Origin of the sequence: Streptomyces albospinus (genome assembly GCF_014648695.1) — a bacterium.
Classification (GTDB): Bacteria; Actinomycetota; Actinomycetes; order Streptomycetales; family Streptomycetaceae; genus Streptomyces; species Streptomyces albospinus.
In genome coordinates this window covers 168,274-224,817 of sequence record NZ_BMRP01000010.1, presented here as the reverse complement: position 1 = coordinate 224,817, position 56,544 = coordinate 168,274, and the positions used below count along the sequence as shown (strand labels likewise).

Genomic DNA, 56,544 nt, shown 5'->3' with positions numbered 1-56,544 from the left:
GCCGAGGGCGCGTTCCGCCGCCCCGTCTGTCCCCCTCGCCCCAAGACCCACCGCCGCCAGCCGCTGCGCCAGCACCGCCGCCCGGGTACGGGCCTTCGCGTGCCACGCGGTCAGCATCGCCGCGAAGTCGGCGTCGGCGAGGGCCAGTGCGCGGCCCAGCGTCCAGGCCGCTCCCCAGCCCGCGTCGAACAGCCCCCACGCCTTCTCGTACGCCATCAGCTGCGCGGCGCTCGTCCAGCCGGCGGCGGGCGGGGTCGGCAGCGGCTGCGCGGGCTCGGCCGTGAGCGGACCCCGGTACCAGGCGTAGCTGCGCTCACCGGTCTCCAGTCCGTAGGCCAGCGGCACCCGGCCGGAGGCCAGCCGGGCGCGGGCGGTGGTGTACGCGGCGGGGTCGGCCCCGGCGGGCGGTTCGGCCGGGGGCACGGGTGTGCGCAGCAGCAGGTCGCGTTGCTTGTGCTCCTCGTCGGACTCGAAGAGGAAGTGCCGGACCCGGCCGACGAAGCCACCGTTCGCATCCGGTGTGCTGATGTAGGACCAACTCCGCAGCGCGGCGAGGCGGATCCGTACGTTGGCGGTCAGCTGTCCGGCGTCCGCGTCCGCCAGGATGGAGCGGCAGCCCTCCAGGGCGACGAGGTGCGCGGCGTAGCGGATCTCGTGCTCGCGGTCGGGCAGCCGGTTGGCGACGACGATCGCGTACGTGCCCTCGGCGAGCTGCTCGGCGCGCAGCCCGGGGTCAGGGCGGACGTCGCGGACGTGGATCAGGTGCCGGAGCTCGTCGGTGCGCGGGACGATCGTGGCGAAGACGTCGCCGGGGATGTCCACGGTGTGGCAGAGCGCCGTCGGGTCGCCCTCGATCTGCGAGGGTGCGATGCGGGGGTGGCGTACGCCTTCGGCGTCGGTGAGGAGTTCCTCCGCCGTCATGGGCACGGTCAGGGCCGCGGACTCGGGGTCGCCGGGCAGCTCGCCCTCGGCGAACAGGAGCAGGGCGAGCCAGGGTTCCTCGGGGGCCTCCACGAGGGCGGCCCCGGACTCGTCCAGGCGCCGCATCCACGGCAGGAGCGGATCGGTGAGCGTGAGGTGCGCGAGGGTCGTGCTGTAGTCGGAGCGGGCCTCGGGTGCCGGGTTGACGGCATGCACATGCTCGTCGGCGAGGGCGAACTGCGGGGCGCGGACCTCGAAGGTCTCCTCGACGGGTACGAGGTAGTCGTCGGCGCCTTCCACGCCGGGCAGGGTCTGCGCGGCTCGTACGCGGTAGAGGCCGGCGTTGATGGCGGGTTCGCGGTTGTCCTGGAAGCGCAGGACGAAGCTGGGGTCGGTGGCCCGCGCGGGGGCGCGGCGCTGGTCCGTCATCGGGCGGCCCCTTCCGAGGCGGTGGCGGCGAACACGGTGTAGAGGGCGGCGGAGGCGACGGTGCCGGGCGGCAGCTGCCAGTGCCCGGTGGCGACCGGCGCGTTGTCGTGGATCTCGACGACGGTGACGGTCGCGTCGTCGCAGGCGACGAAGGCGCGGGCGGCGTCCGGAGTGAAGGTGACGGACAACGGGCGGGCGTCGAGGGGGAGTTCACCGAGGAGGGCATTGCCGCTGACGACGGAGACGGCGGAGCCGTGCAGGACCCAGGCGCGGTCGGCGGGGTCGAGGGCGAGGGCGCGGGGGTCGGCTCCGATGGCGACGTCGTACTCGGCGATGGTGACGGGTGGCGAGCCGGGGCACTCGTAGAGCGTGACCACTTGCCCGGTCTCGCCGACCGTCCGCAACACGACGGCGCGACGGGCCGAGTTCGTGAGCATGGCCAGTGCGGTGCCGCGTTGCGGGAAGTTGTACGGCGTGTACGAGGCCCCAGGGGTCGGCACCGGCATCACCTGTACCTGGCCGTTGCTGCCCGCCGCCGCACCGTAGACGTACACCCGGCCGGACTCCCCCTGCGTGAGGAACGTGGGTGTCGCGGGCCCGTAGACCACTCCGAGCTTCGAGCCGGTGGAGGTGTCGTACGTGACGGTCTTGCTGCCGTCGTTGGCGTTGACGTACAGCCGCCCGGCCTCGACGTCGACCGCGATGCCACCGAAGCTCTGGACGTCCTGCCGGTCGACGTCCGTTTGAACGGGATCGGCGCCTCCGGCGAGGTCCACGGAGGCCGCAGCGACATAAGCCGGACGGGCCACGACAGCCCGGGAGTTGTCGCGTTTGACCGCGAGCACCGTCGGCTGCCCGGCCGGCTGGATTCCGGTGCGCGGCGGCCGTACCTGCTGGGCGACGACGTCGATGACTGCCAGTTGTTTCGGGTCCCTGCCGACCGCGTAGAGCGTCGAGCCGTCCACCGAGGTCGCCGCCAGGTACGGACCCGCCTGGCCCACCGGGGCCCGGCCGACGACGGCCGCCGTGTCCGGGTCGACGGACAGGATGGTCCCGGTGGTGTCGTCCAGGACGAGGACGACGGGCCCGGGGGCGGGCGGTTGGGGGTCCTCGGTGAGCAGCAGCGGGTCCGCGTCGAGTCCGGCGGTGCGGGCCTGCTCGGCGTATTCGCCCACCGTGCCGTTGGGCAGCGGGGTGTCGGGGCAGAGCCCCGCCAGGACACCGTGCATGCGGGTACGGGCCGAGCCCCCAGCCAGGTTGGCGATCTGTCCGGCGAGTACGCCCACACCCGCGCCGAGCGGTTCGGCGAGCTCGACGGGCGAGCCGGTGGGGCCGGCGTTCGGGTCGAGCGGGAGCGCGGCGTCGGGGTTGAGCTTCTCCGTGGCGAGGTCGCGCTCAGCGATCGGGCCGAGGTTCTGGCCGTTGGTCTCGGGCGGGGGGACGGTGATGCGCAGGCCGGTGAGGTGGTCGAGGAGTGGTTCCTGGCCGAGTGTGTCTTTTTGGGCGACATCGGGGTCGCCCCACAGCGCGAACGGCACGTTGCCGTGCTCCACGTCGATCTGCCACTTGCTGTCGTTCGGGAGCGACTGCCAGGAAGTGAGCTGTCGGCGGCGGGTGTTGCTGTACTCGACCGTGACGTGGAGCAGTCCGTCGATGTCCTTCTTCTTCATGGGCCGGATGTCGACGGTGCTGTGTCCCTCCGGCTCCCGGTCGTTGAACTGTGCCTGTGCCGCGGGCACGACGCTGGAGACGGCGAAGGAGAATCCGGCCGGGTCGGCCAGCCACGGCTCCGTACCGGCCTTGACCCTCGCCGCCCGCAGAGCCGGGTCGGCGTCGGGGTCGGTGAGCAGGCCGGTGAGCGGGTGCGCGGTGAGCGGGGCCTCGGGCGGGAGGAGCTGCGTACGGAACTCGTCCCAGGTGAGCGCCGCGGGACCGGACAGCGAGGCGCCGAACTTGACGGTGATCTTGATGAAGACGAACTTCGCGGTGACCGTGCCGCCCGTGGGTGGCCCCCACAGGTCGAGCGAGGCCCCGATCTCGCCGCTGACGGTGAACAGCAGCTTGACGCGGGCGCCCACGCGGATGGAGATCCCGGCGCGGAAGTGCAGGGGCGCCCACTGGATGAGCAGATTGGCCTGCGCGGTCAGCCAGGCCTCGACGTTCCCGGCCTTGTAGCGCACGTCCAGCATGCCGCCCGCCATGACGGCGTTGGGCGTGAGCGCGAAGTAGGCGCCGCCGCTGACGGTGACGGCCGAGCCGACGGACCAGGTGAAGCCGAGACGCGGGACGACCGGGAAGTGGCCGGGCTTGGTGTAGTCGGGGTGGTACCCGCCGACGGTGAGGACGAAGTCCCCGGCGTGCGGGCTCGGCCCGAACCAGGAGTAGAAGGCGAAGCCGCCGGTGAGCACGCAGGACGGGTCGATGACATAGGAGTCCACGAGCTGGGCGGTGGCGGCGAGTTCGCCGCGCGCGGACTGGTAGACGATCCGCAGGTCGACGCCGACTCGGGCGTATTTCTTCTCGCCCTTCCTCGGGAAGCTCGCGGTGGCGCGGCCGATGAGCGCGAGGGTGAGGGAGTTGCCGACTTCGAGGAGCAGCAGGACGCGGGCCTGCACGAATTCGAAGGAGGTGAAGTCGATGCCGCCGGCCAGCCAGATCTGGCCTTCGGCGGGCCTGACCCAGGGGTTGGGCCCGCCGGTGAGCACCGGGAGGGTCTTGAGGGGGTCGTCGTCGAGGCCGCCGTCCAGGCCGGTGACGAGCGGGAATTGGGCGATCTCGGTCTGCTCGGGGACGCGGACGCTGCTGTTGTAGCCGAAGCCGAGGGCGAAGCCGGTGACTCGGAACGGTGGCGGCCCGCCGAAGGTGCCCTGGAGCCGACCGAAGGCGAAGAACGAGGTCATGCCGTCGCCGCGCCGCTGGTACGCGCCGAGCGCGAGCGCTCCGAACTTCGGCATCTCGACGACGAGCAGGCCCTCGATCAGGATCTTGTAATCGTCGGGCGGGGGCTGGCGGTTGATGAGAGCGCCCGCGATGTGCAGCGGGTTGCGGCGCAGATCGACGGTCAGCCCCTGGAGGCGGGGTTCGGCGCTCATGGTGTCGAGGTCCAGGGCGATCCCGAGCCCGATGACGCCCAGGGTGAACCCGGAGGCGCCCATGCTCGCGTCGAACATCACCAGCACCTTGCCGGAGTCGAAGCCGGCGCCGATACGTTGCAGGTGCAGGGGGCCGAAGGAGCGGCCGATGTCGGCCCACGCCGCGGACTCCGGACCGCCGCTGCCGCTGTCCCTCAGCGCGAGCTGTTTCTGCCCGCCTCCTCCGAAGGAGACGGCGAGCGGGTCCTGTGCCGCGCCCGCGACCTCGTACGGGAGGGTGAGCACCGCTCCCTTGGGCAGGCCGGACCCGGAGTCGGGCAGCTTGCCGCCGGTCCAGCCGGTGGCGTCGAGGTCGGCGTTGACCAGTGCGACCTGGGCGGTGGTCAACGCGCCGCTGGTGACGAGGAATTGGATGCCGGTGATGCCGACGTCCACGCCCGGCGGGATCTGGCCGCCGACGAGCGGCAGCTGGGACAGCTTGGTGGGGCTGAGGTCCGAGATGTTCGCGGCGACGAGCAGGACGAGGGCGCGCGGGGTGCCCGGTACGGACGCGACGACGATGCCGCCGCCGGCCTCGGTGGTGGCGGACAACAGCAGCCGCCCGGCCGTCCTGTCGTAGCGCAGGCCGACGGAGGCCAGGGCGGGCAGGAGTCCGGCGGGGACTCCCGCGGGGACGGACAGCCCGACGGCAGCGGCGAGTTCACGCGCGGTGACGGCGGGGGTGCCGGTCCAGCGGGCGGTGAGGATACGGCCGGTGGGGTCGCTGTCGTAGTCGACGGCGAACTCCAGGACGCGCTCGGTCTCCTCGTCGAGCGGGACGGTCAGCCGCAGCAGTCCGGAGACCTGGGTGTGCCCGGGGGTGCGGTCGACGGTGACGGTGAGGGAGACGGGGAGCTCGTCGACGGTGAGGGTGGTGGTGCACGCGAAGGTGAAGTGGCCGTGGGTGTCGAAGGCGACGGAGAGTTCTTCGACGGTCAGATCGCGCAGGGCTTCGGGTACGTCGATGCCCAAGTGGCCCATGATGGCGGCTGGTTGAAGACCGACCGCGTGCGCGGTGAAGGCCCACCCGTCAGTGGAGGACCAGGTTCCGGCGACGTCCAGCACCCCCGCGTCGAGCTGCCACCGCGCCGCGAGCCCGGCCAGAGTCACCCCGGCCTGGTGCGAGACGGTGAGCACGACCTGGCTGAGCTTGATGCCGGTGACGGGCTCCCAGACGTCGGTGAGGGCGAGGTCGAGTCCGTAGCCGCGGTTGCCCGCGTCGGAGGCGAGTTCGGCCCAGAGGGTGAGTTCGCTGACGGTGAGGGTGGCGGGGACGGGGATGCCGGGGAAGCGGTCCTGGAGGAGTTGACCGGCGTTGACGGGCCGGACCAGGGTGCCGGTCAAGGAGCGGTCGGGGAGGCCGATTTCGACATCGATGGCGATGTCGTCGGCGAGCTCGACCCTGCCGCCGAGCGTGGTGAGGAGCTGGGGACCGGCGAAGGGGCTGAGCACGGAGAACTCGGCGTGGAGGTTCTTCACCGTGAGCCCGTCCAGCGGGCTCCACTCCCGGTCGAGTCCGACGGTCAGCTGGACCGTGAGGAGGCCACTCGTGCCGGAGGTCTGCGGGGAGTCGTTGCCCACGGTATAGGCGACCGCGAGGGCGGTGAGCGCCAGGCCGGTTCCGGGTGCGAGGTCGGGCGGCAGGTCGAAGCCGCCCGTACCAAGGGCCGCGAAGGCCGTCAGGTCGTCCAGTGCCGTGATGCGTACGGGCGTGAATTCGGCGCCGAGCCGCCAGATGGTGCCGTGTGCGGGCGGATAGCCCCACAGGTACGGCTTGGGGGCGGCCTGCGCGCTGGGGAAGTTCAGTTCGGCGCCCGCACCCACCAGTGCCTCGGACTGCTCGTTGAGGGCCGGTTCCACACCGAGCACCAGGTGCAGGGTGCCGAGGCCGAAGCGCTCCAGCGGGGTGAGGGCGTCGCGGAGTTCTTTGGGCAGGTCGGGTGCGTCGGCGGGCAGGGCGGCGTCGATCCGTACCCCGACGACGACGCCTTTGCCGGTGTCGGCGAGGAACCGTACCGCTGTGTGCGCCTCTGTACCGCTTGCCAGTGGCACGGTGCCGACGGCCGTGAGCCGGTCCACGTCGATCGCCGGTGCGCGCACTTGCAGTACGCCGTCGGCGAGGTGGTCGTGGAACAACTCCTCGGTGGGCTCCAGTTCAAGGAATTCGGGTGGGACGGTGAGTTCCGGCAGGCCTACGGCGGCCTGCAGGGTCGCGCGCAGCGTCTCGACGGTCAGCGCCATGGCAAGCCTCCTACTCGTACGAGATCTCGTAAGTGCCGGCGCCGTCGCGGTCGATCCACAGGATCCAGTCGCGGCCCGTCCATTCGCCTGCGGGGCTGCCGGGGACTGCCGGGTTCGGGGGAAGCGGCTGCCCGGCGAGGGTGCTGAAGACGCCCTTTCCGGTCATGTCCTGGAAGCCGAACTGCCAGGGGACAGCGGTGGTGTTGCCCTGGTAGCCATGGCCCCAGTGCCTTTTCAGCGGCTTCTTCGAGGTGACCTTGGGGTCCGGGATGCCGTGCGCGGTGCGGACCGTCTCCCAGTCGCCCAGCATTCGATCATTGAAGTCGCTGTCGGTACAGGTGGCTGTCCTGCCACCGAAGAGGAGGGGACCAGTACTGACGAACAGACCGTCCGGGGTGGTGTGCTCCAGCCATTCCTTGCACGTGGAGGTCTTGCTCCCGTGATGGCCGACTTTGAGCCACAGATTCTTCTCCCGACGGAACCACTTCTCGGTCGGGTCCTTGTCGAAGTCGATCAGGAACTTCTCGTTCTGCTTGAGGGCGTCGGCCATCAGCAGCACCTTCTGGCGCTGCCCGCCGCCGTCCACTGCCCCGGTCAGCACGAGGACCAGGCTGCTCAGATTGGCGAGCGCTTCCTTCTGGGCGCCTTGGATCCTGGCGGCCCCTTTCAGATGAAACGCACCGCTGTCGATCAAGTAGAGGTTCGGTGCGGCAGGGGTCACAGGGGGGAACAACGGCTCCGGAACTCCCTGGTCCGGCTTCTCCCGTGGTGGATGCACCACGCTGTGCCCGCTGGAGCTCGTCAGGCTCGCAGGGTTGGTGAGCAAGGTCTCCATGAAGCGGAAGCTCCTGTTGCCTTCCTTGTAGTCGCCGGATGCCATGGAGTACCAGACGTTGTTCAGGGTGTAACGCAGCTTCTTGGTGGCGGAGTCGAGAAGGACGTCTCCCAGCAGGTTGAAGTGGTCCTCGTCGGGATGACTGATCAGGAGGTAGTCCAGGACGCCGGGGTTGACCAGGTCCCCCAGGTGATCGTCGATCCGCTTCCGGAGGTGGTCGATCAAGCGCTGTTTGGCCGTGCCCGCGGCCGGCGGCCCCCCTGCCTGTGGCCGCGACGCCACCTCTCCCCCGGGTTTGGACCCGCAGTCCAGCAGCACCGCCGCGTCCGCCTTCGGCGCCCCCGGTTTGTAGAACGTGATCAGGGTGCAGTCGCCCTGCCCCACATTGAAGAACACCACCTTGACCGGCATGTCGTCCCCTCGATGACGTCGGTCCGTAACGGACCGCGCACCTACGGACGACAGCCCGCAACCCGCGCGCGGTCGCCGGGCCATCCCACCGCACGCGAGACCGATGACCACCAGGAATCCCCGTCTATGGCGCATTCCGGAGCAATCCTGGCCTGATGTCCGCCGTCCGACGCGCCGTCAGCTACTGACTTCGGCTTGTCAGGGTGACATGGGGGTATCGAGGGCAAGGCCGGTTCCGGCTACGAAACCGTGCACGTGCGGTGCCCATCCCGGAGGGGTGTGGTGCTCGTCTCGCCTGCCGGTCAGGCTTTGAACGAGTGCAAGTTGGACGCGGCGGGGGTTTGCTCCGCGTCGTGTGCCTCGAAGGTGCGATGCGCTGGGCAAAGCGCAGGCGGACGGCTGGACTTGCGTCATCGTCACCAATGGCCGCACCGTCCAGCAGGAAGCAAAGATCCGTGACACCGGACTCGACCAGCTTGTCCAAGGCTGGGTGATCTCCGAAGACGTGGGCCACAAGAAGCCGGAACCGGAGATCTTCCAAGCAGCAGCCGCTACCGTCAGTCCCCCCTGCCGGGCGCGTGGGTCATCGGCGATTCGCCGCACTCCGACATCGCGGGCGGCAACATACTCGGTCTTCGAAGCGTGTGGGTGACGGACGGACGCGCCTGGCCGCAGGACTCCTACCAGCCCACCTATATCGCTGACGACGTCGCGTCCGCGATCAATCACGCCATCAGGACATCGGGCCAAAGGGCCACTATTCCTGGTCAGGGCTGGCGGTTCGTGGACGTCGGCGAGCTGGTAGTCAGAAGACGACGACGGCAGCACGCAAGAGTTCGTGCGGGAGGATGCAGTGACGGTCTGACCCTGGTGTCGGCCGGGACGTGGGTCTAGCGCAGCGGGGGTTGTTCCCCAGCTGCGCCCGCGGCGCCACTTCCTATCTCACGGTGCTACTACCTCGATCTCGACTTTTTCCTTTATGAATTCGTCGCCGATTTCGACAGAAGCGCCCTCATTGACCTGGGCCTTTGTTCCAGTGTCGTTGATCACTGTCACCGGGAGCAGGGTGTTGTCGGTGACGGTGGTGGTTCCCGAAGCTGTGGCGGTGGCGCCGGGACCGGGGAGTGGGGTGACGCAGAAGTCCCCGGCGGTGGAGGCGACTTCGATCTGACCGGGGCAGAGGCGGCTGGCGTGGGCAGGGGTCGCGGTGGCCAGCCCGGTGGCGCTGAGGGCGAGGGCGGTCAGGACGGCGGCTATGTGCCGGCGGGGATGTGACTGAGCGCTTCAGTTGGCGAGCGTCGCCAACTGAAGCGCTCGGCGCGGGCGTGTCCGTTACCGTCTCGGTCCTGCTGTGGCGTACAGCACGGTGCCGGTCGCCAGCAGGGCCCACGCGGTCGCGGCGGACGCCGTCGTGGCGGGGGAAAGGATCATCCAGCCGCCCACCTCTCCCGCGATGCCGGGCGGAACCGGGACGACGAGGGTGAACGCGAGCCAGCCGATCGGCAGGGTCCATGCGAACTGTGCCCCGCACAGCACCGCCCCGAGCGCGGCCAGGCCGGCCAGGCCCGCGCTGTCCCGGACGACGAGCGCGGCCGGGGCGAGCTTGACTCCCGCCGCCTGGACCGCCAGCAGCGCCGCCCCGGCGACCGCGCCGGCCAGCAGCACGTGCGCGGCCCGCCGGGGCATCCACCGGATCGCGGCCGTCCGGTCCAGCGCGGCATCCTGCCCGCCGAGCCCGACGGAAGCGGCCGCCACGTTCGCGGTGAGGACCAGGACCGTGATCCCCAGGTCCACCGGTCCTGGGCCGTCGAGGGCCCATACCGCCAGCGCGACGAGCGCGACCGCGGCGGCAGAGGTGGGCACCTGCCGTGAACGCGCGTACAGCATCAGCCATCTCATGGGGATGTCTCCCCCGTCAGCGCCGCGAGCGCGTTCTTGCAGGAGAGCGCGGCGGCATGCGTCTGGGCGATCCGCGAGCGCTGCTCGGCCGGCGGCAGGGCCGTCAGCTTCTCCCAGGCGGCTTTGGCGTTCGCCCATGTACTCTGCGAGTACGCGTAGGTGTCCGGCACCTGCAGCGGTTCGAACCGGCGATCGCCGAGGGCCCAGCTCGCGGCGATGCTCTGTGCGGGGATGTCGATCTGCCCCCCGCCCTCCCAGGGGGTGCGCGGTTTGCAGTTGGGTGCCAGGCCCTGGACAACCAGGAGGCGGGTCAGTTCGGCCCCCGCCGCGTGAGCGATCAGCGGGTCGTCGAAGTCGATCAGCACCACGTTGCCGGAGAGTTCGCGTGGGTCGCCGAGCGCGCGCAGCTCGGTGTCCTCCCGCACCGAGTTGGGCGCCTTGTCACCGAGGGCGTTGTGCAGCACGCGCAGCGCCTCCTTGCCGTGCGGCGCGAGCTCGGGCAGGCGTGAGCGGTTCGCCTGCGTCACGCACACCGGTCCGTCGCAGACCAGGGTGGCGGCGGCCTTGTCGACGACGTAGGTGTCGCGCGGAGCGGCCGGCAGGATCAGCAGGGCCAGGGCCGCGCCGGCCAGGACGGGGGCCACCGCGAGCAGCCGGGCCCGGCGGGTGGCGGCCGACAGCAGTGCGAAGCCGGTGGCGAGCAGGCCGAGCAGCCAGAGCGTCTGACCGAGGTGCACGGAGTTGGACAGGGTCAGCAGCATCTCCCGCGGCTCCGCGGTCGCCGGGGACAGCAGGGCGAACCGGTTCGGCGGGATGGTCCAAGGCAGTGCCCCGTCATTGGCCTGCCGCAGGAGGAGGGACGTCAGCAAGAGGAACACCGTCAGGGCCGGCGGGGTGAGCACGGAGGGCACGGCCCGCGCGACACCCATGCCGAACACGGCCCCCGCGACGAGGGCCACCGCCGCCACGAGCGAGATCGGCAGCCAACCCAGGGGCATGTAGGTGGTGGCGCCGAGGGCCACCTGGACTCCGCCCACCAGGATGAGGAGGCCGAAGCCCGATGCCAACGCGAGCGCCATCGCACCGGCCGGCAGCGCCGCACGGCGCCAGGCCGGCAGCGGCGTGGTCGTCAGCAGTTCGGCCGTCCGCGAGCGGGATTCGCGCAGCCCGTACACCGCTCCCATGCCCACCACGAGCGGCCACCAGAAGACCAGCAGGTACCGGGTCCACAGGGCCATGGAGGTCCACTGGGCCGTCCACCCCGCGGCGCCCCTCCACCAGATCCCGTCGATCAGACAGAAGACCGCCAGGCTGCCTGCCAGGACGACGACGCCGGGCCACGGGGCGAGGGAGCGCTTCAGTTCGATGCGCAGGACACGTCCGTTCACCAGGTGCCTCCCTGCCGGCCGGAGCCCTGGAGCAGCGCCGAGTAGCCGCGCTCCAGGGGGCTGTCGCCCGGGTGGTCGGGGCTGCCCGCCGCGGCCAGGTCGTCCGGCGTGCCCTGGAAGACGAGGCGGCCGTCGGCGAAGAGCACCACGTCGGAGCAGGCGGCCGCGACGTCCTCGACGAGGTGGGTGGAGACGACCACACAGGTGTCGCGGCCCAGTTCCTGGAGCAGCTCGCGGAAGCGCAGTCGCTGCGCCGGGTCCAAGCCGACCGTCGGCTCGTCCAGCAGCAGCACCGCGGGGTCGTTGACGATGGCCTGGGCGATGCCGGCCCGCCGCACCATGCCGCCGGACAGGGTCTTCATCCGATGGTCGGCGCGGTCGGCCAGGCCCACCCGTTCCACGGCCCGCTGGACAGCCGCGGGGACGTGCGGCTTCGGGACCTCTTTCAACCAGGCCATGTACTCGACGAACTCACGCACCGTGAAGCGCTTGTAGTAGCCGAAGTCCTGCGGCAGGTAGCCGATCCGGCGACGCAGGGCCCGGTGGTCGACCATCGCGCCCACAGAGGTGCCGAGCAGCTCCAGTTCGCCCTCGGTGGGGCGCAGTACGGTGGCCAGCGTCCGGATCAGGGTGGTCTTTCCCGCTCCGTTGGGCCCCAGGAGGCCGTGGGTGCCGGTGCCCAGGGAGAGGTCGAGCCCGTCGACGGCCATCTTCTTGCGTCCGACGCGTACTCTCAGGCCGCCGGCCCGGATCTCCCAGGCGTAGGTGTTCGGCGCGGTGTCGGCCGCGCTCGTGGTGGGCGTCATGCGGTGGTCCCTTTCGAGGGTCGACGATGGTTTCACAGCGTTGAGTACGCGTTTCTGCGGGCGATCACGGCGCCGATGCCGAGCGCGAGAAGCAGCCCCCACACGGGCAGTTGGTCGGTCTGGAGGACAAGCCGCAGGACAAGGGGGACGTGGCCGGTGACCGACGCGGGTACCACGACGAGGACGCCCCACGCGACGGCCAGCCCGGTGGCGGCGCGGGTCACGCCGACCACGCTGCCCAGCGCCAGGGCGGTGGAGGTGAAGGCCAGGGAGGGCAGCAGCCACTGCGCGGCCGTCATGGTTCCGGTCAGCCATCCCCCCACCAGGAGCCCGGGCAGGACCACCACGAGAACCGCCGTGGTGCGCCTGAGGAGCAGGGGCAGGCCGGCTCGGGCGGTCGAGGCCGTCAGTTCGTGCGCCGGGTCCAGGCCGCTCGACCACGATGCGGCGACACCGCACAGCGGCAGCACGGGCGCGATCGCCAACACGGGAGAGATGTCGCCGAAGAACGACGGCGACGCGACCGCGTCCAGCAGCAGCGCCATCAAGGTGACGACGACGGTCATGACCAACCACGGGGCCATGGCCGGCGTCAGCCAGGCCGCCACCCACCTCGGGCGCACTCGCCGCGAGGGCGCCCTGACAGCCGCGTCCAACTGCGGTTCCAGACCGGCCCGGACGGTGTCGAGGAGCGCGGCGATGCCGGGCGCCTCGGTGGCCACACAGGCCGCCAGGTGGCTCCGGCACGGCGCGCACGTCTCCAGATGAGCCTCCAACGCCCATACCGTGTCCGCGGCCATCGTCGCGTCACCACGTGCGTAGTCGTCGATCAACTGCCTCGACGCGTGTTCCCCGCTCATGTCAGCGCCTCCCGCATCGCGATCCGGGCCCGGCGGGCGCGGGTCTTGACCGTGCCTTCGGGCAGTCTGAGCAGGACGGCGGTCTCCCGGATGGAGAGCCCGTCGAGCACCGTGGCCTGCAGTACCTCGCGGAGTTCCGGCGCCAGTCGCCGCAGGGCGTCGCCGACGTCGCCGCCGACGGTCCCGGCAAGTGCCTCTTCCTCCGCCGCGGGCACCACCGCCCGCTCGGCGGCGGCGACCGGCGGTTCGGCGTGGTGGGCACGGCGCCGGAACGCGTCGACGAGGCGGCGCGCCGCGATCGTCCACAGCCACCCGACGGCCGTCCCGCCGACCGCGCTCCCGGCGAACGCGCCAGCCGCACGCCACACCGCCAGATAGGTCTCCTGCATGACCTCGGCGACGATCTGCTCGTCCGCGCAGCGGCGGCGCAACCGCACCGCCAGCCACGGCGACGTGCGCCGGTACAACTCGTCGAACGCCCCGCGGTCACCTCTCGCCACCAGCCGGACGAGGCGTTCCTCGTCCAGCTCGTCCAGTGCTCTCCTGCGTGATCTCACACCAGCCAGACGCCCGATGCGGCGCGCAGGTTTTGCATCTACCGTGAGCTGCGTCACAGTCTCACGCGCGGAGGATTGCGATCCCCACGAAACCCGGTCGCCGGCTTCGACCCGGCTCGTGGTGAAGCCTGGCGTCTCGCGGTGCTTCACCCTCCTCGGCGCAGCCCTGGCCAAGTACGCCGACTGGCTCGCAGTCGCCATCGATGCCGAAGGTCCAGCCCGCCGACTGAAGCACTCACTCGCCAACCGAAGCGCTCAGTCACAGGGGAGCGTGTCGGCGGTTCATCAAGGTCTCCCTCAGAAGTCGTCTCATTTGGTGAGTCTGCGGTAGCGGATGAGGGTGCAGGCGATGGCAGTGAAGGCGAGGAAGTGTTCGGCCTTGCGCTCATAGCGGCGGTGCAGGCGGCGGCAGCCGGCGAGCCAGGACATCGTGCGCTCGATCGTCCAGCGGTGCCGGCCCAGTCGGGTGGAGGACTCGATGCCTCTGCGGGCAATGCGGTGCCGGATGCCTCGCCCGCGGAGCCATCGACGCAGGTCGTCGTAGTCGTACCCCTTGTCCGCATGCAGCTTGGCGGGCCGTCGTCGGCGCGGCCCGCGGCGCGAGCGGATCGGCGGGATGCCCCGGACGAGCGGCTTGAGTGCCTGGCTGTCGTGCAGGTTCGCGCCGGAGATGCCGATGGACAGGGGCAAACCGGTCCGCTCGCTGATCAAGTGGATCTTCGAGCCCTTCTCGCCCCGGTCGACAGGATTCGGACCTGTCAGCTCCCCCCTTTCAGGGCCCGCATGTTCACCGAGTCGATGGCGCAGCGCGACCAGTCCAGGTCCCCGCGCGATCCCAGTTCGTCGAGGACGACGCGGTGGAGCTTGGCCCAGACCCGGGCAGCGGTCCACTCGGTGAAGCGCCGGTGCACGGTCGGCCCCGACGGACCGAAGACCGGCGGCAACTGCCGCCAGGTGCAACCCGTCGTGGCCACAAAGATGATCGCCGCGAGGACCTCACGGTCACCATACCGGCGTCGACCCCCGCCCTGCGGCCGTGACGGGGCGGGCGGCACCACCCGCTGGAACAGGTCGTACAGCTCGTCCGGCACCAAGCGTTCCACGATCAGCACGAGCCCAGACTACCGACCAGCCCAAATGAGACGACGCCTTAGCCGGGAAGTAGAGGTAGCAGACCCCTCCCGAACCGCTCTTGACCTGGCCTTTTGCGTCATGCCGCTTCGTCCTCAGCCAGATGTTCTCGAACTCCTCACGCTTCCCTCCGGCACCGCAGCCTGGCCCGTGGCCCGGCTCGGCACTCTGGACCGCGAGGGCGCGCCCGGGCGGCGGGCCCGGATGCCGCCCGCCGCACTGCCCGGGGACACCAGGTCCGCGCTGGCCGCCGTCGTACGTGACATCGTGACCGCCTCCCGGCCGGCGGGACCCCGGCAGATCGACTTCGCGATCCCCCGGTGAGGACGGCTGAACCTCATCGAGATCAACGCGCGCTTCGGCGGTGCGTCCAACATGAGCTGGACGAGCACGGATATCGAGCCGCACCGCGCACACGCCCAGGCCGTACTGCACGGCCGCCTGCTCCGATCATCTCGCGCCCTGCGTGCGGCGCTTGAGGTCCTCGTACCGAACCGAACGGCACCCGGCTGCCGGACCCGCCGGAAGGCACGACACTGACGGCCTTCACCGCCGACACCGGCTACCGGGGCCGTACACCTCCGGCGTCCACCGCGCGGTGCTCGCCGCCACCCCGGACCGGGCTGCCGCCGCCGGGGCCTGGCTGTGCGGGCTGCCGTCCGGGGTGCTGCTATTGGTCGCCGAATCCGCCGTGGGCATGCTCGACCACGGCCTCTCCGCCCTCAAAGCCAACGGTCGGCCCGGCACAGAGGTTGGTGATGAGCTTGCGTACCCTGCCGGCGACGACGGGGGTGACTCCGTGGATCAGCTGGGCCCCGTACACCAGCGTGGTGCCGGGCGGGGGCTGGCACAGCCACCGGGTGGCGGCGATGGTGTTCAGGTCGACCGGGCCTGAGCGGGCCGTGATCTCGTGCGTGAAGCGTGTTCCGGGCGCAAAGGTCCCGTCCGGCCCTGCCCGGCGGTCGCTCCACAACTCGTCGCAGGAACTGGTGTCGAGGTAGAACTCACCTCCCTCTTCGGCGTCCTGGAGGTTGAACACCACGCGGGCCAGCCGCACGAGCTGCTCGTCCGGACCGCCCAGGCCGTGCACATGCACGCGGATCATGTCCCCGGGTTTGAGGTCGTAATAGAGCCACGGGTCGACCCACAAGGCCGATGGGAACGCACGGTGCAGGGCCGGCATGGCCCGCTCGATCGCGCCGTCGAGAAGCTCCTGCACGCTCCCGGGCGGTGTCAGGCCCTCGGCGGGCCGGGCCGGGACCCAGCCGGTCATGGCGAGGTGCTCGTCCATGATCTTGGTGACCTGGGCGGTCTCCTCGGGAGTGAGGAAGTGCTCGATGGTCTGCACAGCCAGGGTCTCGGACGTGTTGATCACTCCACGGCTCCTCTCGCAGTGCTTTCGTCCCTCCATTCCAAGGGTGGTGGGGCGGCGCCAACAAGGCCGTCCGCCCGCCGGACGGGGGGACCCTCCGGCGCATGCGACGTCGGCACCGGCGCATACGCGAGGGCATGAGCCGGAGCCTGCGCCGTGGCACCGGAGCAGGCACGGCGGCACCAGCAGCGGAGCAGCGGTGGTGAAGGTGCCGTCCGGCTCGTTGTCCGATTCTCCACGGACGCGGGGAGTGGGCACTCATGTCTGTCCGCGCGGATGCCCTGGGCACCGAACTCCGCCGCCACGGACCTTGTTGATATCGACGATCGCGAGGTCGAATGGACGAGTGACCGTCACGGGCGAAGGCACCGGCACCTGCTGTCGCGCCGAGTGGCAACTCCACTACGTCGCCGCCCAGTTCGCGGCCACCCGCCCCTCCGCGACGCCGTGAGACGACGGCAGGTTCGGCGAGGTCAGGGAGGTCGGGGAGGTCGGGGAGGGATAAGACATGCGAGCCTGCGGGGCGTCACCGCCGGGGCGCGTCGGGGATCCAGGTGCCGTGCAGGCCGAGCGGAACCCGGACGGGCAGGTGGATGCGGGCGACCGGCGCGCCGCTGAAGTCGCAGGCGGACAAGAGGACCAGCTCGGTGGCGCCGCCCTGCCCGGGCCGCGCACCCCGAGGGCGAACCGACTGCCGCCCCCGGCGTGACAGGCCGGTTCAACCGATGCCGTGGACGACGGTGCCGTTCCGCACGATCGTCAGCTTGCGGGGGACCGGGCTCCCCCGCGACGGAAACTCGGATGCGGGTGCTGCACGGACCCTCCTAGGCTGCGCCCATCGGGAGCGTCAGGCGCCGTATCGACTGACTAGCGGATCGGAGATGCACGGGGTATGACCAGTCAACTGTTCGCGATCTGCTTCAATGCGACCCGGCCGTCGGACCTAGCGCGCTTCTGGTCCGGGGTCCTGGGCTGGGAGTTGGCCGAGGGTCCGGACGATGACGTCGCCATCCTGCCCCCTGATACCGCCGGGTTCCGCATCCGTTTCCTGCCGAGCCAGGAGCCGAAGATCGGCCAGAACCGGGCGCACTTCGACCTGACGAGCGCCTCCCCGGAGGATCAGCAGCAGACGGTGGCCAGGGCGCTGGAGTTCGGCGGGAAGCACATCGACGTGGGCCAACTCCCCGAAGAGGGACATGTAGTGCTCGCCGATCCGGACGGCAACGAGTTCTGCGTCATCAGGGCGGGCAACAAGTTCCTCGCCGACACCGGCTTCATCGGAGCGCTGGCCTGCGACGGTACGCAGGAGGTCGGTTACTTCTGGAGCGAGGCGCTGCGGTGGCCGCTGGTCTGGGACCAAGACCAGGAGACCGCGATCCAATCGCCGAACGGCGGTACGAAGATCACGTGGGGTGGTCCTCCGGTGGCGCCGAAGACGGGCACGAACAGGCTGTACTTCGAGCTGGCGCTCCCCGACGACGGCGACTGGGAGGCGGAGGTCGACCGCCTGATCTCGCTCGGCGCGACGCGCACCGACATCGGCCAGAGCGACAGCGACAGGGTGCTGCTGCTCGACCCCGACGGCAACGAGTTCGCCGTACAGAGGCCCTGGTAGCGGACTGTTGTCGGGCGGGCTGTGTTTCCTAGGCGTTCGCCTGTGGAACGCGCGGTCACTCGGCAGTCCACCTTCGGCCATCGTGATTCATGAGTTGTCGCGGACAACTGGACGCCTGAAACACCCTCAAGAAACCGTCTCGGCTCGTGAGCGACGACTTCATGCGCGTGGAATGGCGTGTCTGGCCGGTGTCCACCTGCGCCGAGCCCGTCGGGCACGACCGCCTTGGGGATGCACGCACATCCACCCGCCCGACAGTCCCTCGACTCCCCACCCGACGCGCTCTGCAAAGCCGGGGTCACCCGGATCTTCTCCGAGAAGACCTCCACCCGCGCCACCCAGCGCCCCGAACTGGACAAGGCCGTCGCCCTTGCCGGCGCACTGCGCGCCTCCGGGGTGCGCGTCACGCTCGTCGTCCACGAGCACAAACGGCTCGGCCGCGGCATTGAACTAGCCACCCGAGCCGAGGAGTTGAAGGCGAGCGGCCTCCGCCTGGAGCTCCCCACCGGTGCGCTCCATGGCGCGCACGCCCCCTCCGGAGTCGCGTCCACCGCCCCAGCCGCCTGGTCCGGTAGGGAACGCGAATACATCCGTGAGCGCGCCCTGGAAGGCCACGAGTCCGCCCGCAAGCGCGGCAAGACCATCGGCGGTGCGGGCGTCACCGACGACGACATGCTCTCCACGGCCCTTCACCTGCGCGATCAGGAGCTGAGCCTGCGCGACATCACCAGCCGCCTCGCCATCACCACGTGCAAGAAGATGGGCCAACACCCCTCACCCGCCACCGTAATGGGGATGCTCCGCAAGCACGACGAGCAGACACCGGCCGCCTCGGCGGCACAGCCGAGCCATACGACCGCAGCCCCCGAGCGTTGCGCAGGGCTGCACACCGCCTGGCCGCAGCGGCACGAGAGCAGGGCCATGTAGCGCGAAAGCGTAGGGAATTGGGCGCCGATGTCGTTGGTACGGTCGGTGGATGGAGATCTGGGACGCGGGCGCTGTACGCGTTCGGATACGGCAGATGGCAGCAGGGGACCCGATGCTGAAGCGCTTCGGGGCGGACACGCACCGGTACGAGCTGGCGCCTGCGCTGCCGGAGGCGGAGATCAAGGCATTCGAGGAAGCTCACGGCATCGGCCTGCCGGCGGAGTACCGGTCCTTCGTCGTGCAGGTGGGCAATGGCCCCGCCGGTCCCGGTCACGGGTTGATGCCGTTGACCGTCCCCCGCGTAGAGGCCGACGAGGGGTGGGCGGTGGACGACGAGTGGGAAGAGGACCGACTGCCGGGCCGACTCACCGAGCCGTTCCGTCTCGCCGAACCCCTGCCCGGCCGCATCGACGCACCGGCCGACGGGCTGACCCGGGGCACGCTCATGCTGGCCGAAGAGGGCTGCGGCATCTACATCCGGCTGATCCTGAACGGCCCGCGAGCGGGTGAGGTCTGGCAGCTCGACCCGGACTGGGGCGGCTTCGTCCCAGTGAGCCCCGGTTTTCGCGCGTGGTACACCGAGTGGCTGGAGCGTCTGTGAACATGCCTCACGCCGTCCGGACCAACCCGCCGCCCTTCGATGAGCCGCATCATGAGCAAGTGCCCCAGGCGCGCAAACGTGGATGGCACCCGCTCGACCTCCGCCGGCACAGGACACACGCCTACCGACCGTGCCAAAGTTCACACAGAGCTAAATTCGAACGCGCGAATGATTTACCGCTGGCTGCGGGCCTCCTCCGCATCCTGGAAACGTGGCTGTAGCTCGCCCTCTACCGCGTCCGGCAGCAGATCGCCGCAGCCGAGCAGCTGGCCGCAGAACAGCAGCGGTACAGGCCTCCCCCGCCGCCGGACCGGGGCGTGCAGCTGAGCCTCGGCGGCGATGGTCAACCCAGCACGGTGCGCGTCGGGGGCTGCCGCAGCACGACAAACGCACCCGTCCGGTCTCGCGGGACCAGGCGATGCGCGCCCTCGCCGAGGGCCTGGAGGCGTGCGCGCTCTGCCGGCCGGATACGGCACTCGGCATCCTCTGACCTGCGGACAGTGGCCAGGCGTCGCACGCTAGGAGCATGCGGGGCCGCGCGCCGATCGTCGTGCACCAACTGTCCGCTGTCCGCCGTCGGCGGCCGGCGCGTCACTGCGCGGGCAGGCCCCGCCTCCTCGGACCGGGACACGACGAGCAGGCAGCCGACACCACCTATGACGATGAGGCGGCCGGCCCGATGGTGATCTCGCCGCATGCGCGGCGGCTGCCGCCGGACCTCCGCACGGCGCTGCCGGAGATGGGCAAGTACGACCGGCTGCTGAAGCCGGCTACCAGCCAGGCAACGACGAAGGGCACGAGCGCATGACCCCCACCAAGACCGCCGAGGTTTCCGGGGAGCGGGTAGTGCCGGCGAGGATCCCGCTGCTGCCGGGCGACCCGGAGGGCGCGCTGATCGACGAGGTGTGCCGCGACCTGCGCCTGCCTACAGCGGTCGCCGAAGCGGGTCCGGCGGTCCGCTCCACCACGGCCTCGGCCCCGGTGAACGAGTTCGCCGAGGCGGACGCGGCCAAGCGCAGGTCCGATGTGATCGCCCGCTACAGCAAGGGCGACCTGTTGTGTCTGGACGAGTTCGGCTACCTGAACCTGGACAAGAAGGGCGCCAAGCTGCTGTTCCACATCTTCACCGAGCGGGAGGAACGCAAGGCGACGGCGGTGGCTTCCCACGCCTGGTTCAGCGAATGGGACGAGACCTTCACCGACCCCCGGCTGTGCCCGGCGATCGCTGACCGGCTCACCTTCAAGGAAACCCTGGTCCAGACCGGCACCGACTCCTACCGGCTGAAGGCCACCGAGAACGAATACCGGTCCGCCGGGCGATCGTGATGACGGGCGGCACGGAGGGCAAGGGGGCGAAGTGGCCGCACCGCCCTGACCTGCTGACGCGTCTGGATGCAGAGCTGGGACGGATCGACGAGCAGCTGCGCGCCCTGGCCGCCTCCAAGGACCGGCTCCAGAGCCTGTTGGACGCGGTGGTGGCCATCACCCGCGAGCAGGAGTTGTCCGCGGTGCTGCGCCGCATCGTGACCACCGCCATGGATCTGGTCGGCGCCCGCTACGGGGCACTGGGAGTAGTTGACGAGTCCGGCGAGTATCTCGCGCAGTTCATAGCCGTCGGCTTGTCCGAGCAGGAACACGCGGCCCTGACCGAGGTGGGGTTTCCGCGCGGCCTGGGCGTGCTCGGACACCTGATCCACCATCCCGAACCCCTGCGGATCGACGATGTCTCCTCCCACCCGGCCTCGGCTGGGTTTCCGCCTGGCCACCCGCGCCTGCGTACTCTGCTCGGCGTCGCCATCGGCGTCCGCGGCGAAATCTACGGCGACCTGTACCTCTCCGAGCGACGCGACGGGCGCCCCTTCGACGTGCACGACGAGAACATCGTCGTTGCCCTGGCCGGCGCCGCCGGCATCGCGATCGACAACGTCCGCCTCTTCGAACAGGTCCGTGCCGGATCCGAACTGTTCCAGCGGCGTTTGCTGCCGACGCTGCCCGACATGCGGCCCTTCGACGCCGCCGCCATCTACCGGCCCGCCGCCGCACCCCACCATGTGGGCGGCGACTGGTACGACGCCATCCTGCTTCCGGACGGCGCGGTGGCGGTCGTCATCGGCGACGTGGTCGGCCACGATCTGCATGCCGCCGCTGCCATGGCCTCCACCCGTCACATGCTGCGCGCTCTGCTGTTCGCCATGCGTACTCCGCCCAGCGCGGTCCTCGCCCAGCTCGATCGCACTCTGGAGGCCATCACCGACAACCCCGTGACCACCACCATCCTGGCGCGCATCGAACCTGCGGGGGCTGCCTGGAGGCTGCGCTGGAGCACCGCGGGCCATATCCCCCCTTTGCTGATCACCCCCGACCGCCGGGCGGCATACCTGTTCACGGAGCCTGGACTCCCACTGAACGTCGACAGCAGGCAGATCCGCCCCGACCGCACCCACCCCCTGCCCCCGGACACCATCGTGGTCTTCTTCACCGACGGCCTTATCGAACATCCCGACCACTCCATCCACGAGAGCCTGGACGAACTCGCCGACCTCGCCACCGCGCACGCAGGACTGCCCCTGCAGGACTTCGTGCAGGCCCTGGCCGACCACCACCCCAGCGACGGGCACGACGACATGGCCATCCTCGCCCTGCGCACCCCGGGCCGAAAGCGCACAGGCCCACAGCGACACGGCTAACGGCGGACCCGCCAGGGCGCGCGGCTCCGCCCCGGGTGGTCACCCGAAACAGTCCCGACAGAGCACATTGCGAAAGGTCATACAGATGAGCGGCAGTGTGATGGATCCGGCGAAGGCGGCGGACGATGGACGACCGCGCAAGGCCAAGGGGACGACTTCGCGATGACTGTGGCGAACCACGGCAGGCTCCGGCGCGGCGCCATGACGGCCCTCCAACTCGGTGCCGTCGCCGCGCTGTATTACGCCTCGGGCAAGCTGGGACTGCTCCAGCAACTCGTGCGCGGCCAGGTCACGCCGCTGTGGCCGCCGACCGGCATCGCCCTGGCCGGCCTCCTCCTGATCGGCCTGCGGGCCTGGGCCGGGATCGCTCTCGGCGCCTTCCTGGTCAACATCTCCCTCGGGCCATCGATCCCTGCCGTGCTCGCGATCACGGCAGGCAACACACTGGCACCCCTCTTTGCCTACGCGCTCCTTCGCCGTACCGGGTTCCGCACCCAGATGAACCGCTTCCAGGACGCGCTCGCCCTGGTCTTCCTCGGCGCATTCACGGGCATGCTCATCAGCGCGACGGTGGGCACCAGCACCCTGCGCCTCGCTCACGTTCTGCCCGCCGGCGGGTTCTGGCCCACATGGTGGGTCTGGTGGACCGGCGATGCGATGGGCGTTCTGGTGGTCGCGCCGGTGCTGCTCGCGCTCCGCTCGGCACACTGGCCGAAGGGCACACCACTCTCCCGGTGGGCGGAAGCAACGCTGCTCGTGACGGCCACCGTCGGCGTCGTCTTCCTCGAAAATGCTCCGGTCCCGCTGATCTTCCTTGCCTTCCCGCTACTGACCTGGGCCGCCTTCCGCTTCCAACTCGCCGGAGCCGCACCCTGCGCACTGGCCGTATCCATCGGCGCAATCCTCGCCGCCCCCGGCAGATCAGGCCCGTTCGCCGGTCACACCCTGCTCACCAACCTGATCGCGCTGCAGGCGTTCAACGGCGCCGCCGCGATGACCGCGCTGCTGCTCGCCGCCGCCATCACCGAGCGAAACCAAACCCAGGAGAAAATCGAACAAACTTGTCGGCAGCTCGCCGAGATGGCGGCGAGGATCGCACCGGATACCGGCGGCCCATCAGCACTTTCCGACGGCGACGAGCAGGAAGAAAACGGCGGACCGACTCGGCCGTCGTGATCGATCGACAGCACATTCGTGGACGGTCAACGGCCCTGATCCACGGTGCGTCCCGGCCCGGCCACATGCCGTCGAGACGCGCCACCGGTGTCGGCGCATACAAGGGGGCCCGGGTCCGCCGACCGCGCCTGTCAGGGGCGCAACCCGAAGGACCCGGGAGCCCTCCAGCTCACCTCACTTGTGGCCGCGGCAGAGCTCCCGAAGCCGAGCGTCATCCACCACACCCTCCCCCGATGCCAGGCTCCGCGTGGCAGGTGAACCATCCGTGCGAGGTGGGCAGGCCGAACCCTTCTCGACGCTACGTTGTGCGGGTCGTAGACCACGGCGAGGCGGCCAACAACGTTTACCTGCACACGCCAGGTCACCTGCCGGACGGCTACACGACTGCGACCATCACCGCGGTACGGCATTCGCCACGGCGCTCCCCACGGACTGCAACGATTCCGAAGCGCGCAGCGCGGGACTGGTCCGGCTGGACGAACGCCGTGGGCGATCCCTCACCTCCGGTATGCGGATCCCTCCCGAAGAACCGCAACGTCATCGCCGCCGCCTGTGTCGAGTCGGTTGCACACAGTTGCGCGATGTCCGTCCCGCACCGGCAGTGCCTGGTCAGCCTTTCCGGACGGGCAACCGGTGGTGGGGTGGGCGGAGTGGTGTCCGTGCCGGGTGCGGCTTCTGGCCAGACCAGGAGGATGGGCCGGGGGCATGGTCGGATCGATCAGGAATCGAGAAGCGCGGGACACGGAGCCGGTTCTAGCCTGCTCGACATGAACATCACCATTCACACGAGTTCCCTCCCGCACGACGACCCGGACGCGTCGCTCGCCTTCTACCGCGACGTCCTCGGTTTCGAGGTCCGCAGCGACGTCGGGCAGGGCAGGATGCGCTGGATCACGGTCGGCCCGGCCGGGCAGCCCGACACCTCCCTGCTCCTGGCGCCGCCGGCCGCCGACCCGGGAGTCACCGAGGACGAGCGCCGCACCATCAGCGAGATGATGGCCAAGGGCACCTACGGCTGGATCCTTCTGGCCACCCCGGATCTCGACGCCACGTTCGAGAAGGTGCAGGCCGGTGACACCGAGGTCGTACAGGAGCCGACCGAGCAGCCATACGGCATCCGCGACTGCGCGTTCCGGGACCCCGCGGGCAACCTGGTTCGCATCCAGGAGCTGCGCTGAGCCGTGTGGGCATCGATGCGGCCATACCGATCTGCGCCGCGACCATCTGCAAAGGACGCGGCGCACCTTGCAGAGATGTCCGCCCCGTCGGCCGCGCACCGGTGCCGCGTCCGCATCGGACAGAGGCCCGGAGTCTGTCCCACTGCTGTCGGGCAGTTGCTCGACCGGCTGATCCGCTGCGGCGGGCCGGTTCTCATCACGAGCGCCTGGGGTGCCTGTCCCGGCAAGCACCCCAGGCGCTCGTAGGCGTCGATGGAAGAGGCGAAGAAAAGGGGAGTTCTCTCATGTGTCAGCCCGAGTGGCAGCGTGCACGCGTCGAGGCGCAGCGCCTGACCGATCTGGCGCGGCTGCGCCGCGTCCGCGACCGAATCGACAGGGAGTACGCGCAGCCGCTGAACGTGGAGGCGCTCGCCCGCGGTGTGCACATGTCCGCAGGGCACCTCAGCCGGCAGTTCCGGGCCGCCTACGGCGAGTCGCCCTACGCGTACCTGATGACGCGTCGTATCGAGCGCGCGACGGCGCTGCTTCGGCGTGGTGACCTCAGCGTCACCGAGGTCTGCTTCGCGGTCGGCTGCGCGTCGTTGGGCACGTTCACCACCCGCTTCACCGAGCTGGTCGGCATGTCACCCGGGGCTTTCCGGCGGCGCGCGGCGGATGCGGCGGATGTGACGGCCGACCGTGCCGATGCCGCAAGTACGTCCGGTGATGCGGGGCCCGCGGTCACCGTGGAGGGGATGCCGGCGTGTGTGGCGAAGCAGGTAACCAGACCGGTCAGGAATCGAGAAGCCCCGGCCGCCGAGCAGCCCCTAGCGTGATGGCCATGGCAACCAACGCAACCACCGCATCCACCACGTCCATCGTCTCCGTCACCCTCGAGGTGGCCGACCCCGAGGCCGCCCACCGCTTCTACACCGCCTTCGGAGTGGACACGCACATACGCCTGCGGGCGGCCGAGGCGCACTCCACCGGGTTCCGCGGCTTCACCCTGGCGCTCACGGTCTCCCGGCCGGCCACCGTCGACAGCTTCCTCGGCGCCGCCGTGGACGCCGGCGCCACGGTGCTCAAGCCCGCCGCGAAGTCGCTGTGGGGCTACGGCGGTAGCGTCCAGGCACCCGACGGGACGATCTGGAAAGTCGCGACCTCGGCGAAGAAGGACACCGGCCCGGCCACCCGCGAGATCGACGAGATCGTCCTCCTGCTCGGCGTCGAGGACATGAAGGCAAGCAAGCAGTTCTACATCGGCCGGGGCCTGACCGTGGCCAAGAGCTTCGGCGGCAAGTACACCGAGTTCGCCTCCCGCGAGCCCAGCCCCGTCAAGCTGGCGCTGTACCAGCGCCGCAGCCTGGCCAAGGACCTCGGCGTCCCCGCCAACGGCACCGGCTCGCACCGCATCGCCCTCGGCAGCACCGCCGGCTCCTTCACCGACCCCGACGGATTCGCCTGGGAGACCGCCACCTCGCCCACCCCCGCGCCATCCACCGCGTCGGCACCGTCCTGACTCCCGACGCTGAACTCCCGCCCCGGCCTGCTCATCCCTGTACGAGAGGAAATCTGCCATGCAGCACACGAAGTCGTCTGCCGAGAACTCCGGCACGGCCGCCGGACAGTACAACGGATTCACCGCCGAGGAGCGCGCCGCGATGAAGGAGCACGCGCAGGAGGAGAAGAAGGCGGCGGCGCGGCGCGGTTCGCGGGCGGAGAAGGAGGCGGCAGCGGAGCGGGACGTGCTCGCGAAGATCGCCGAGATGCCGGATGCGGACCGGGTCCTCGCCGAGCGGATCCACGCCATCGTCAAGGCCGCCGCTCCGGACCTCACGCCCAAGCTCTGGTACGGGATGCCCGCCTACGCCAGAGACGGCAAGGTCGTCTGCCACTTCCAGAGCGCGCAGAAGTTCAAGTCGAGGTATGCCACGCTCGGATTCAGCGACCAGGCGGCGCTCGACGACGGCACCATGTGGCCGACCTCCTACGCCCTGAAGGAACTGACCGCAGCCGACGAACAGCGCATCAGCGCGCTCGTCGAGAAGGCGAGGGGCTGAGGCTTGCCGAGGCGGAACGGGCAGCGGGAGTGACCGGCCGCGGACGATACCCGCGCGCTCGGCACAGCCGTCGCTACAGCCCGGCTGATCTCCACCTGCTCATGGAACCTTTCTCGGTAACGATTCATGGCTCGTCGTGAACTCGCTCAGGTGGTTCGGTTGTGTTCGAGCCGGAGCCGGGCCAGGGCCGCGCGACCATGCGCGTGAGGGCGGTGGGGTCGGGGCTGGTCCGGTGCAGGGCCTTGAAGGTCACCTTCAGCAGCTCGTTGGCGCGTTCGGCAACCACGTGGCCGCGGCAGATGAGGGCGTCGAACGCCTTGTCGCCGTCGGTGAGTTCACTACTCCTGGGCCACTTGACCGGGCGGCGGAAGGTGGTCCCCGCCTTCTCGTTCCCGACGTGAGGTCGGCCGAGGACCTGAGCTGGGAGGCGGTGCGGGACTACGAGTTCGGCGCGTACCAGAAGATCCCGTTCTGGCCGTCCTTGGCCAGGGTGTCGAACAGGATCCCGCCTTCCCGCAAGTAGCGCGGGTGCTGGGAGAGGAGACCGGGAACCGAGAACAGCGAAGTAGCGTCGCACGCGAGGTCGCTGTGGATGCAGTAGCGCGCGACGGGGATGCCCGCGAAGTCGACTGGCCCCGGGCCGGTCGACGTGAAACCGAATGCACTCCAGCCCCGGGGCACCCGGCTCCAGAGCCCGGTGTCCGGTTGCCGCGGATCGGCGTAGAGCTTGCCCTCCACCCGCGACGTCGGGATGTCTGTCCGTTTCTCGGCGATCGCCTGAAGGACCTGGTCCGCTGCCTGCGCCCCCTGCGAGTAGCCGACGATCGTGTAGCGCGCGTCCGGATCGGCCTTATGGACCGACTCGACCTTGGCCAGCAAGTTGTCGTAGCCCTGCCGTTCGCTGTCGTCGTAGCTCAGAGCACCGATGCCCGGGATGGCACCGCTGCCGGCCTGCCACGGTCCGGCGCTGGCCTCGTAGCAGACCGGGACGACCACGTTGTCCGGGTTCCCGGCGAGTGCCTGGTTGGCGAAGCCGTAGCTGTGCGTGCACGTCGGGACCGGCTCCGAGCCGCCGGTGCCACCGATCTCGATGTAGTAGTGCTTCCCGGAGTCGGCGTGAGCCACGGCGGGCGGCAGCCCGCCCGTCAGCGCCAGTAATGCCGCGCAGGTTGCAGCCCGCACTGTGGACCTGCGAAGACGTGCGGAAAACTTCATTCCTCTTCCTCCTGCTGATACTCCGCTCGCCGGCACTGTGAGGGACCCCACGCGGTGGGGTTGTCGGTGCCGGACACGCTGTGGCGTTCCGTTGGTCTTGGGTCCCTGCGACTTCGGCCACCGGGTACTCCGGGCCGGGGGATTGACCGGCAGATCCATCAGGGCAGGGCTCCCAAGCCGTCTGCTCGACGGAGCGCTGCTCCCCCAGCCCTGGCCGCGGCGGGCGTTGACAGGACCGCCTCGGCGCGCGGGCGGAAGCCCGCCACTCGCCAGGTCACGCAACAGCTCCGTCAACTTCCTTGTGAGGAAGGCACGTTCGCCCCAATCGCGGGTGACGCGCTCATCCCCTGGCACGGTTCTGTCGCGACGCGGCAGGAGAGCGGCCAGAACGCCCAACTCCAGCGTGGCCCCCAGGCCCACCCGCTGCCCATGGTGGCCAATCCGCCCTACCCCAGGTAGGCGTAACCCCGCTCGCGACCTTCTCGTGCGACCGCTCTCATCCACATGCCCCCCATGCCATGAAGAATCATCGCGAGCAACCAGTATCACCGCGCGGCCCATCGGTATCCACACATCCATGTGCAGTTCGTGCCAAGAACGTGTACACAAATCACGAACCCCATCGCGGTCCTCGACAACCTGCGCCAGGTCGGCGACCTCGTCCCCATCCGCCCGGGCACCCGGCGCGCCTTCGTGCCCACCACCCCCGGCCCGGGGCACCAGATCCTGCTCAACAGCCGCCACGCCTTGGACAAGGGCGGACCGTTCTTCAAGAACATCACCACCTTCTTCGGCGCCGGCCAGGCCACCTGCCCCAACGCCATACACCCCCGACTGCGCCTCCTCTTCCAACCGGCCTTCCGCCCACCCATAGCTGGTCGCCGAATACAGCCACGAGGCTGTGCAGCAGCCAACGGCGCACCACAGCAGTCAGTCGTCAACCAGCCGCCGAAGGTCCGGTCCACCGCAGACTCGACCGCAAACTCACCGGTGCAGCCAGGCGAAGACCCCGTAGCCCGCGTCGATCCCCTCCCCCGACCACGCGGAGCGCATACCTCCCAAGCCCGATGCCCCAGCGGCATCGCACCCTGCGGCGTAGCATCTACGAGGTGTTTTCCGAGTACGCAGAGCGCGCGTCCCGGCTGCCGGACGCGGTCGTGTGGACGCGGCAGGCCGTCCGACCGGGTGACCGGGAGACGGCGGCCGTGCTGCCTGACGGATGTATGGACCTGCTGTGGACCGAAGGCAGAGTCCTCGTTGCCGGGCCCGACACACGCGCCTACTTCCCTGGTCCCGGTAATCGGGGCCCATGGGCGGGCGTCCGCTTCTTCCCCGGCACCGCACCGGCCCTACTCGGCGTGCCTGCGCACACGTTGCGGGACCAACGCGTGGAGCTGACCGACCTCTGGCCCGGCTCCGAGACCCGCCGCGCGATCGAACGTGTCGACGCAGCACCCGACCCGGCTTCTGCCCTCGAAGACCTGGCGCTGCGTCTCGCAGCCGACGCCGGCCCCGTCGACCCGCTCCTGCGAGCGATCGTGACATCCCTGACGGCCGGCCGCTCCGTCACCGCGACCGCCCATTCGGTGGGTCTCGGAGCACGGCAACTCCACCGCCGCTCCCTGACCGCTTTCGGCTACGGCCCCAAAACCCTGGGTCGCATCCTGCGCCTGCAACGCGCCCTCGCCCTGGCACGGGCCGGCGTCTCCCTTGCGGAGACGGCCGCCTTGGCGGGTTTCGCCGATCAGCCTCATCTGGCCCGCGATGTACGGGAGCTGACGGGAGCATCACTGACCGGCCTGCTGGGACGGTAGCTCAAGCCTCGGCGTCGGCATCGGCATCGGCATCGGCATCGGCAAGTGGTGCGAACAAGTCGACGCCATTGCCGTCCGGGTCGTGCACCACGGCATATCGCTGGCCCCAGAAGGCGTCCCAAGGCTTCAGCTCACCGTGGTAACCGGCACCGACCAGATCCTCGTACACCGAATCGACATGCTCGGGACCCGCACAGCGAAACGCCAGCCCCACCCGGCCGCCGCCCGTCGGCGGACGCCATGCCGGGTAGAAGGAGCGGACGGTGTCCTCCGTGTCGAGGGCGAGGCGGAGCCCGCCCGGCAGTGCTGCCTCGACGTGCGGCTGATCCTCGGAGCCTTCGGGGAACTCGATCCCCAGGCGTCGGTAGAAGGCGAGCGAGGCAGCCAGGTCGGAGACGACAAGGCCGATGACATCGAATTGGGGTGTTGGTGCGGAATTCATGGTCGGCAGCGTAGGCGGGCGCGGACGCCGGGTCTTGAAGGAAACGGACACCCACTCAGCCAGAGGCACGACCATGGCCGCGAGCAGCAACCCGAGCCGTACGCCCGGACACCGACAGGTGCATATATCCGCACAGTCGAAGTCACCCGGACCGGCACCTTTGATCGTCAGCCCATCACGTCGCCGCCGCAGGGCCGGGTTGGACGGGGCTCTCGGCCCTGGAGTCCTGCAACCGCAATCCGGCGCTACTGGACGCCCAGCGGATGGAATCCCCCCTTATCGGTGGACGCCCGCAGACTGCTGTGTCCACGAAAACGGGTTCTGCTTCAACTTCCGTGTTGTCGTATCGGCCGTTACGACAACAGGACCTACTTCCATAGGAGTTGGAAGCCAGCCCAGCCGAACATTGGGCACTTGAGCATGATGATCAGGGTTGACATGACCTTCGACCGGATCAAGATGCTCAAACGCCTGATGTTCGGTCGCGCTGGATTCCAGCCTCTCCGCAAGCGGGATCTCCCGGCTCCGTAATCGGGTCGATGACGGGCTCGGCCGGAACTTACGACCAGGGGCGTGACGATCATTTTCGAGTGGCGGGGCGACATCGACAACACTTCCCTCAACGCGCTGCACGCGGACGGCTTCGGCCACCCGGTCGTTCAGATCGACTGGCGAGCATGACTTGAACGCCACAGCCTTGGCTGGGTCTGTGCCTGGGAAGACGGCTCTCTGACCGGCTTCGTCAACGTTGCCTGGGACGGCGGAGCTCACGCCTTCATCCTGGACACGGTGGTCGCCCGGCATTGCCGGGCGAAAGGAGTTGGCGCCAGGCTCGTTGCGATCGCAGCCAGCCGAGCCCGGGCCGCGAGATGTGCTTGGCTTCACGTCGACTTCGAGGACCATCTGCGTCCGTTCTCCTTCGATGGCTGCGGCTTCAGAGAGACGGCAGCCGGGCTGATCGCCCTATAGCGCGAAGCCTCCCACCTGGATTTGCTACACACAACCAGGCCCCATCAGGGCATTTCCGTTTCCAGGAGTTGGGCCGGCGTCGGCCCAGGCAGGGTTCTACGAGCGAGTCGCCTCGTAGTCGGGAAGTGCGGCCGGGGTGGCGGGCCGGGGTGTCGGGCGCATGGTCAGGGTCAGTACGGCCAGGCCGGCGAAGATGATCGCGGCGACTACGCCGATGACGTGCAGGGCGGCGGTGAACGCCTCCCGCGCGGTGTGCAGGAGTTCGGTGCCCTGGTCGGCGGGAAGGTGCCGGCTGGTGGCGATGGCGCCGGCCAGCGAGTCGGAAGTGCCGTCCGTCCGGCTGCGGTAGACCACCGCGGCCAGTACGCCGAGCAGCGTGAAGCCGAGCGAACCGCCGAAGTAGTTGCCGGTCTCCGACATCGACGCCGCCGAACCGGCCCGCTCCGGCGGCACGGATCCGACGATCAGCCCGGTGCCCAGCGCGAACAGCGGTCCGGTGCCCAGGGCCAGTACCGCGATGCCGGTCATCACCAGCGGCAGGGCGCTCGCACCGCCGACGCCGACCAGTAGCAGGCTACCCAGCGCCGACCCCACCAGTCCGCCGGCAATCGCGGTCGTCTGCCGCATCCGCCGGGCCAGCGCCGGCGCGGCCATGGTGCCGACCGCCACGCCCAGGCCCATCGGTGCGAACAGCATCGCCGACGCGAACGGCGAGAAGCCCAGCACGCTTTGCAGGTACTGGGTCACCAGCAGGCCCGTACCGGCCATGGCGATGCCGGCGAAGACCAGCGCGACGAGTACCGCCGTGAACGGGCGGTTGCGCAGCAGCCGCAGGTCCAACAGCGGTGCCTGAACCCGGAGTTGCCGGCGAACGAAGAGGAAGCCGATGGCTGCGCCGACGGCGAGAGCCGCCGCCGGCACGGCCGGCGTGCTCTCGACGGTCAGTTGCTTGATGCCGTAGACCATCAATAGCACCGCCACCAGCGACAGCCCGACGCCGACCAGGTCCAGCCGGCCTGCCTGGTCGTTGCGGAATTCCGGCAGCAGGACCGGCCCGGCGAGCAGCAGCAACGCCATCGCCGGCACGGCGACCAGGAACACCGATCCCCACCAGAAGCGCTGGAGCAGGAATCCGGCGAGTACGGGTCCGAGCGCGCCGCCGGTGAACTGGCAGGTCGCCCAGATCGCGATGGCCTGCCCGCGCTGCCGTTGGTCGCGGAACATGTTGGTGATCAGGGCAAGGGTGGACGGCGTCAGGGTCGCGCCGGCGACGCCCAGCAGCGCACGCGCAACGATCACCATCAACGGGCTGACCGCGAAGGCGGCCACCACCGACAGCACCGCGAACGCCGCTCCGCCGATCATCAGCAGCCGCCGACGGCCGATCCGGTCTCCGAGCGTACCCATCGTGATGACCAGGCCGGCCACCATGAACCCGTAACTGTCACTGATCCACAGCTGCTGGACGTTGGTGGCCCCTACGTCGGCACTCAACTGTGGGAGGGCGAGGAGCAGCGCCGTCATGTCCATCGCGACGAGCAAGGTCGGCAGCATGAGGACGACCAGTCCCAGCCATGCCCGGTTGACTCGCATTTCCGAAACTCCTTGTTCTCTAGACGTTTCGCCGCTTGGTCGGAGCGGCCGAGAGCTTCTTGACATCGGTGCGGACAAAATCTCTCGCGTCTGCCGCGACGGAGCCTCAGCGGAGGTGACGCCCTCGCGCTCGGGACGATGCGGCGGATGTGATGGGCCCGACGGACACGACCGAAGCGACGGACGCGACGGCGGAATCTCGTGCGAAAGTTCTGGCGGGGATGTCAAGACGACGGTGGCGGCTCCGACCAACCGGTCGAAGGGCCCGAGCTGGGCTCGCGAACCACGAGGAGTACGAGATGAAGTTCCTTATCAGCCTGCACATCAACCCGGCCGTGCTGGAGGCGTTGACCGACGAGGAGAAGGCGGCGATCGGCGACGGCCACAGCACGTTCATCGAGGCGCTGAAGCAGTCCGGCGAGCTGATCACCACGCAGGCGCTGGTCGACCCGTCACAGGCCGCCGTGGTGTCCGTACGCAACGGCCAGCCGGTGGTGACCGACGGGCCTTTCCTGGAGTCCAAGGAGTATCTGGGCGGTTTCTACCTGATCGACTGCGAGAACAAGGAGCGGGCGATCGAGCTGGCAGCGCGGATCCCGGACACCGCGATCGAGGGTCTGGGAGTCGAGGTGCGGCAGGTGATGTTCGCCGAGGGACAATTGGAAGCATGACAGCCCCAGTCATCGAGGACCTGCTGCGTGAGTTCACGCCGCAGGTTCTCGGCGCGTTGGTACGTCGGCACGGCCAGTTCGAAGGGTGTGAGGACGCCGTGCAGGAGGCCGTCCTCGCCGCCACCGTGCAGTGGCCGGCCGAGGGAGTGCCGGACAACCCGCGTGGCTGGCTGGTGACTGTCGCGTCCCGGCGGCTCATCGATCAGATGCGCAGTGACCACGCGCGCCGCGAGCGGGAGTCGGCGACGGCCACCGAGGTGGTGCCCGAGGACGTACCGGACACCGACGACTCGCTCGTCCTGCTGTTCCTGTGCTGCCATCCGACGCTGACCGCGGCCTCCCAGACAGCCCTGACACTGCGGGCCGTCGGCGGACTGACCACTGCCGAGATCGCCCGCGCGTTCCTGGTACCGGAGGCCACGATGGCGGCGAGGATCAGCCGGGCCAAGCAGCGCATCAAGGCCGCCGGCAGCTCGTTCAGCCTGCCGGACAGCGCGGAGCGCGAGGAGCGGCTGCGGGTCGTCCTGCACGTGCTCTACCTGATCTTCAACGAGGGCTACACCGCCTCCTCGGGCAGCGAGTTGCACCGCGCCGACCTCGCGCACGAGGCGATCCGGCTGGCCCGGATGGTGCACGCGCAGCTGCCCGAGGACAGCGAGGTGACCGGGCTGCTGGCGCTGATGCTGCTGACCCACGCCCGCCGGGCGGCACGTACGACAGCGGCCGGCGACCTGGTACCGCTGGACGAGCAGGACCGTACGAAGTGGGACCGCGGACTGATCGCCGAGGGCATCGAACTCGTCAAGGCGTCGCTGGCCGGCCCGGCGCTGGGGCCTTACCAGCTACAGGCCGCCATCGCTGCCACGCATGCCGACGCGGCCACGGCAAAGGAGACCAACTGGCCGCAGGTGCACGCCCTTTACCTGATCCTGGAACGGATCGCACCCAACCCGATGGTCACCCTCAACCGGGCGATCGCACTCGCCGAGACCGAGGGGGCGGCGGCCGGGCTGGCCCTGCTGTCCACGTTGGACGGTGACGAGCGGATGGCCGGGCATCACCGACTGCTGTCCGTACGGGCCCATCTGCTGGAGAAGACCGGCGACGCGGCTGGAGCGTACGCGCACTACCGGCGTGCCGCGAAGTCCACCGCCAGCATCGCCGAGCAGCGCTATCTGGAGTCCCGGGCCAGCCGGGTGAGAACGTGAGTCCTGGCCCGCTCCCCCGCCCGGATCCCTTCGCCCCGATCCCTCGCCGGGCCACGGACAGCTTCAGCGCCGCGGGGATCGCGTCCCGCTCCGCGGAGGGCGGATCCTCACGTGGGACGTACTCGATCGGCCGCCCTCGCCGTCGCACTGTGGGGAGCGCAGCTCGTCCGGCTCTACCCGGATCGGCACTCGGCGCTGCCATCGGCTGCTCCCAGCGCCTGATCCTCCGCACCACGCAGGACCCAGGTCTGAAGTGAACCGCCGACGAGCTGCGGTGCGCAACCACCCCGGGTTGTCACGGCGTCGGGGTATCGGATTGGATCATCTTCCGTGAATACCTTCCAGCCGCAGCCACCACCCCATCAGACCGGCCCCGGCTTCGGCCCCGCGCAACCTCACTACGGACAACCGCAGGGCATGCCGCCTCAGCCCTATCCGCCACAGCACGCAGGGCCGCCATACGGCCCGCCTCAGCCCCTGCTGCCGCAGACGGGCGGGCCGCAAGGTCCACCCCCGCACGCGCTCGCGGCCCCCGGCATACGCCTGCTCGCCCGCCTCATCGACAACCTGATCACGGTGGTGCTGATCGCAGGCGTCGTGGTACCGACGGCGTCCTACATGAAGAGCACCTTCCAGCCCGGACAGAGCGGCGTGCCCGAAGTTCTCGGCCTCCTGGCCTGGTCGCTCTTCATCGCCCTCTTCTTCGAACCGCTGACGATGGCGATGGGCGGCACCATCGGCAAAGCCATCTGCGGTCTGCGCGTCGTTCGCCTCGCAACCGGCCACAAGCTCAGCTTCGGCCATGCCCTGGGACGCTGGCTGGCTTATCTGGGCATCGGCATGGTGCCGGTCCTGGGGCTCATCAATGTCTTGTCCTGCACCTGGAACCAGCCGTTCCGGCAGTGCCTCCACGACAAAGCTGCCAGCACCGTGGTCGTCAAACGCCGATGGCAGTGACAGACAGGCTCAGCATCGGCTGTTCATCGATGCCGAGGGGATCGATGAACCGAATCCGCTGGACGCGACTGGACCACACGCATCGGTAGAAGTCCAATAAAGGTGTGGGACATGGCCGTTGGGCCGGCAGATCAGGGTGAACCTCTCCCCTGGGCAGGCACCGGATGGCCCCACCGCAACAACCGGAATCCGACGCCGATGCCCCAACCGGCAGCACAATCCCCGCAGGCACGGCATCGAACACCGACCGGTTCCGGACAGCATCGCGTACCTCGGCCTCCGGGTGCCGCGAAGAACGCGGCACCCGGAACTCGCCCAGGAGGCGCGGCGGAGCACCCTCTTCGACCTGAACGCCCTTCCGATCTACCCCTGTTGGCACCCCTCCGGCCCGTGCATCGGCGGCGCTCGGACCGCCTACGTGGTCGGCAGCCGCGCCGCGCAGGGCTCAGCCCTGTGCAGGCTTCCCCACCGGTGCGTGCACCCGCAGGACCTCCACGAACGCCCGCATCCAATCCGGCTGGTCGTTCCAGGCGCGGGCCGAGACGACCTTGCCGTCCACCACCGCAGAGCCGTCCACGAAGACCCCACCGCCCAGTTCCACCTCCGGCGCACAGGCGGGGTAGGCGGAGGTCCGGCGGCCCTTCAGCACGCCGAGCGGAGCCAGCGCGATGGCTGCATGGCAGATGTGCGCGACCGGCTTGTCCGCATCGAAGAAGTGCGTGACGACGCGCCGGAAGTCGGGGTCGTGCCGGAGGTATTCGGGCGCCCGGCCACCAGGCAGGACGAGGGCCGCGTACTCCGTCGGGTCGACCTCGGACAGCGCGAGATCGGCCGGCCAGGAGTGGCCCTGCCGCTCGACGTAGGTGTCGAAGTCCTCGACGAAGTCGTGCACGACGAACTGTAGCCTTTTGCGGGACGGGGCGGCGATCCGCAGCTCGTAGCCCTCCTCGAGCAGTCGCTGGTACGGGTAGAAGAACTCCAGGTCCTCGGTGGCGTCGCCGGCGATGAGCAGGATCTTGGGCATGGCGGTACTCCTCGTGATCGCAGCAGCCGGCCCGATCGGGATGGCCGGGTCGTATCGGATCCATCGGTTCCCCACCCGGTGGCCTCGAATGCGTCGTCCACCGCCGGTTTCCGGTCTCCCGGTGCGGAGAGCGTCCACCCGTCCGTCGTCACAGGCTGTGGGCGACCGGGTGGAGCGGCTGGTAGAGGGGGAGTTCGGCGCCGCTGGGGAGGCGGACGGCGGTCAGAAGGCCCCAGCGCTGCTCGCTGACCGGGCGGGTGACCTCGACGCCTTGCGCGCGGAGCTGGCCGAGCTGAGCGTGGAGGTCGTCACACATCAGGTAGAACTCGTGCCGTGGCGCGTCCTCGGTGGGGTGTACGGCGACCTCGGCCGGGGGCAGTTTGAAGATCAGCCAGCCCCCGCCCGCGTCGACGCCGGGAAAGCCGAGGACATCGCGGAGGAAGGTGCGGTCGGCCTCCGCGTCCTGACTGTAGAGGATGACGTGCGATCCGCTGATCATGCTGATCCCTCATTCGTTTCACCCCAGACACCGCCTGAGGCGCGGGTCGGTCTCCGCGGCCTGTTGGGTGAGGTGCCGCGGCGGTCGGTGCGCGGGGCATCCTGCCACGGCCAGGCCCACAGGTCGGTGATCGCCACGTCGAGATCCGCGCACCGGCGTCCACGCGCCGAACTGCCGGTTGCCGTGGGCGGCTGCACCTACTGCTGCGCCGAAGCCGATCTCGAAGCCCTGGCCGGTCCGGTTCACCAGGTGCCGGAGCAAATGATCTCCTCCGTCGCGCACGAGGTCCCCGACCACTGGGACGACTTCCCGGGCCGGTACCGCCGGTTGGCGCCCAGGATCGTCCGTCTCCTCATTGTTGACGAGCTCGACCACGGCCTGGTCGCCTCCCGGCTGCTTGCCGCCGGGAGGCGCAACTGGCCCGCCCCGCAGCACATTGCACGGGAGGAGTTCTGGCACGCCTGGTGGCGGTCAGTCCTGCGCACCCACCCGAGCGCCGGACAGGTCGCCGACGTACTGGGGACGTTCTCGGTCACCGTGGGTACCCTCGCCCCCTGGCTGTCCATCCGGGCCGAAACCCCAACCAAGGCAGCGGATCTGCACCTCAGCGACGCGCTCGACCACTGGCTCGTCGAGGACGAACTCGCCGACCTGCACCTCGGCTTCTACGACGAGGTGCACGCGACGCCGGAACTGCTGCCCTGGCTCCTGTCCTTGAAGGTCCGTGCGCACTCGAAGTCTGTACAGCCGTACGCCCTCCAGCCGCTCCCACACGGCGTCTTGGAGGACCGGTCGGCCTTGTGCGGGAGGCTGTCGCGCGTGCATCGTCATCGATGTCAGCTGCGGATGTCAGCGACCCCTGGAGCGGCACGCTCACCTGCGGCGGTATGCAGATGGATCCACGCGGGAGCAGGATCGCTGGGGGAGGAGGCCGATGAGGGCGGCGATGAGGGCGGAGGTTGTGGCGATGACCAGAGCGGTCTTGGTGCGCAGTCCCATGGCGGTCAGGGGGTGTCGGGCAGCGGTGTGACCACCAGCTTGAAGCCGAAGCCGCGGACCGTCTCAATGCGGTCACGGCCGACCTTCCTACGCAGCCGCTACATGTGGACGTCGACCACCCGGCCGTCGCCGCCCCACCCGTAGTCCCACACCCGTTCCAACAGGGCGGCCCGGGTCAGCACCACTCCGGGCTGGGCCGCGAACTCCAGCATCAGCTTGCGCTCGGTGGGGCACTCCATGCGGCGGGCGATCCCCGTTTCGGCGAACGGACATCACCGCCGCCCACCCCGAAGGGGACGGGCGGCGGTGAGGCTGCTCGGGGAGGCGCTGCCGGCCGGGGCCTGGCGGAGGCCGATCTGCGAGATACGTTCCACTACCCGAGTTCGGTCAGGCCGGCACCACCGCCCTGGGCACGGCACTGGACCTGCTCCGGGCAGGACGCTGCGATGTGGTGCTGGCAGGTGGCAGCGAGTCGACAAGGGACCGGATGACCGCGGCGCTCTTCTCGTGCATGGGTGCCCTGTCCGCGCGCCGGGCCGATCCGGCCACGGCGTCCCGTCCGTTCGACAGCGAACGGGACGGCTTCGTCCTCGGGGAGGGCGACTCCGTCCTCGTGCTCGAACGCACGGAACACGCGCGGCGCCGCGGGGCCCGCATCCGCGCCTACCTGACCGGCTACGGCGCCTCTTCGGATGCCCATCACGTCACCGTGCCGGACCCTGAAGGCCACGGTGCGGAAGTCGCGGTCGAAAGTGCGCTCGCTGACGCGGGATGCACTCCCGCCGACATCGATCACGTGAACGCGCACGGCACGTCGACACCGCTGAACGACGCGAGCGAGGCACGGATGCTGCGGCGCGTCTTCCCGCACGCACCGGTGATCACCGCGAACAAGAGCGTCATCGGGCATTCGCTCGGGGCGGCGGGAGCGGTCGAGGCGGCCTTCACCGTACTGAGCCTGCAACACCGGACGGTGCCTCCGGCCGCGAATCTCCACCGTCAGGAACCGGGACTTGAGCTGGACATCGTGACGGGACGGCCGCGCCCGGTTCCGGGCATGCGCGCCGCCCTCACCCGATCAGTGCGGTCTCTGCGGCGAAGTCCCGCAGGTTCAGCGGGCGTACGCGTACGTCGTGCCGGCGGGCGGCACACCGGGTGAGGCGTTGAATGGCCGCGATGTCGTGGAACGGCGCGGGTGCGTCCCAGGCCGCCATGTCCGTCGCCGGGGAGAGCCCGCACGCGGCCGGCAACTCGGGAGAGCAACGCGGGTTGTACGGCATCTGAATGGTCGGCCGCCGGTCGAACCCGTCGATGAGAATCCCGCACTCGTAGTTCGTCGAGAAGCTCACCGGACCGAGGACACTGGTCAGTTGCCGCCGTCGCAACCAGGAAGCGGCGGCGTCGAACAACGCCCCGGCAACGGCGACATCGTCAACGCACTCGAAGAACCCGAAACACCCCTGCCGCGTGTCACGCTGGGGATCGCGGTCAGGACCGTGCCTGGGATTGTGCACGGCTGCGATACGCCCGACCACACGCTTTCCCACCCGGGCGAGGAGGAACTCCGCCGCACCGAAATCGAAGAACGGATGGGACCGGCGATTCAGCATCCGCCGCTGCTCGCTTCGCAGGGGCGGCACCCACAACGGCTCGCCGCTGTGCAACTCATAGGGGAACTCGATGAAGGCACTCAGGTCGGCGCGGTTCTCCACCGGCCTGACCTCGATGAGCGCGGCGTCGTACGTACGGTCCATGGCTGTCTCCGCGGGCTCCGGATTCGGACGTGCCAGGTAGACGACCGATCCGCGCGCCCATCACGCCCTCGCTTCAGCGCAGGCGGGCACGCCTCGACGCACTCACGCGGTACGCCGGCGTGGCCGTCATCGTGAAGCCTCCGACTTGAGCATCAACGCGGCGCTGATTCTTCGCTCTCGTGCGGTGCAGGGTCTCTCCTTGCCGAGCGGATTTCGAGCGAGGGGTGGCCGGAGTGACCGGATATGGGCCACCGATGACCAAGTGCGGTGCCGCAGCGACTGGTTTCGCGTCTTCTCCCCAAAGGACATGTGCATGGTGCGAGATGACCACGCCGGCTCCGCCCCGCAAAGGCAGACCGGCGCGAGTGACCACCATGAGGAACGGGCAATGGTCGCAGGGCCTCCCCGCGGAAACGACCGGCTTCATGGGGCGAACTGCCGAACTGGACGCCGTCGCAGCTCTGGTGGCGGCGTCGCGGCCGGTGGCCCTCACGGGCACGGCCGGCGTCGGCAAGACATGACTGGCGTTGCGGGTCGCCCACCGGATGAGGCGAGCTGCCCTTGGCGACCGTTGTTTGCCGGCCTGTCTGGCACGACACCGGCACGGCGTTTGAGAGTGACCCCGGATGGGAGTCTTTCCGCAGACACAGGAGCGGTTCCTGCCACGGACACCGCGGCCGACGGGATGCGGATTGCTTGCGTGAAGGAATCTCCCTACCGGGCACAGGCATGACATGTATGGCCGTCGCCCCCCGCCTGAGGAGTGGGATCGAGTCCCTGCCTGGCGGTGCCCGACGCTGCCGAGTGGTGCCGTTTCGCCTGACCAGCGCTGCGCGGCTGCGTGCTCGAACCGGCTCGCGACACCCGGTGCCGGACCGTCCGCTCACGCATCCAGTGCCTCTGACCGGCGCCGCTCCTGCCAATGACTGGAGCATGGAGTGCGCCTGACGACGACTTGCGTTCGGCGCAAGCGCGTCCTGCTGTGCATCCACCTTCCGTGCAGTAACATCGCGCTTGTACCTGTTTGGTCGTTTTGTGACAAGTGGTGCTGGGCCGACCGGGCGCACCATTGAACGACGTGCCCCTGGGCGGAGGCCATGAAGATGATCTCCCATGACGAGGCCGCAGTAGGACTGTCACGTGCGGTCTCCTCCACCAGCACCAAGGACGACGTGACCCCCGTCGCCGCCGTGGTGCGGTCCACCCGGACCCGGCCGCTGCCGCCTGCGCGCCTGCTGGCAGACGCGGTCACCCGGGCCGGGCTCTGGCAGCGGCTCGCCGAACGCGCGGCCGGCGATCCGGGCGGGTTGGCGGTGATGTTGACGCCGGGAGCATCCGCGTACGGCGATCCGACGACCGCAGTAAGCGCCGTGTTCGTGGAGCAGCTGATCGACCTGCTGTGTGACCGGGGCTACCGGAACATCACTGTCGGAGCCTCCCGCTGCGGTCCCGACGTGTGGCTGGAGGGCCCCGGACTCCTCCAGACCTGTCGTCGGCTCGGCTACGGCGGGCGCACCCAACGGGGCAACACCTACCGGATCGTGGACCTCTCCGAGGACATCGAACCGGCCGGGTTTCCCGCTTCCAGTGTGCTGCACGGCAGCGGAATGGCGCGTACCTGGCTGGCGGCGGACTTCCGTATCAACATCGCGAAGAACAGCACTCACCCGGAGTTCGGGTACGCCCTCTGCCTGGCCAATCTGTTGGGCGTGCTGCCGCACGCCGACAAACACCACCACTACCGGGCACGGCGCGACGGCGGCGAGGTCATCGTGGATCTGCTGCGTTCCTACGCACCGGACTTCCACATCATCGACGCGGTGGTGAGCAGTCACGGGTGCGCCGGATCGTACGTGGGCAAGCCGCTGGGAACGGGGACGGTGATCGCCGCACCGGACGGGGTGCTGGCAGACATGGTCGGCGCACTGCTCATGCACGTCGACCCCATCTCGTCGCCGCTCAACGCGCGGGTACTCCGCGACCGCGGGCTGCCGGACGCATATCACCTCGACGGAGACCTGACGCCGTACCAAGGGTGGCGCAACCCACCAAGAGCCCTGGTCGAGGCGGTGCGCCGACTCGCCCCGGACGGCCGGGTGCACCGGCTGTTCAGCATCGCCTCCTGGCAGGTGACCCCGGGCACCGCGGAGGTCACCGATCCAGCGCTGGCACGGCTGTCGCGCCTGCTCACCGCGCTGATCCGCGTCGCGGACGAGAACCCGGCGGCGTCCGCCGCCCTCTGCACGGTGGTCGGAGCAGCCGCATCCGCGTCGTCCACCGTACGCGCGTGGCGTACCGGGTACGGCAAGGAGAAGATCCGGCGCCGAGACGTCTCCCTCGCCATCGACCCGGACACCTACACCCACGGTGACTTCGACCGGATCAACGGTCTGCTCCAGCCGTTGGAAGAAGTGATCGACGCGCTGCCCGCGGACGCCTGGCTGATGCGGTGGCAACACCTGGGCAGCTCGATCCTCTTCGGATGCGAACGCACCGTCAACGCACCGTACGCGGAGTTCGTGCGCCGGGTCGACATCAGCCGGACCATCAGCTACATGACCGACTACCTGGGCGGACGGGTCCACGTGGTGTCCCGCGACGCGCAGGGACGGCCCACCCGCCAGATCGAACGCAACCTGTATCTGGCACAGCCGAACTACATGGCGTTCTACGGCGGCCCGCCCATCGATGTCTGCAAGCTCGAATCGATCAGCTACGAGGAGCGATCGCAGCGGATCGCCTGGCGCACGGTCCACAGCCCGAACGGCTCCGCCGAGTACGACGACGGTTCGGTGGCCTTCCTCCCGGCGGACGGCGGAAACCGGACCCGGATCGTGGTCCGGGTGCGCCAGCGGTTCACGCTGCCGCTGACCTGGCAGGTATTCCGTCCCGAAACCCGGCCCAAGCTCAGGGATCCGCTGGTGCAGGACTCCTATCGGCGGTTCTTCACCCGCACGCTCGACAACTTCGAGGCGCAGTACGAGGGGCGGCCGTACCGGATCGGCCGCGCTTGGGAGGAGCATGACGACATGCTGGCCGCCGAGCTGCCCACCCAGCGCCTGACCGAGGCAGCCCGGCTCGTACGCAGCGTCGCCTCGCATGCCTGGTCCGTGTCGAGACTGCCGGGACAGTTGGGGCCTGACGGCTTCCGGCATGTTGCGCCCGGTGACGTCCCGTCCCGTTTCGGGCCGATCGAGGAACTCCGGGAAGAGCTGCGGCCCGCGGTCACCGGTTTCTGGCAGGGGCTGCGCGAAGCCGTAGCCCAGGACAGGCGATCGAGGTAGCCACTGTGAAAGCGTGTGTGACCGGAGCTTCCGGACTTGTCGGTGGCCAGGTGGTGCGTGCTCTGTCGGGCGCCGGACATGAGGTGCGGGCGCTGGTCCGTCAAAGCGGCGACACGCGGCAACTCCACGCGCTGGGCGTCCCCGTGGTCCACGCGGACCTCCGTGCCCCCGCCACCTTGCGGCCCGCATTCGAGGGCTGCGACACGGTGTTCCACTGCGCCGCCGTCTTCGCCTACTGGGACGTCACGCGGGAGGAACTGGCCCGGGCCAACGTGGCGGGCACCCGCGACGTGCTACAGGCGGCAGCGGGGGCAGGGGTCCGACGGGTGGTGGTGACTTCGTCGTCGGTCACCTGCGGATCGTCCGACGGTCCGGCCTCGCTCGACGAGAACGGAATGCCCGGCGAGGAGTATCTGCCGGACTACTTCCTCACCAAGCTGGAGCAGGAGCGGACAGCGCTCGCGCTGGGCACCGAATTGGGGCTGGAGGTGGTGGCCGCCTGCCCGACCATCGTGGTCGGCGGACCCGACTGGCGGCTGGTCCCCAGCAACGCACTGCTCACCCGGTATCTGGCCGATCCCCTGCGCACCACCTACCCGGGCGGCTGCAACATCGTCTCCGTCCGAGACATCGCCGAAGGCCACGTACTGCTCGCGGAGCGCGGAACCGCCGGGGAACGCTATCTGCTGGGCGGTGAGAACTGGGCGTGGCGGACCATCCACCAGACCGTCTCGGAGCTGTGCGGGACTCATGGGCCGTGGGCCACTGCCACGCACACCGGCGCGTATGTGGCGGCGACGCTGGCCGAGATCCGGGCGGTGCTGAGCGCCCGGACCCCTGCGACCACCCGCGCGGAGGCCCGGACGATGGGCCGGCACTACTGGTACCGGCACGACAAGGCCGCTGCCCTCGGGTACAGACCGCGGCCCGCGCGCCAGGCGCTCGCCGAGGCGCTCGGCTGGCTGGTGACCAGCCCGCACGTGCCGGACCGGATCAGATCCGTGCTACGGCCACATCCGGAGGTCATGGGTACGCGGGAACTGGTTCCCCGACAGCTGGACGAGGACGTCAGAGCGCTGAGCTGACCGAAGTGCCCGGACAGGCGGCGGCGCATGGTCATGCACCGGTGCCTGTCCACAGCAGGCCGGTTGCTCCGGACTTTTCGGAAAACCGCTGCTATCGCTTCGTACCCCTGGAGCGGGGCGAGGGGCCGGCCTTGGCGCCCCCTCCTCCGCCGGGTCCGTCGTCCGGCACCGCTTCCGGCGCGGATGCGCGCAACTGCTCGCAGAGGCGCTGTTCGTGCTCCCGGGTCAGCTCCGCAACGTTCCGGGCGTAGTCGATGCCGAGTCCGCCCAGGGCCGAGGCGAACTTCACGCCCTCGTCGCCGACGAACTGCCAGTACGCCCTGTTGACGTCGCCCCAGGTGGGTTTGCCGTTGAGCAGCCCGGTCATCAACTCCGCATAGTCACCCCACATCGCGGTCTGGAGTTCGGCGATCCGGACGGCTGCGGTCCGGAAGTGTTCCCAGCTTCGCCGGAGTTCGGCGGCCAGCTCTTCGGTCGTCTCGGTGCTCATGAACTCTCCTCAGGTGGAGCCCCGGCAGGAGCCGGGACCGGGCTCAGCAGGGTGCTGTGGTGGAACCCCAGCCGGGGATCGGTCCAGACAGGCAGATCGGGAAGGTACGCGCGCAGCTCCGGCATCTCGACCCGCAGCCGCACGGCATTGGCCGGATAGTCGTAGACGGTGATGGTGTTGAGCCCGCGGTTGGCGGTGAACAGCAGTTTCTGGTCGGCGGAGAGCTGGCAGGCGTAGACCGAGTCGATCAGCGTGCCGCGCGTGACGCGCAGCGCGCCGACGAAATGCCTGCTGCTCGGGATGAGGGATCCCCGGGTGAAAGCGTCGGTGACCTGCCGGGCGGCCTGCCGGGCGGATCGCATCTGCGCGGACAGTCTTGGTCGTTCGTCGATGACTCGGTACGAGGTGAAGTCGGCGAGGTCGATCATGACGATGGTGCCGCTGCCGCCGTTGCAGTAGATCAGCTCGCGGTCGGAGATACACACGTCCGAGTTGATGTGCGCGGGCACGTTCTGACCGCAGGTCCAGTGCCGCAGGATCTGCCCGCTACCGGCGTCGATCTCGTACGCATACTCCTTGAAGTAGGCCATGGCCCATTCGTGCCAGTCCCGGCCCTCCTGAGGGTGGACCCGGAAGGACAGTGCGTAGAAGACGTCCTCATACGGATGGCAGGCGACGTGCCAGCAGGTCGTCGGCAGGGGGATCCGCCGGGCCACGCGTTTTTCGAGATCGAAGATGCCGACCTCGGCGGCCTCTCCCTGGCCCGGATGGTCCATCCCGCCATAGACGAGATAGCGGCCGGAGGCGGTGCGTTTCATGGCGTGCGGAAGTTTGAGCAGGTGGTCGCCGATGCGCTCGGCCTTGGTCGGGCGGTCGAGGTCCACCAGCCACAGGCCGTCGCCGATGGCCGTGACGCCCTGGGTGTTGTCCAGCCACACCATGTGCGTGCTGCTCTTGATGGACGCATCGGGGGTTTCGAACCGCAGGGTGGAGACCCGCTCGCGCTCGTCCAGCGAATGGACGTCGTAGAACAAGAGCTGTTGCCCGGCATTGCCGAGAAACCCGGATTTCCGGTCGGGCGTGATGCTGATGGCATGGCCGCCGGCCACACCGTCGTAGTACTGCACGCGGTAGGCGTACTCGCCGCTGTCCGGGTTGTAGCGGAAGACGCAGACACCCGCCGCACCCTCCAGACCGTTCAAACCGTTGCCGTCGAGGGCGATGTGGAAGGCGTAAGGGTAGCGGTCGGTAGATGTCACCATCATGGACCGTCCTCCATGTGCTCAGCCTCCATGGATCATCGTACGAGGGGTGCGGTCAGGGCGCATGTCGTTGCTATCTGGCCTCAGACCATGTGCGGATGTCACGGAGGGTGACCGGCATGGTGTCGGAGACGTCGATGGTGAAGCGGAACACGCTGCGGGGCCGAAGCCCGTCCTCGGGGTCGAAGAAGCGGAGCTTGACGTCCCAGCAGTCGCTGTTCATCCGGGAGAAGGGGCTTTTCTCGACGATGATGGTGTCCAGGGCCTTTCCCGTAGCGATGGCTTCGGTAGCGGTGATGGCGGCCTGGAAGACGTCGGTGGCGGCGAAGTCCAGTGCCCGGTCCTTCGCGGCGGACCCGGGGTTGCGCAGATCGTCGTAGACACGGGTCAGGAACTCCTGGATCGCGGCACGGACATCAGCGGTGGGGGCGGCGTCGAGCAGGGTGTCCAGGCGCCAGCCGTACATGCCTGTGGTCTGCTCGCTCTCCACGACGGGCACGATCGCTTTCGAACGATGCCTCATGCCCAGATCCGGCCGTGGCGGTAACTGCTCGGGGGTGCTTGGCCAGCCGTGTTGTCGCCGAACATGCCACTCCGCATCGCAGAGTCCGACAGACCCGTCTGTAGCGGATGTGGGGGAAGGGGACGAGACTGGGAGTGCTCGTCCCTCTTCGCTCGTGACCGCGCGGTTTTCCGGAGCTGCGGGCGTTTCCGGCATCGCCAACCATCCTGTGGTTCGAATTACCTGATGCGGTAGCGGAATTGATGGTGCTGCGCCGTCGCATCTTCGCGGGTGTGCCTGAATCCACATCATGGACGCGGCGCATCACGGTGGCTCACCGGAGCGACCGTAAGTCGTCGACGGAAATGGGGATGGCCGGCTGCATTCATCAATCCGTCGGAGAGATGAATCGGTCGAAGCGTGTGATGGGCAAGCTCGAAGCCTGGGTGAGACCAGGCTTGATCACCCAACATGGGCGAGTATGCCCAAGCCTGTGGCATATGTCGAGTTCGTGGAGGCTCAGGTGCACCTTTGAGTGAACTCCGGCATCGACGGGGCCAGCCGGAGTCGTTCAGCCGCCGTCAGGTTCGCCACCGGAGCCATTCCCCGTGGACCGACACTTGGCCAGGCGAAACGGCGAGGAGTGGGGACTCTCACGGAAGCCCCATCCCCTCGTCCCCGCTCGTGCGCCCTCGCGCCGGCTGGCGGCACGGTCGGCTCGTCGCCCCCTCGGCCACCTTGCTCCCGGTGCCGTACGCAGCCGCCGTGGCCGGCAAGGTTCGCAGCCCCCGGGCAGTGGTGCCCACCGGCATCGGGGGAGAGCGGCGTTCAGGACCTGGTGCGGGGCCGGAGGGATATGAACGAAGCCTCCGCGGGTCTGCGGGCGTTCCGTCGCGGGAAGATGCATCAACGGGTAGAAGACGTGGCGATCCGGCCACCTGATGCGGTGAGCCGTGCCACAAGATGCCACCAGCATCAACTGAGCTTTGCCGTCGGCGCTTCCAGATGTTCGACTGGACGGCCGCGGAACCCGGCGACAAGCCGCTGGGGAACAGGCGCCGCCGTGGCCCTGGCGTGGTCGTCCCCAACGCGTTTCGATGCAGCCCTCGGCCCCCCGTCTTCAGCCCGGCAGTCAACCGGCGATGGGTTACTACGGCAGCCACCGGGGCCGCATAGCGTCGCCCCTCACGACCGGAATCTTCCGTGCCGCATGTCGTGAGGCGCTCATAGGAGGCTGTGACCACGCCATGCGCCCACAGCCTCCTCGGGCAAGAAGGGGAGCGGCCGGCGCCCGCAGTACTGCGACCGCGCCCCACCGCTCCCGTACCTCCACCGACGCCCTCCGGCAAGACCAACGGGCCCCGAGACCGAACCTGGTACCCGGCACCTCGTTGTCGCGCATCAGAGGCGATAGTCGAGGATGCTCCAATTAACCGGAGTACCGTGGTCTGTGAACAGGCCGCTCAAGGGCATCGTCACGTGCGGCTGAATCGGAGTGTCGTCCTTCGGAGCGGCGGCCACAGCCTGTGCCGACATAGGGCCAAGAACCACAGTCGCCAGCGCGACACCGGAGAATGCACGACGCATTTTTGTCATGCCATGCCAACGAGTCAGCGACAGCGGCGTCACCATGCGATGCGCACTCTAGGCCAGCTGGGCTATTGCCGCCTCGACGCTGCAGTCGCGTGTTCTGCCAGGCCAGGTGTCGTGCCCCGCAGGAGTCAGGCAGCGCACGCGTTACCGAGCTTGGCAGCCCTCCACGCAGGGCGATCGGCGGTGTCAGTCGCCGACAACGGCATGATCGCCACCGCCGCACCCCTACGCGACGAGGAGGAGCTCTCCCTGCGCGAAATCGCCGGCCGGCTGGTCATCCGGACTGGCAAGAAGCGCGGCGAGCAGCCCGGTTCGGTTTCCGGGCCGGCGCCTCAGCTGTTGGCCAACGTGCGGCCGAGGAGGGGGAGCAGGCGGTCCCAGTGACGCTGGAGTGCGGCGGAGTTGAAGGCGTCGGTGTCGGACATGGTGAAGCCGTGGATGGTGCCGGGGTAGATCTCGGAGGTGTAGTCGACACCCGCGGCGTCCAGGGCCTGGTTGAGCTCGCCGAGGGCCTCGGGCGTCATGTCGGTTTCGGCATGGCCGAGGTGGACCTGGGCGGTGAGCTTGGAGAGGCCGTCAGGCCCGTCGGCGCCCACGGGGCCGTGGAATCCGGCGACGGCGGCCACCTGGCCGGGGTGGGCCGCGGCGGTGCGCATCGCCAGGAGGCCGCCTATGCAGTAGCCGGTCACCGCGACCGGTCCGGCGCCGACCTCGGGCTGGGCGGTGAGGAACCTGAGGTAGGCGTCGGCATCGCTCAGGACACGTTCGGCGGTGTGCGCCTCGATCAAGGGCATCAGTTGGTCGATGAGCGCGGGCCGGACCTCTTCTCCGATGTGCTCGGGAAGCTCGACCACCGGTGCCGGGCCGTGCCGGTAGAAGAGGTTGGGGACGAGCACGTAGTAGCCGTGCCCGGCCAGTTCGCGGGCCATCTCCCGCAGCACGGGCCGGATGCCGAAGGCGTCCGCGTACAGCAGCACCCCTGGGTGCCGATCGCCGTGGTCGGGGAAGGCGGCGAAGGCGTCGGCCTGGCCGTCCGTGGTGGGAATCTGGAGCGTCTTGGTGGGAATGGCGGGGCTTCCTTCGTCGGAGTTCGCGCAATAAACGTTTATTGCACTAACGGTTTTGGCCTGAGTGAACGTACATCGTTAGTTGGACTAACGCAACGGGTAGGATTGGCGCCATGACCAGAGCCGAAGCCGCGGGCCTGCCCGATGACGTCGCGCCCAAGACGCCCGACAGGCTGCGTCGACGGGCGAGCCGACTGCTCTCGCAGCTGACCATGCAGTCGGACCGGCTGATCACCGAAGGGCTGGCCCAGGTCGACGCCCGCAAGTGGCACTACGCCGTGCTCGCTTCGCTACAGGAACACGGGTCCGGAAGCCAAGCGACGCTGAGTCGGCGCTCCGGCATCTACCGCAGCGACATGGTCGGCGTGCTCAACGAACTGGCCGAGCGCGACCTCGTCGAGCGGGCACCGGATCCCGACGACCGACGCCGCAACATCATCACCATCTCCGCCCGAGGCCGCCGTCACCTGCGCCGCCTCGACAAGGTCCTGGACGACCTCCACGACGAACTGCTCGCGCCGCTGAGCCCGGCCGAACGCGACCAGTTCGTGCAGTTGCTCACCCGCCTACTGGACCACCACACCCGGACCTGACCTCCTGGCGACGCCCGAAGCGGGTTTCGCGCCGGACGGAAGTCGCCTCGACTGGCGCCGGTCAAGGCGCTCGCACGACGACGATCAGCCGCCATCCACCACTGCGTGAGGCAGGGCAGGCCCAGGCCGAGGCCTCATCGGGCGTGGACCGCTGTGCTTGCGGCACGTACACCACCACGTCATCTCCCGCGGAAACACCGCAGGATACTGACGGCAGATCAGTGACCGCTCCCCCGACGCCGCGCATCCTCCGCAGTGATCGCATCCGAAACCAGCGCCACCACGCCCACCACGACCGAGCCGGCCGGTGCGCTCCTCCTGGTGACGCCTGGCAGCGGCGGTCAGTCAGCTCCGTACGCGTCGGCGGTGTCGGTCGAGAGATGACGCCGGGGTTGAGGTGCGGGCGGCCGGAGCGTGTTGCTTCAGGCGGGCCCCAGGATGACGGCAAGGCCCTCGGCGCGCCGCGAGAGCTGGATGCGCAGCTTGCCCGCCTGCTCGACAGCGGCCCGTTCGTAGCTGCCGCACGCGCCCCGCAGGCTGCGTCGGCCGCATGTCCGGTGCGGGCCGCGGGCGCCGCACCGCGCTACGCCGCATCGCAGCACGGGCAGTCGCGGCACCGCTTCTTGCTTGGGCGAGCAAACCGCGCTATCTTCTTGCTCATGCAAGCAAGGAATAGCTCGTCCAAGCAAAAGGCGGGGCGGAAGAGCAAGTCCTCCTTCACGGAGACGGGCCGCCGCGCCCAGATCGTCGCCGCGGCGATCGACGTCATCGCCGAAGTCGGGTACCACCGGGCCTCGTTCGCGAAGATCGCGGAACGCGCCGGGCTGAGCAGCACGGGGATGATCTCCTACCACTTCGACGGCCGGGACGACCTGATGCGCGAGGTCGTCGCCGAGGTGATGCGGCTCGCGGAGGGGTACGTCCGCCCCCGCATCGAAGCCCACGAGAGTTACGCGGGCCGCCTGCGCGCCTCCATCGAGAGCAACCTCGACCTGTGCGCCGAGTACCCGAACCACCTCGCGGCGATCACCGAGATCCTCTCCAGCCTCCCCGGCGGCTCCCCCGGCATGGTGGCCTTCCTCGACACCACGGAGGCGAACCTCACCGTCCAGGTGGAGCAGATCCGCAAGGCGCAACGCGCGGGCGAGTTCTGCGACTTCGACCCGTGGGTGATGATGCGGGCGATCCGTGCCGCCATCGACGACGTGGTGCGCCGCGCCACCCACGATCCCGAGCTCGATGTGCGGGCCGCCGGCCGGGAGTTGGCGGACCTGTTCGACCGCGCCACCAGAAGCACGTCATGACCACAGCGATAACGGGGGAACACACCATGGCAACACAGCAGACACAGCAGACACCGCAGACCGACACGGACGGGGAAGCCGCGTCCGCCCGGCGCCGCACAGTGGCTCTGCGCCGGCGGCTCGCCGCGCAGCTGCTCTTCGAGCTCGTCCTCCCGCTCGGTTCCTACTACGGGCTGCGCGCGGCCGGCGCCGGCCAGTGGCTCTCGATGGCCGTCAGCGGTCTGTTGCTGCTGCCGTGGATCGTTTACGGCATCGTGCGGCAGCGGCGCGTGGAAGCGATGGCGGTGTTCACGCTGAGCCTGGTGGTGGTCGGCACACTGCTGTCCCTGATCACCGGCAGCCCGCGGGTGCTGATGATCAGGGACAGCTGGCTGACCGCCGCGATCGGGCTCTGGGTGCTCGGCACGCTGCTCACCCGGCGTCCGTTCATCATGACGGCCTCGCGCGGCATCGTCATCGCCAAGGTCGGCGAAGCCGGACTGGTGGAATGGGAGGCGCGGTGGGACACGGAGCCGATGTTCCGTCACCACCTGCGGCTGGTCACGGCGGTGTGGGGTGCGGTCTTCCTGCTCGACGCGGTGCTGCGGGTGGTTCTGGCGTACACGATCCCGGTGGACTCCTTCCCGCTCACCAGCACCGTGCTGTGGCTGGTGATGCTCGGCGGGCTGCTCACCTGGCACAACTGGTACCTCACCCGGCACGGCATGAAGCTGTAGGGGGAACCGTGAACACCGACATCGAGGTGCTGATCGCGGGGGCGGGCCCGACCGGTCTGCTGCTCGCCAACGAGCTGGGCCTGGCCGGAGTACGGGCCGCCGTCGTGGAGCGGCTGCCCCAGCGGACCGGCCAGTCCAAGGCGCTCAACCTACAGCCGCGCACCGCCGAGGTGCTGGACTGCCGAGGCTGGCTGGAGCCGGTCCTGGACCGGTCGCTGGCCCTCCTCCCCGCCGGCCACTTCGCCGGGCTGCCGCTCGACTACAGCGCGCTGGACACCACGTTCCCCCACCAGGTCGGCATCCCGCAGGCCCGGGTCGAGGAGTTCTTGGAGGACCACCTCGCCGAGTACGGCGTTCCGGTGCTGCGGGGACGGGAGTTGACGTCGTTCCGGCAGGACGAGGACGGTGTCACCACCACCCTCCTCGGGCCCGATGGCGCCGAGTGCACCGTCCGAGCCGCGTACCTCGTGGGCGCGGACGGCGGGCGCAGTACGGTGCGCCGCGTCCTGGGCATGCCCTTCCCGGGGCGGGACGGCCGGGTCGGCATGGCCGTCGCCGACGTCGAACTCGCCGCTGCGCAGGGCGAGTCCGACGGCTCCGGTGAGCCCTGGCGCCTGCCCGACCTCAGCCCGGACCCCGCGGGTGTCGCCTTCCTGCTCCCGCTCGGCGGCGGCGTGCACCGGCTGATCCTCGGCGGCCCCGAGCAGCAGGGCGTCGACCGCGACGCCCCGGTCACCGCGGACGAGGTGCGCGCGGCCCTGGCCCGCTGCCCCGGCCCGCCGCGCGAACTGCGCGCCATCCGCTGGGCGTCCCGCTTCACCGACGCCTCCCGGCAGGCCGAGCGGTACGCCGACGGCCGGGTGCTGCTGGCCGGTGACGCCGCCCACATCCACGCCCCCGCCGGCGGGCAGGGCCTCAACCTCGGCATGCAGGACGCGTTCAACCTGGGCTGGAAGCTGGCCGCCGTGACCCGTGGATGGGCCCCGGACGGGCTGCTGGCCACCTACCATGCCGAGCGGCACCCGGTCGGCGCCCGGGTGCTGGCCAACACCCGCGCCCAGATGGTCCTGACGCTCCCCGACCCGGACGCCGTGGCGGTGCGCGAGCTGCTCGCCGACCTGCTCACCGCACCGGAGGCCAACCGCCGCGTAGCCGCCATGATCGCCGGCACGGACATCCGCTACCCGATGCCCGGCGCGCCGGATCACCCGCTGCTGGGGGCGCGGGCGCCCGGCCTCCGGCTGCCGTCCGGCCACGGAACCCTGCTGGCCGACGCCGCATCAGCGGTCGCCGCCGCGGCGGCCGGCTGGGCGGGCCGGATCGTCCGTCCCGACCGCGGGCCTGCGGCCGACAGCGGCGAGGCGTTGCTGGTCCGCCCGGACGGGTACGTCTGCTGGGCCGGCCGGGATGACGACGCGGACGGCCTGCGCGCCGCCCTCACCCGTTGGTTCGGTGCGCCCCGAAACCCAACCGTACGAAGTGGCGGACCGAGCAGAGCCGTTGACGCATCGGGCTGACCGGCCAGGCCCCCCTCATGGAGCATGTTCCCGGTCAGGTCTCGACCGCCTCCGCGTTTCGTCGGCCGCCGTTCCCCTACACGGACGGAAGGGCCCGATGCACGGCGAGCGCGCGGCGGTCCCCCTCAGCCGCCGTCTCCCGGGTCCGCACCGCCGGTGCCTCCGCCACCGGGGCCGCCGGTGCGGGCACGGCGGCCATGAACGCGGGCGCGACGCCGACGGCCAGCTCCTCAGGGTGGGATCGATCGACCAGGGGCGTCCTGGCTATGCGAGGACAGGCACCGCGTCCGGCGGCCCCGGTGACGGATGCTGACAAGAGTCTGGCGAGAATCCCTGCTCACAAGAAGGGGCAAGGAGAGTACCCACTCCTTGCCACTCTCAACATATAGCGCACCGGGGGGCTTGCGGCAAGCCCCTGGTCATGCCGCAAAATCACTGGCCGAAGCCAGAACCTGGGGAAAAGGGAGATTCACGAAGTGCGTGTGGTTTTGCCGGTCTTTGAGTCAGGCGCCGGCGTCGAGCCGGTGGTGGGACTCGCACTGCCGTCGCGGGCGCTCGGCGCCGGGGTGCGGGTGTGCGCACCGTGGGAATTCGCGGACGCGGCCTCGGATCGGAGCTGATGACATGACCCCCCTGACCACCAGTGCGTTCAACCTTCCCGACCGCCTCTCCGCCAAGGCCGACGCGACGCTGATCGCCGACGACGAGAAGCACTTCGCGGCCATCGCGGAGAGCCTTGAGCAGGCGATCGCCGAGCTGTCCGACCGCCTCGACGCCGCGCTCAAGGCGCCCGGCGGCGTCGGCCGGGACGCGATGGAGCGGGACGCGGAGGTCCACCGGCTGACCGGCCGTCTGCGCGCCTTGCGCCGCTTCGGTCTGGACCTGTGCCTCGGGCGCATGGTCACCGCGGACGACCCCGAGCCCGTGTATGTCGGACGGCTCGGTCTCACCGACAGCACCGGACGTCGACTGCTGGTCGACTGGCGCTCCCCCGCGGCCGAGCCGTTCTTCGCGGCGACCCACGCCAACCCGACGGGTCTGACGAGCCGCCGCAGGTATCGCTGGTCCGGCGGCCGGATCAGCGACTACTGGGACGAGGTGTTCACCGCCGACGGGCTGGAGCGGCACGCCGCGCTCGACGACCAGTCCGCCTTCATCGCCAGCCTGGGCAGCAACCGGTCGCCCCGGATGCGCGACGTGCTCGGCACCATCCAGGCCGACCAGGACGCCATCATCCGGGCCGGGTCCCGTGGCGCCCTCGTCGTCGACGGCGGTCCGGGCACGGGGAAGACCGTCGTCGCTCTGCACCGCTCGGCCTACCTCCTCTACTCCGACCCTCGCCTCGGTCACCGTCGGGGCGGCGTGTTGTTCGTCGGTCCGCACCAGCCTTACCTGGACTACGTCGCCGACGTCCTTCCCAGCCTCGGAGAGGAGGGCGTGCAGACCTGCACCGTGCGGGAACTCGTCGCCGAGGGAGCCGGCGCAGTGAGCGAGAGCGACCCGGACGTGGCCCGGCTGAAGTCGTCAGCGGAGATGGTGAAGGCGATCGAGACGGCCGTCAGGTTCTACGAGGAGCCGCCCTCCGAGGGGATGACGGTCACCACCGACTGGGCCGACATCTGGCTGAGCGCCGACGACTGGGCCGAGGCGTTCCAAGCACCAGGACCAGGCACTCCGCACAACGAGGCGCGCGAGCAGATATGGGAGGAGCTGGTCGCGATCCTGCTGGACAAGTACGACGGCGACGAGGTCTCGCCCGACCGGTTCGGCAGGTCGCTGCGGCACGACGAGGAGCTGGTCACCACCCTCAACCGCGCGTGGCCGCTGCTCGAAGCGGCCGACCTCGTCGGGGACTTGTGGTCGGTACCCGCCTATCTGCGGATGTGCGCTCCCTGGCTCAGCGGCGACGAGGTTCGCAAGTTGAAGCGCAAGGAAGCACCCCAGGACTGGACGGCGTCGGACCTGCCGCTCCTGGACGCGGCACGGCAGCGGCTCGGCGACCCGGAGGCGGCACGGCGAAGCCGTCGGCGCAAGGCCGCTGTCGCCGCCGAGCGCGAGCGCATGGCCGACGTCATCGGCAACATCGTCGCAGCCGATGCCGACGGTGAGGGCGCGGTGACGATGCTGCTCGGACAGGACCTTCAGGACACCCTGGTCGACGAGACCGCCCTCCCCGGCGCCGACCCGGACCGACTCGCCGGCCCGTTCGCGCATATCGTCGTGGACGAGGCCCAGGAACTGACCGACGCGGAGTGGCAGATGCTGCTGCTCCGCTGCCCCTCCCGGAGCTTCACCATCGTCGGGGACCGTGCCCAGGCCCGGCACGGATTCACGGAGTCGTGGCAGGAACGGCTGGAGCGGATCGGGCTCGACCGGACCGACGTGGCCTCCCTGAGCATCAACTACCGGACCCCGGAAGAGGTCATGACGGAAGCCGAGCCGGTCATCCGGGCCGCGCTCCCGGACGCCAATGTGCCGACCTCCGTCCGCAGCAGCGGCATCCCCGTCGTCCACGGATCCGTTGCGGACCTGGACGCGGTCCTCGACTCCTGGCTCGCCGCGCATGAGGACGGGATCGCCTGCGTCATCGGCGATCCCACGTTCCGGGCGACGTCCCGCGTGCGGTCACTCACCCCCGCGCTGTCGAAGGGGCTTGAGTTCGACCTGGTCGTCCTCATCGACCCCGAGGCGTTCGGCGAGGGTGTCGAAGGAGCAGTCGACCGCTATGTCGCCATGACCCGAGCGACCCGGCAACTCGTCATCCTCACGAGCTCCTGACAGCGGCCGGGACAGCGTGATCGGCGCACGACGATCTTGAGGACCACCATCGAAGGAAACCGCCGGCGTCAGATGCCCGGTTGGGCTTGAGCGTCGCCGAGTGCGGCACCGGATCCCGGCGTTCCGGTGCCGCACTCGCCCCACTCGTCGGCTCCACCGGCCCGGTCATCTCGGCGGCGGGCTTGCGCCCGCGACCTGCACGGGCTTCCTGATGCCCGCGCACGCCAGAGCCGTTACCTGCGACGTCACGATGCACGATCCTCAGTGGTGGTGGTCGGCCTGCCCGGTGAGGAGCCCGAGCGGAGTGTCGGTGGCCCGGTGCCGGTGGGCGGGTGTGGTGCCGTCGTCGGCGCGGGCGGCGGCCTGCCGCGGCGAGTCGGTGTCGGTCAGGCATCTGAAGGGGAACGGCCGGGAACCGGACCGTCGGCCAGGACGTCACAGTGGCGTGCGGTGGGGTGAGGAGGCAGCGGTGGCGGTGGAGCACGGCAGTCGTCGCCCGGGGCACGGGCCGGTCCGGCCTTGGTTCGGAGCTGTCCTGGTTGCCGTCTCCTGTGTCCTGACCGCCTGCGGAGGTGGCGGCAGCGACTCGCGGGCGCACCCCGCACCGCCGCGCCCTTCCGTCGATCCGCTCACCACGCCGCCGACGTCGTCTCCCCCGGCGGGAAGCTCGACGCCCCCCGGGACGACCTCGGCGTCACCGGGCTGTGTCGCCGGCTCGGCCACCGTCACCCACGGCCCCGGGGACGCCTCCGTCCGGGACCTCTGTGTTCGCCCCGGCGCGACGGTGACCGTGGTTCTGGAGCCCCGCTCCGAGAGCGCCTGGCCGCAGCCGCACAGCAGCAATCCGATGCTGGCCATGGTGACGTCGACCGCCACCGGCCGGAACGGGGCCACCCGCGTCACCGTGCGGGCCGCGCGCACCGGATCGGTGACGGTGACCTGGGGCCCGGACGAAGCGCCTGTCCTCACCCTCCGGCTGAGCGTGGCGGCGTATCCGGTGCAGT

The 56,544-nt window shown here is 69.7% G+C and carries 53 protein-coding genes and 3 pseudogenes (1 of these 56 only partly in view); 30 read left to right on the top strand and 26 right to left on the bottom strand.

What is annotated here, in order from left to right; translation table 11 throughout:
• The 3 genes in view from IEZ17_RS16685 to IEZ17_RS16675 are tightly spaced (at most 10 nt apart) and all read right to left on the bottom strand, a layout consistent with a single transcriptional unit that may run on beyond the window.
• Positions 1–1,350, bottom strand: partial view of a hypothetical protein gene (locus IEZ17_RS16685; RefSeq protein ID WP_189300837.1) — the 5' portion only. 1,008 nt of this gene lie to the left of the window's left edge; only the first 1,350 of its 2,358 coding nucleotides appear in the window; the start codon lies at positions 1,348–1,350; the stop codon falls past the left edge of the window.
• A complete protein-coding gene (locus tag IEZ17_RS16680) occupies positions 1,347–6,722 on the bottom strand; it encodes a DUF6603 domain-containing protein (protein WP_189300835.1) in 5,376 nt (1,791 codons plus the stop codon). Before IEZ17_RS16680 ends, IEZ17_RS16685 begins: the two co-directional genes overlap by 4 nt.
• Before the next feature lie 10 nt (positions 6,723–6,732).
• Positions 6,733–7,968, bottom strand: a complete 1,236-nt coding sequence (locus tag IEZ17_RS16675; protein WP_189300833.1) for a ComEC/Rec2 family competence protein — start codon at positions 7,966–7,968, stop codon at positions 6,733–6,735.
• A gap of 355 nt (positions 7,969–8,323) precedes the next feature.
• Here IEZ17_RS16675 and IEZ17_RS42405 point away from each other — a divergent pair, with 355 nt between their 5' ends.
• Both IEZ17_RS42405 and IEZ17_RS42400 read left to right on the top strand, forming a co-directional pair.
• Positions 8,324–8,620, top strand: a complete 297-nt coding sequence (locus IEZ17_RS42405; protein WP_229852315.1) for an HAD family hydrolase — start codon at positions 8,324–8,326, stop codon at positions 8,618–8,620.
• Entirely contained in the window at positions 8,536–8,862 is a 327-nt protein-coding gene (locus IEZ17_RS42400; RefSeq protein WP_308427666.1) for an HAD hydrolase-like protein, read from the top strand. The genes IEZ17_RS42405 and IEZ17_RS42400 overlap by 85 nt, the downstream gene beginning before the upstream one ends.
• 438 nt (positions 8,863–9,300) lie before the next feature.
• On the opposite strand, the gene IEZ17_RS16665 is transcribed toward IEZ17_RS42400, so the two are convergent.
• From IEZ17_RS16665 to IEZ17_RS16640, 6 genes are all read right to left on the bottom strand, one after another.
• The gene (locus tag IEZ17_RS16665) at positions 9,301–9,867 is read right to left on the bottom strand and encodes a hypothetical protein (protein ID WP_189300832.1); all 567 of its coding nucleotides are present in this window, start codon (positions 9,865–9,867) and stop codon (positions 9,301–9,303) included.
• Positions 9,864–11,255, bottom strand: coding sequence for a hypothetical protein (locus tag IEZ17_RS16660; RefSeq protein ID WP_189300830.1), 1,392 nt, complete (start codon positions 11,253–11,255; stop codon positions 9,864–9,866). The genes IEZ17_RS16665 and IEZ17_RS16660 overlap by 4 nt, the downstream gene beginning before the upstream one ends.
• Positions 11,252–12,061: an ABC transporter ATP-binding protein gene (locus tag IEZ17_RS16655; protein ID WP_189300828.1), complete on the bottom strand. Its 810-nt coding sequence runs from the start codon at positions 12,059–12,061 to the stop codon at positions 11,252–11,254. The genes IEZ17_RS16660 and IEZ17_RS16655 overlap by 4 nt, the downstream gene beginning before the upstream one ends.
• Before the next feature lie 32 nt (positions 12,062–12,093).
• A complete protein-coding gene (locus tag IEZ17_RS16650; protein ID WP_189300826.1) occupies positions 12,094–12,921 on the bottom strand; it encodes a zf-HC2 domain-containing protein in 828 nt (275 codons plus the stop codon).
• Positions 12,918–13,478 carry an RNA polymerase sigma factor gene (locus IEZ17_RS16645; RefSeq protein ID WP_189300824.1) on the bottom strand — a complete coding sequence of 187 codons (561 nt, stop codon included), beginning with the start codon at positions 13,476–13,478 and terminating at the stop codon, positions 12,918–12,920. The genes IEZ17_RS16650 and IEZ17_RS16645 overlap by 4 nt, the downstream gene beginning before the upstream one ends.
• Before the next feature lie 309 nt (positions 13,479–13,787).
• Positions 13,788–14,581, bottom strand: a protein-coding gene (locus tag IEZ17_RS16640; RefSeq protein ID WP_229852322.1) for an IS5 family transposase whose coding sequence is annotated in 2 segments (ribosomal slippage) — positions 13,788–14,246 and positions 14,249–14,581 — 792 coding nt in all. Because the reading frame shifts where the segments join, the coding sequence is not laid out codon by codon here.
• Positions 14,582–14,690: 109 nt separating this feature from the next.
• Here IEZ17_RS16640 and IEZ17_RS16635 point away from each other — a divergent pair.
• The gene (locus IEZ17_RS16635) at positions 14,691–14,933 is read left to right on the top strand and encodes a hypothetical protein (protein WP_189300822.1); all 243 of its coding nucleotides are present in this window, start codon (positions 14,691–14,693) and stop codon (positions 14,931–14,933) included.
• 346 nt (positions 14,934–15,279) lie between these two features.
• On the opposite strand, the gene IEZ17_RS16630 is transcribed toward IEZ17_RS16635, so the two are convergent.
• Complete coding sequence (locus tag IEZ17_RS16630) at positions 15,280–15,984, bottom strand: hypothetical protein (RefSeq protein WP_189300820.1); 705 nt, start codon at positions 15,982–15,984, stop codon at positions 15,280–15,282.
• Positions 15,985–16,507: 523 nt separating this feature from the next.
• Positions 16,508–16,636, bottom strand: a pseudogene (locus IEZ17_RS16625) (carotenoid oxygenase family protein); the annotation flags it as partial.
• Positions 16,637–16,873: 237 nt separating this feature from the next.
• On the opposite strand from IEZ17_RS16625, the gene IEZ17_RS16620 reads away from it, so the two are divergent.
• From IEZ17_RS16620 to IEZ17_RS16610, 3 genes are all read left to right on the top strand, one after another.
• The gene (locus IEZ17_RS16620) at positions 16,874–17,596 is read left to right on the top strand and encodes a VOC family protein (protein WP_189300818.1); all 723 of its coding nucleotides are present in this window, start codon (positions 16,874–16,876) and stop codon (positions 17,594–17,596) included.
• A 231-nt stretch (positions 17,597–17,827) separates the two neighbouring features.
• Positions 17,828–18,523 carry a recombinase family protein gene (locus IEZ17_RS16615; protein ID WP_229852314.1) on the top strand — a complete coding sequence of 232 codons (696 nt, stop codon included), beginning with the start codon at positions 17,828–17,830 and terminating at the stop codon, positions 18,521–18,523.
• Positions 18,524–18,572: 49 nt separating this feature from the next.
• A complete protein-coding gene (locus tag IEZ17_RS16610; protein WP_189300816.1) occupies positions 18,573–19,124 on the top strand; it encodes an SMI1/KNR4 family protein in 552 nt (183 codons plus the stop codon).
• A gap of 173 nt (positions 19,125–19,297) precedes the next feature.
• Here IEZ17_RS16610 and IEZ17_RS16605 read toward each other — a convergent pair whose 3' ends face one another.
• Positions 19,298–19,471, bottom strand: coding sequence for a hypothetical protein (locus tag IEZ17_RS16605; RefSeq protein ID WP_189300815.1), 174 nt, complete (start codon positions 19,469–19,471; stop codon positions 19,298–19,300).
• Positions 19,472–19,542: 71 nt separating this feature from the next.
• Here IEZ17_RS16605 and IEZ17_RS42395 point away from each other — a divergent pair, with 71 nt between their 5' ends.
• From IEZ17_RS42395 to IEZ17_RS16565, 9 genes are all read left to right on the top strand, one after another.
• Positions 19,543–19,614, top strand: a complete 72-nt coding sequence (locus tag IEZ17_RS42395) for a DUF6233 domain-containing protein (protein ID WP_229852321.1) — start codon at positions 19,543–19,545, stop codon at positions 19,612–19,614.
• A 36-nt stretch (positions 19,615–19,650) separates the two neighbouring features.
• The gene (locus tag IEZ17_RS16600) at positions 19,651–19,932 is read left to right on the top strand and encodes a hypothetical protein (protein ID WP_189300813.1); all 282 of its coding nucleotides are present in this window, start codon (positions 19,651–19,653) and stop codon (positions 19,930–19,932) included.
• Entirely contained in the window at positions 19,929–20,450 is a 522-nt protein-coding gene (locus tag IEZ17_RS16595) for an ATP-binding protein (protein WP_189300811.1), read from the top strand. Before IEZ17_RS16600 ends, IEZ17_RS16595 begins: the two co-directional genes overlap by 4 nt.
• Positions 20,450–21,811: a PP2C family protein-serine/threonine phosphatase gene (locus IEZ17_RS16590; protein ID WP_189300809.1), complete on the top strand. Its 1,362-nt coding sequence runs from the start codon at positions 20,450–20,452 to the stop codon at positions 21,809–21,811. The genes IEZ17_RS16595 and IEZ17_RS16590 overlap by 1 nt, the downstream gene beginning before the upstream one ends.
• Before the next feature lie 162 nt (positions 21,812–21,973).
• On the top strand, positions 21,974–22,987 hold the full coding sequence (locus tag IEZ17_RS16585; protein ID WP_189300807.1) for an MASE1 domain-containing protein: 1,014 nt from the start codon (positions 21,974–21,976) through the stop codon (positions 22,985–22,987).
• A 767-nt stretch (positions 22,988–23,754) separates the two neighbouring features.
• A complete protein-coding gene (locus IEZ17_RS16580) occupies positions 23,755–24,165 on the top strand; it encodes a VOC family protein (protein WP_189300805.1) in 411 nt (136 codons plus the stop codon).
• 284 nt (positions 24,166–24,449) lie between these two features.
• On the top strand, positions 24,450–24,980 hold the full coding sequence (locus IEZ17_RS16575; protein WP_189300803.1) for a helix-turn-helix transcriptional regulator: 531 nt from the start codon (positions 24,450–24,452) through the stop codon (positions 24,978–24,980).
• Entirely contained in the window at positions 24,980–25,663 is a 684-nt protein-coding gene (locus IEZ17_RS16570) for a VOC family protein (RefSeq protein WP_189300801.1), read from the top strand. The genes IEZ17_RS16575 and IEZ17_RS16570 overlap by 1 nt, the downstream gene beginning before the upstream one ends.
• 58 nt (positions 25,664–25,721) lie before the next feature.
• Positions 25,722–26,204, top strand: a complete 483-nt coding sequence (locus tag IEZ17_RS16565; RefSeq protein ID WP_189300800.1) for an iron chaperone — start codon at positions 25,722–25,724, stop codon at positions 26,202–26,204.
• Positions 26,205–26,642: 438 nt separating this feature from the next.
• Here the strand turns inward: IEZ17_RS16565 and IEZ17_RS16560 are convergent, their stop codons facing one another.
• Positions 26,643–27,419, bottom strand: a complete 777-nt coding sequence (locus tag IEZ17_RS16560; protein WP_189300798.1) for a cutinase family protein — start codon at positions 27,417–27,419, stop codon at positions 26,643–26,645.
• Positions 27,420–28,486: 1,067 nt separating this feature from the next.
• On the opposite strand from IEZ17_RS16560, the gene IEZ17_RS16555 reads away from it, so the two are divergent.
• Positions 28,487–29,233 (top strand): helix-turn-helix domain-containing protein, encoded by a 747-nt coding sequence (locus IEZ17_RS16555; RefSeq protein ID WP_189300796.1) that lies wholly within the window; start codon positions 28,487–28,489, stop codon positions 29,231–29,233.
• A gap of 1 nt (position 29,234) precedes the next feature.
• Here the strand turns inward: IEZ17_RS16555 and IEZ17_RS16550 are convergent, their stop codons facing one another.
• Positions 29,235–29,675, bottom strand: a complete 441-nt coding sequence (locus IEZ17_RS16550; RefSeq protein WP_189300885.1) for a VOC family protein — start codon at positions 29,673–29,675, stop codon at positions 29,235–29,237.
• A gap of 573 nt (positions 29,676–30,248) precedes the next feature.
• Between IEZ17_RS16550 and IEZ17_RS16545 the strand changes: the two are divergent.
• Positions 30,249–30,644 (top strand): annotated as a pseudogene (locus IEZ17_RS16545) (GNAT family N-acetyltransferase).
• Positions 30,645–30,740: 96 nt separating this feature from the next.
• On the opposite strand, the gene IEZ17_RS16540 reads toward IEZ17_RS16545, so the two are convergent.
• A complete protein-coding gene (locus tag IEZ17_RS16540; RefSeq protein WP_189300795.1) occupies positions 30,741–32,237 on the bottom strand; it encodes an MFS transporter in 1,497 nt (498 codons plus the stop codon).
• Between the two features lie 299 nt (positions 32,238–32,536).
• On the opposite strand from IEZ17_RS16540, the gene IEZ17_RS16535 reads away from it, so the two are divergent.
• The 3 genes from IEZ17_RS16535 (at position 32,537) to IEZ17_RS16525 (ending at position 35,073) form a co-directional block, all read left to right on the top strand.
• Positions 32,537–32,908, top strand: a complete 372-nt coding sequence (locus IEZ17_RS16535) for a YciI family protein (protein ID WP_189300793.1) — start codon at positions 32,537–32,539, stop codon at positions 32,906–32,908.
• A complete protein-coding gene (locus IEZ17_RS16530; RefSeq protein ID WP_189300791.1) occupies positions 32,905–34,116 on the top strand; it encodes an RNA polymerase sigma factor in 1,212 nt (403 codons plus the stop codon). The genes IEZ17_RS16535 and IEZ17_RS16530 overlap by 4 nt, the downstream gene beginning before the upstream one ends.
• A gap of 330 nt (positions 34,117–34,446) precedes the next feature.
• The gene (locus tag IEZ17_RS16525; RefSeq protein WP_229852313.1) at positions 34,447–35,073 is read left to right on the top strand and encodes an RDD family protein; all 627 of its coding nucleotides are present in this window, start codon (positions 34,447–34,449) and stop codon (positions 35,071–35,073) included.
• A gap of 445 nt (positions 35,074–35,518) precedes the next feature.
• Here IEZ17_RS16525 and IEZ17_RS16520 read toward each other — a convergent pair whose 3' ends face one another.
• From IEZ17_RS16520 to IEZ17_RS16505, 4 genes and pseudogenes are all read right to left on the bottom strand, one after another.
• Positions 35,519–36,097 (bottom strand): DJ-1/PfpI family protein, encoded by a 579-nt coding sequence (locus IEZ17_RS16520; RefSeq protein WP_189300789.1) that lies wholly within the window; start codon positions 36,095–36,097, stop codon positions 35,519–35,521.
• 148 nt (positions 36,098–36,245) lie between these two features.
• Positions 36,246–36,596: a VOC family protein gene (locus IEZ17_RS16515; RefSeq protein WP_189300787.1), complete on the bottom strand. Its 351-nt coding sequence runs from the start codon at positions 36,594–36,596 to the stop codon at positions 36,246–36,248.
• Positions 36,597–37,067: 471 nt separating this feature from the next.
• Positions 37,068–37,328: a hypothetical protein gene (locus tag IEZ17_RS16510; protein WP_189300785.1), complete on the bottom strand. Its 261-nt coding sequence runs from the start codon at positions 37,326–37,328 to the stop codon at positions 37,068–37,070.
• Between the two features lie 272 nt (positions 37,329–37,600).
• Positions 37,601–37,825: pseudogene (locus tag IEZ17_RS16505) on the bottom strand (winged helix-turn-helix domain-containing protein); the annotation flags it as partial.
• Positions 37,826–38,001: 176 nt separating this feature from the next.
• Here IEZ17_RS16505 and IEZ17_RS16500 point away from each other — a divergent pair.
• The gene (locus IEZ17_RS16500) at positions 38,002–38,754 is read left to right on the top strand and encodes a beta-ketoacyl synthase N-terminal-like domain-containing protein (protein WP_189300881.1); all 753 of its coding nucleotides are present in this window, start codon (positions 38,002–38,004) and stop codon (positions 38,752–38,754) included.
• Here IEZ17_RS16500 and IEZ17_RS16495 read toward each other — a convergent pair.
• Positions 38,666–39,349, bottom strand: coding sequence for a hypothetical protein (locus IEZ17_RS16495; RefSeq protein WP_189300783.1), 684 nt, complete (start codon positions 39,347–39,349; stop codon positions 38,666–38,668). The genes IEZ17_RS16500 and IEZ17_RS16495 overlap by 89 nt on opposite strands.
• A 365-nt stretch (positions 39,350–39,714) precedes the next feature.
• Between IEZ17_RS16495 and IEZ17_RS16490 the strand changes: the two genes are divergently transcribed.
• The 3 genes from IEZ17_RS16490 (at position 39,715) to IEZ17_RS16480 (ending at position 43,718) form a co-directional block, all read left to right on the top strand.
• On the top strand, positions 39,715–39,870 hold the full coding sequence (locus IEZ17_RS16490) for a hypothetical protein (RefSeq protein WP_189300781.1): 156 nt from the start codon (positions 39,715–39,717) through the stop codon (positions 39,868–39,870).
• Positions 39,871–40,446: 576 nt separating this feature from the next.
• Positions 40,447–42,633, top strand: a complete 2,187-nt coding sequence (locus IEZ17_RS16485; RefSeq protein WP_189300779.1) for a DUF362 domain-containing protein — start codon at positions 40,447–40,449, stop codon at positions 42,631–42,633.
• A gap of 17 nt (positions 42,634–42,650) precedes the next feature.
• On the top strand, positions 42,651–43,718 hold the full coding sequence (locus tag IEZ17_RS16480) for an NAD-dependent epimerase/dehydratase family protein (RefSeq protein WP_189300777.1): 1,068 nt from the start codon (positions 42,651–42,653) through the stop codon (positions 43,716–43,718).
• Positions 43,719–43,809: 91 nt separating this feature from the next.
• Here the strand turns inward: IEZ17_RS16480 and IEZ17_RS16475 are convergent, their stop codons facing one another.
• From IEZ17_RS16475 to IEZ17_RS16455, 5 genes are all read right to left on the bottom strand, one after another.
• On the bottom strand, positions 43,810–44,208 hold the full coding sequence (locus IEZ17_RS16475; protein WP_189300775.1) for a hypothetical protein: 399 nt from the start codon (positions 44,206–44,208) through the stop codon (positions 43,810–43,812).
• Entirely contained in the window at positions 44,205–45,473 is a 1,269-nt protein-coding gene (locus tag IEZ17_RS16470; protein WP_229852311.1) for a hypothetical protein, read from the bottom strand. Before IEZ17_RS16470 ends, IEZ17_RS16475 begins: the two co-directional genes overlap by 4 nt.
• A gap of 70 nt (positions 45,474–45,543) precedes the next feature.
• A complete protein-coding gene (locus IEZ17_RS42390) occupies positions 45,544–45,993 on the bottom strand; it encodes a cyanobactin maturation protease PatG family protein (RefSeq protein WP_229852310.1) in 450 nt (149 codons plus the stop codon).
• A 1,380-nt stretch (positions 45,994–47,373) separates the two neighbouring features.
• On the bottom strand, positions 47,374–47,604 hold the full coding sequence (locus tag IEZ17_RS16460; protein ID WP_189300772.1) for a hypothetical protein: 231 nt from the start codon (positions 47,602–47,604) through the stop codon (positions 47,374–47,376).
• Between the two features lie 293 nt (positions 47,605–47,897).
• Positions 47,898–48,632, bottom strand: coding sequence for a dienelactone hydrolase family protein (locus tag IEZ17_RS16455; RefSeq protein ID WP_189300878.1), 735 nt, complete (start codon positions 48,630–48,632; stop codon positions 47,898–47,900).
• Positions 48,633–48,745: 113 nt separating this feature from the next.
• Here IEZ17_RS16455 and IEZ17_RS16450 point away from each other — a divergent pair, with 113 nt between their 5' ends.
• Positions 48,746–49,225 carry a MarR family winged helix-turn-helix transcriptional regulator gene (locus IEZ17_RS16450; protein ID WP_189300770.1) on the top strand — a complete coding sequence of 160 codons (480 nt, stop codon included), beginning with the start codon at positions 48,746–48,748 and terminating at the stop codon, positions 49,223–49,225.
• Positions 49,226–49,647: 422 nt separating this feature from the next.
• On the opposite strand, the gene IEZ17_RS16445 is transcribed toward IEZ17_RS16450, so the two are convergent.
• The gene (locus IEZ17_RS16445) at positions 49,648–49,842 is read right to left on the bottom strand and encodes a hypothetical protein (RefSeq protein ID WP_189300768.1); all 195 of its coding nucleotides are present in this window, start codon (positions 49,840–49,842) and stop codon (positions 49,648–49,650) included.
• Positions 49,843–49,884: 42 nt separating this feature from the next.
• Between IEZ17_RS16445 and IEZ17_RS16440 the strand changes: the two genes are divergently transcribed.
• The 5 genes from IEZ17_RS16440 to IEZ17_RS16420 form a co-directional block, all read left to right on the top strand.
• Complete coding sequence (locus tag IEZ17_RS16440; RefSeq protein ID WP_189300766.1) at positions 49,885–50,529, top strand: TetR/AcrR family transcriptional regulator; 645 nt, start codon at positions 49,885–49,887, stop codon at positions 50,527–50,529.
• Positions 50,530–50,555: 26 nt separating this feature from the next.
• A complete protein-coding gene (locus IEZ17_RS16435) occupies positions 50,556–51,245 on the top strand; it encodes a VC0807 family protein (RefSeq protein ID WP_229852309.1) in 690 nt (229 codons plus the stop codon).
• 8 nt (positions 51,246–51,253) lie between these two features.
• The gene (locus IEZ17_RS16430) at positions 51,254–52,762 is read left to right on the top strand and encodes an FAD-dependent monooxygenase (RefSeq protein ID WP_189300762.1); all 1,509 of its coding nucleotides are present in this window, start codon (positions 51,254–51,256) and stop codon (positions 52,760–52,762) included.
• Between the two features lie 624 nt (positions 52,763–53,386).
• The gene (gene helR / locus IEZ17_RS16425) at positions 53,387–55,540 is read left to right on the top strand and encodes an RNA polymerase recycling motor ATPase HelR (protein WP_189300760.1); all 2,154 of its coding nucleotides are present in this window, start codon (positions 53,387–53,389) and stop codon (positions 55,538–55,540) included.
• Between the two features lie 784 nt (positions 55,541–56,324).
• On the top strand, positions 56,325–56,544 hold a 220-nt coding region (locus IEZ17_RS16420; RefSeq protein WP_189300758.1), incomplete at its 3' end, for a hypothetical protein.

Bases quoted from the DNA above. Each gene is read 5' to 3' on its own strand.
- IEZ17_RS16680 (WP_189300835.1), bottom strand. From the start codon at position 6,722: ATGGCGCTGACCGTCGAGACGCTGCGCGCGACCCTGCAGGCCGCCGTA.
- IEZ17_RS16675 (WP_189300833.1), bottom strand. From the start codon at position 7,968: ATGCCGGTCAAGGTGGTGTTCTTCAATGTGGGGCAGGGCGACTGCACC.
- IEZ17_RS16665 (WP_189300832.1), bottom strand. From the start codon at position 9,867: ATGAGATGGCTGATGCTGTACGCGCGTTCACGGCAGGTGCCCACCTCT.
- IEZ17_RS16655 (WP_189300828.1), bottom strand. From the start codon at position 12,061: ATGACGCCCACCACGAGCGCGGCCGACACCGCGCCGAACACCTACGCC.
- IEZ17_RS16650 (WP_189300826.1), bottom strand. From the start codon at position 12,921: ATGAGCGGGGAACACGCGTCGAGGCAGTTGATCGACGACTACGCACGT.
- IEZ17_RS16635 (WP_189300822.1), top strand. From the start codon at position 14,691: ATGCCGCTTCGTCCTCAGCCAGATGTTCTCGAACTCCTCACGCTTCCC.
- IEZ17_RS16620 (WP_189300818.1), top strand. From the start codon at position 16,874: ATGACCAGTCAACTGTTCGCGATCTGCTTCAATGCGACCCGGCCGTCG.
- IEZ17_RS16615 (WP_229852314.1), top strand. From the start codon at position 17,828: ATGCACGCACATCCACCCGCCCGACAGTCCCTCGACTCCCCACCCGAC.
- IEZ17_RS16610 (WP_189300816.1), top strand. From the start codon at position 18,573: ATGGAGATCTGGGACGCGGGCGCTGTACGCGTTCGGATACGGCAGATG.
- IEZ17_RS16600 (WP_189300813.1), top strand. From the start codon at position 19,651: ATGCGGGGCCGCGCGCCGATCGTCGTGCACCAACTGTCCGCTGTCCGC.
- IEZ17_RS16595 (WP_189300811.1), top strand. From the start codon at position 19,929: ATGACCCCCACCAAGACCGCCGAGGTTTCCGGGGAGCGGGTAGTGCCG.
- IEZ17_RS16590 (WP_189300809.1), top strand. From the start codon at position 20,450: ATGACGGGCGGCACGGAGGGCAAGGGGGCGAAGTGGCCGCACCGCCCT.
- IEZ17_RS16585 (WP_189300807.1), top strand. From the start codon at position 21,974: ATGACTGTGGCGAACCACGGCAGGCTCCGGCGCGGCGCCATGACGGCC.
- IEZ17_RS16580 (WP_189300805.1), top strand. From the start codon at position 23,755: ATGAACATCACCATTCACACGAGTTCCCTCCCGCACGACGACCCGGAC.
- IEZ17_RS16575 (WP_189300803.1), top strand. From the start codon at position 24,450: ATGTGTCAGCCCGAGTGGCAGCGTGCACGCGTCGAGGCGCAGCGCCTG.
- IEZ17_RS16570 (WP_189300801.1), top strand. From the start codon at position 24,980: ATGGCCATGGCAACCAACGCAACCACCGCATCCACCACGTCCATCGTC.
- IEZ17_RS16565 (WP_189300800.1), top strand. From the start codon at position 25,722: ATGCAGCACACGAAGTCGTCTGCCGAGAACTCCGGCACGGCCGCCGGA.
- IEZ17_RS16560 (WP_189300798.1), bottom strand. From the start codon at position 27,419: ATGAAGTTTTCCGCACGTCTTCGCAGGTCCACAGTGCGGGCTGCAACC.
- IEZ17_RS16555 (WP_189300796.1), top strand. From the start codon at position 28,487: ATGCCCCAGCGGCATCGCACCCTGCGGCGTAGCATCTACGAGGTGTTT.
- IEZ17_RS16550 (WP_189300885.1), bottom strand. From the start codon at position 29,675: ATGAATTCCGCACCAACACCCCAATTCGATGTCATCGGCCTTGTCGTC.
- IEZ17_RS16540 (WP_189300795.1), bottom strand. From the start codon at position 32,237: ATGCGAGTCAACCGGGCATGGCTGGGACTGGTCGTCCTCATGCTGCCG.
- IEZ17_RS16535 (WP_189300793.1), top strand. From the start codon at position 32,537: ATGAAGTTCCTTATCAGCCTGCACATCAACCCGGCCGTGCTGGAGGCG.
- IEZ17_RS16530 (WP_189300791.1), top strand. From the start codon at position 32,905: ATGACAGCCCCAGTCATCGAGGACCTGCTGCGTGAGTTCACGCCGCAG.
- IEZ17_RS16520 (WP_189300789.1), bottom strand. From the start codon at position 36,097: ATGCCCAAGATCCTGCTCATCGCCGGCGACGCCACCGAGGACCTGGAG.
- IEZ17_RS16515 (WP_189300787.1), bottom strand. From the start codon at position 36,596: ATGATCAGCGGATCGCACGTCATCCTCTACAGTCAGGACGCGGAGGCC.
- IEZ17_RS16495 (WP_189300783.1), bottom strand. From the start codon at position 39,349: ATGGACCGTACGTACGACGCCGCGCTCATCGAGGTCAGGCCGGTGGAG.
- IEZ17_RS16485 (WP_189300779.1), top strand. From the start codon at position 40,447: ATGAAGATGATCTCCCATGACGAGGCCGCAGTAGGACTGTCACGTGCG.
- IEZ17_RS16475 (WP_189300775.1), bottom strand. From the start codon at position 44,208: ATGAGCACCGAGACGACCGAAGAGCTGGCCGCCGAACTCCGGCGAAGC.
- IEZ17_RS16470 (WP_229852311.1), bottom strand. From the start codon at position 45,473: ATGATGGTGACATCTACCGACCGCTACCCTTACGCCTTCCACATCGCC.
- IEZ17_RS42390 (WP_229852310.1), bottom strand. From the start codon at position 45,993: ATGAGGCATCGTTCGAAAGCGATCGTGCCCGTCGTGGAGAGCGAGCAG.
- IEZ17_RS16460 (WP_189300772.1), bottom strand. From the start codon at position 47,604: ATGGTGACGCCGCTGTCGCTGACTCGTTGGCATGGCATGACAAAAATG.
- IEZ17_RS16450 (WP_189300770.1), top strand. From the start codon at position 48,746: ATGACCAGAGCCGAAGCCGCGGGCCTGCCCGATGACGTCGCGCCCAAG.
- IEZ17_RS16440 (WP_189300766.1), top strand. From the start codon at position 49,885: ATGCAAGCAAGGAATAGCTCGTCCAAGCAAAAGGCGGGGCGGAAGAGC.
- IEZ17_RS16435 (WP_229852309.1), top strand. From the start codon at position 50,556: ATGGCAACACAGCAGACACAGCAGACACCGCAGACCGACACGGACGGG.
- helR (WP_189300760.1), top strand. From the start codon at position 53,387: ATGACCCCCCTGACCACCAGTGCGTTCAACCTTCCCGACCGCCTCTCC.